Source organism: Pseudomonas oplopanacis (assembly GCF_057128725.1).
Genome location: NZ_JBSKHV010000002.1, coordinates 173,015 through 230,685, shown reverse-complemented (window position 1 = coordinate 230,685; position 57,671 = coordinate 173,015). Strand labels below are relative to the sequence as shown.

The window sequence follows — 57,671 nt, the reverse complement described above, 5'->3', positions numbered from 1 at the left end:
TGTGACTGCCGAGCCGCGCGGTTTCCGGGATTTCACTGACCACTTTCCCGGCATAAGGCGAGGCCAGCGCTTCGACGATGCTCAGTAGCGATTGCTGATGCCATTGGTTGGGCGTGTTGATCGCCGCGCAGTCCACCAGGTCCTGAGTCTTCGAACTGCCTTCGATGCTCAGGCTGATCAGTCGCCCGTCATAACTGATCGGCGCCTTGAACACATACCCACTGAGCACCAGATCGCAGCCGATTCGCACCTGGCAGGGCGCACCCGGACGTATCGGACGGTCGACCGTTTGCCCCGGCCATTGCCAAGTGATGTCGAGTTTGAAAGTGCGGAACTGACGCTCGAGGTCTGCAGTGATTTCAACGCGTTTCCAGCCGCCGTACTCCAGACCATCAACGGTCAGCAACACGCTGTTGTCGAGTTCGTTCATGATCTATTCCTCCAGGACTTTTACGTCGTCCAGCGGGAGAAACCCCGGATGAATAATGCCGTTGCGCTGTAGTACTTCAGCGATTCGCGTGGCGTCCCCACTTTGCTGATAGATCACGACCAGCCCCGGAAGGCTTTGCTTGAAAGACTTGCTGACCAATCGAACACCAGACGACGCGACCGCCTTCAAATGCGCCCGGAGCGCCTGGCGCAGATTGCTCATCACCAGATAGTGCGCCGGATCCGCCTTGGCCTCGGGCAGCTTGAACACCTCTTCAAGTGCCGCACGCAACGCCTCCAATTCGTCGACCACCGGAACGTCCTGGTGCGTGGTCGGTTGCACAGCCTGATGCCCGACCGGCAGATTGGTGACCCGCTTGACTGCCTGCGAAGCAATCGGCATCGACGCAACCCACTGGGCCACTTGCACAATCAAGGTGTCCTGCACCAGATTGGTCAGCGCCTGGGCCGCAGCGGTGGTGTCTTTGCCGGTGGTCAGCTTCGGCGCGTCAGCCTTCTTGATGGCTTCGACCTGTTGGGAGACGTTGGCAATCACGCCACGATAACCTTCACGGGCGAAGTCCTTCAGTTCGTTGATGTCGCCGATCAATCCCTTGAATTCCGCCGCCACATCCTTGGGCAGCTCCTTGACGGCTTTGACCAGATCGCTGATCTGCTGGTACTCATCGATCAACGGCTGAAGGTGCTGCTGAATCACCTCGTAAGCCTCCTTGATGCTGTTGCGCAGGTTGGTAATGCCGATCCGCGCAGCCTTGATCAAGGTCATCGCGTCTTCGAAACGTTTCACCGCGGAGCCCAGCAGGCTGTCCGCCGACACCAACAACAACTTCTGCGTGCTAACCGCCGCCTTCGGAAACGGCACCGGTTCGTCGGGATAAAACTTCAAGGCAAAAGTCACCAACCCGCCGTCCTGGCGGGTGTGAGTCATGTCGCACTCACCCACCTTGACCTGCAGGCGCCCCAACCATGGGTGAACCAGCTCGCCACTGCCCTGCTCCAGCGCTTTGAGCAGCTTGTCACGCTGCTCCAGGCAATCGGGGCCGACGATGAACGCCGTCAGATCGTGGACCTTGGCCTGCTGTCCAAGGCCTTCGAAATACGGCAGATCGCGTTGTGGGTATTCGTGCAATTGGCCTTTTTTACCGACCGGGGTTTTCGCCTGATCGATCCAGAATCCGACACCTCGAAAGGACGCCGGCATCAAACGGTCACGCCAACTCATTGGAGCCTCCAAGAGAAAGTGAGCGGTAGCCAATGCGCGAACTCAGCGCAAACGCCGGTTGATTGGTTTGCGGCTGATCGGTACGCAGGCCCGCCGGCGCATTTTCGAAGCGCACGGTCAGGCCGCCTTCGAGTTGTGTGCGGTTGTTGGCGGCGCTTTGCTGGATCAGGGCGCTGGCGTTTTGCGGGAGATTGCCGGGCGACACTGAGGTGTCTGACATGCTCTGGATGCTCCTGCGAAAGAACGAAGGCGCCAGGCCATTTTCACCGTCCGCACCTGGCTTGCCATTCTGCTCAGTGACACTGTCGACGTGGCCGGTGATCGTCGCGACAAACCCCGAAAGGTTGCCATCCAGCAACGCTCTGATGGGTTCGATCACAGCCTGAAGTTTCGCCGACAAACCGCTGAACCACCCCAGAAGTGGTTCCCAGTTTTCTGTGAACTGGTCCTTTGGCGACCAACCGAATAACGACTGGAACAGGTCTCTTACGCCTTGAAGCGGACCAGTCAATGATTCCCACAAGCCGGCAAAATAACCTTCCACTCCATCCCAGCAAGCGCGCACCCGCTCCTGCGCGGACCAACCGAACCAGCCTTTGAGAAAGTCCGCCATCCACGCGCTTGTGGCCAAAATCACATCCCACAGTGCGGCAAAAACACCCGCCACCGGTTGCAAGTTTTCTTCGATCAGCGCTTTGGGTGACCAGGAAAAAGCCGACCTGATTGTTTCCAGCCCCCCATTCAATTGGGCGGTGATACGGTTAACGACATCGGTATAGAGACCGACAACCGAGCTCATCGCTTTGTCGATTTGCGCTTTGGGCGACCAGTCGAAGTACGATTTAAGTTCTCCCAGCCACTGGGCGACCGTGGTGGTGACGCTGTTACCAGCATCGAAAAAAGCAGATTTCACGTCATCCAGTGACTCGCGGGTGAAGGCTGCGGCCCTTTCAATCGCACCGGACATTGCGCCGCCGGCTTCGTCCCAGTACTTCTTCACAACTTCACCCGGCTTCCATCCGAACAGTTTCCTGATCCAGACAAACGCAGCATCGGTCTTGCTCGCAATGTCTTGACCGAGATCGCTGAAGAATCCTGAAATCGGCTTCCAGTTGTCCATTATCAAACGGGTGCCGATAACGAGGACCGCGACGACCGCCGCGACCACAGCGGCAATCGCACCAATCGGTGAGGTCAGAATGCCCATTACCGTGGCCAGGCCCATAGCTGCCACGGTGACGACGGTGAATGCCACCGCTGCGGCGCCCAACCCTTCCACCAGATAAGGGTTGTTCGCCATAAACTGGCCGATAGAGGTCATCACCGGCGTGAGCGCTGTGACGATGCTGTTGAGGGCCGGGAGCAGTGCCTGGCCGACTTTCAATGAAATGTCATCCAGCGCCTTGTTGAATCGGGCGAGGTTGGCGGAGGTTTCCCCCAGAATGACTTTGGGAACTTTCAGCCCTTTGAGACGGCTGGCTTTTTTCGCCAACTCATCCTGAGCCGCGATAGCTTTTTTGATGCCGTCCTGAAACGGTTTCAACAAACCGCCGCCGGAGATAAACCCAGAGAGATCCAGTGGCTTGAGACCGCTGTCCTCCATGCTCTTTTTAAACGCAGCGACCTTGCCACGAATGCCCTTTAACTCGGCGTCCAGTTTCTTGGCACCCTGCATCACCACGATCATGTTCACCGTGGCCTGGATATTCGTCTGGCTCAGATTTATTTGTGTATTCGCCATCACTGCACCTGCTGCATCGCATTGATCCGTTGCGCGTGCTCCAGCGATTCGCGGAGCACATCCAGTGGCCTGGCCATCATCTGTTCGGGGTCAACCTTCCAGAACCAGGCCAGGTCATAGGCGACTGAAATCAGGTCGGTGATGGCTCCGACGCCGCACTCATGAAAAAACTCGCGACAGCCCAGCTCAATGCATTGAGGTCAGCCAGGTCCAACTGGTTGACCGACGACGGCGGGATGCCGGCGCACACCGCGATGTATTTGGCCGCGACGTCCATGTCGAGGCTGACCTCTTCGCTCTTGTCGATCTTGTACGGCAGCGCCTTGATCGACCGGACTTCCTGCACCGTTGGGCGGCGCAGGTTGAGTTCGGTCAGGGGCTCGCCGTGAGCTTCGATCGCAACCTGAAGCTTCACGGCGCCGCTCATTGCCAGGTCCCCTTGATGCCTTCGAATTTCAATGCGATGGTGGCGTCGTCGCCTTTGGATACCGGCTCTTCCACCAGGTAGGCGCCGGCCAGTACGTAGACTTTGCCGTTGCTGAATTCGCACGTCACGGTCATGTCGGAACCAGCTACCAGCTGCTTGAGCGGAAAGTCCGCGGTATGCAATGCCGTCACTTTGAACGACGGTGCGATGTCGGTTTCCTTGTAGAAACCCGGTACGACGCTTTCCCGTTTCACGGACATCAATGGTGCTTCACAGCCGCCGTTGATGGTCAGTTGAGCGCCGTCCACTTTGACGTAGCAGGTGCCCGCAATCAGTTGACCCATGGTGTTTCTCCCTTCAAATAAAAAGCCCACACGCGGTGGGCTGAATTCACACAGTCTGTACCGTCAAAAGCAGCGATCACGCCGCGTCGTCGTACTGCAGACGGAATTGGTTGAGCAATGCGAACACGCGCAGGCCGTTGATGTAATCCGGTGGGAACAGCACGTTCACGCGGCTCGGATCCTGGGTGTCGCGCTCGACGATCAGGTGCTCGGCGAACAACTCGGCGTTTTCCACGTGGCCTTCCAGTTCGAGCTTGGCGTACTGGGCAATCAGCTCACCGCGAATAGTGCTCGGGGTGACGATGGGCTGGCCGGCGCCGAAACGGGTGCCGTCGGAGGCCAGTTTGTGGCGACCGTATTTGCTGGTGATCACACTTTGCAGACGACGCACAATGAACGCCGACTGGTGCATGGTTTCGCTGTCCAGGTAGGAATTGTCGGCCTGGCCGTAGGCATTCTTCTGGTAGGTGGTAATCGAACGCTGAATGCGCACGTAGCCGCCTTCGTAATAAGCGGTGGCAATGCCATAGTTGAGCAGCGATTGACGCTCGGTCAGGGTAAAACGCTCGCTCGCAGGCGCGGGGTCAAGACCTGGCAGGCTACCGCTTTGGGTCGGACGGCTGGCGTCGGCAGAGATGAACACCGAAGTGCGCGCGGCCAATGCGGCGGCTTGAACCCAGAACGGCTGCGGAACGCCCGGCTCCAGCGCCTGAAGGGTCATGTGCTGATCGTTGCGGGCCTGACCGGCAGCAACAAGGGTACCGATGGTGCCGCGCTTGGCGCTGTAAACGTGACCGAACAGTTGCTTGGCCCACGACCAGCGACCGGTGCTGTCATCCATGACCGCTTGCCAAGTGTTGAGCGTCGACAGGTCAGACCATGGCATGCAGATAAACTCGAACGGTTCGTCGCCCAATGCGGCCACGGCGTCCACTTGATCCGGAACACCCGCGCCGCCGGTCATGGCGGTGATGGCCGAAGTCAGGCCGGCCGGCGTTTCTTCGCCATTGGTCTTGCCCAGGCGATTGAGTTGCAGGCTGATGTCGTTGCCACTGTCGCCTGTCCACTTTGTGCTCAGGGTAACCACACCTTCTACCGCGGCAGCGCTGACCGGCAGATCGGCAGCGGCATTGATTTTCAGCGCCAGCGTCGTTGCCGCTTGAGCAGCCGTTGCGCCATTGACGATGGCCGCTTGAACACGAACGCCGCCGACGTACAGATTGAGCACACCGCTTTGTGTCGCCGTGCCAGTCAATGTCAGCACACCTTTGGCGATGGCACCGTCGGCATTGTGCAGCGGCAGGCACCAAATCTCGCCGATCGGGTCAGTCTTGCGCCAGGTCTCATACATCGAGGCGAGCATGGAGCCTTGGCCACCAGTGCTTTTGGCCAGAGCCACACTGGATACCAGTACCAGCTTGCCAACATCCGTCGGGGCAATGTTGTCGTTGACCTGAGCGACGATCAAACGGCGCATGGCCGACGACGCACTATTGGCTGCCGAATTGTCCATCTCGGCGTAGAACAGCGGAACACGAATGTCCGCGGGGATGTTGCTGAATCCGATCGCCATTATTTGGCTCCCTGTGGTTTTGCCGCTTTCACGGCTTTGGTAGTGATATCGCCATCAGCCAGACGTCGACGCCACCAGGCGTTGTCCGGCACTTCACGGCCCTCGAAGGGCAACAGATCGCCCGCTTCCGGGTCGGGCACGACACGGCCTGGGGCCGGCAGCACAGTGATGCGTTTGCTCATGGGGTTACGTCTCCAGAGAAAGTCAGTTCCAGGCGCCCATCGGGCCCCGGGCGTTTCAGATTGGGATCCGCAGGGTCGATCGCATCGACCCGCACGGTGGCCCCGGTAAAGGACGACAAAGCGTCCAGTTCACGTTCGTGCCAGCTTTCCGCAGGCTGACCGGGCAGATTGCGGCCTAGCTGGAACTCGGCAAAAAAATGCAGGCGATAGAGCGCCCGGCTGCTGCTGATGGAAACCAGTTCGCCGCCGTCGTACTCGATGCCGCTGTAATCGCCGCCGGGCTTGAAACCCACCAGCGCCCGCCACAGTTCGGCCCGAAGGTCGTGTAATAGATCCAGCGCTTTTGTAGGGTCGGTGGTGTCAAGCACCAGAACCACGTCGAAGCGGTCGCGGATCGGTTGCCGGAGCAGGTTTTGCGCGACGCTTTTGCCCGCAAGGTCGGCGCTCGGTACGACGAAGGCACAGGGTGTTTGCAGCGGCGTGTCCGCCTGCAACGAGGAGAGGTCGATGCCACCTGCCACACGATCGGCAAGGGTTGGGCATTGCTCACGCAGTTGCGAAATCAGTGGAGTGATCTTCATGGGTTTTCACCAGACATTAAAAAACCCGCTGAAGGCGGGTCAGAGTGAACGGTCCTGGCCGTGGGAAACCCGCATCCTTGCGGGTCGGATGCCGGTCGGCACCGCTGTTCGCCAATCCATTGGGCTTGGGTTATCGACGCGTGGTTTTCAGTGATCCTGGCCGGTGTCGCGCGGCGGCACATCGCAAACGCCAATCCGCTTTGCCGCCCAACGCTCATAAAGCCCGATGGAAACGTCGGCCCCGGCCATCGCTGTCAGGCAGCCAAACGCCCCCGCCGCCCAGATCGACATGCCGGCGGCGTACAGCAGCATGATCGCCGAGACCCCGCAGACCATGCAGGCCCCGGAGCGCAAGGCCAGGCGTCGCAGCAGTGACCAGCCGCGAGCGCCGTCCTTGTCGGCGCGCCACATTTCGCCGGACACCCCGCCCACCAGGGCAAGGACGATGACGAGCCAGATCGGCATGTCCAGCAACGCTAGTTGCTCGTTTGTCATGTCACGCCTCCGGGAGTGATTGATGAGTGGTTCTTTAAAACGGTGTTTTCTTGAGGTGCCTGATGGAAGGTAGGCATTCCAAAAAGCCCGGCATCGTTCCGGGCTTTTCAGTAATGCGGTCCTGCATTGACCTTTCGGCGCTACTGGCGCGGTACGAGTCCATTCCAATTGTTTTTCCGACCGCGGTCCCTGCCCGCCGGATAACTGCTTCTGGTGCTTTACGCTGCACACCCGGGTCAGTTGCCAACCCTCTGAACCGTTGAGGCCGGTCCATCGCTGCCTTTGTGGTGAAACCAAGAACTTCGTTTCGAGCTGCTTTGTTGAGCGGCTTGAGACAAAGATTATGCATGGACGCATATACAGTCAATGCATAAATGCATTTATTTAAGCGCTACAAATGCATTAGCGCATGAAAGCCCCACAAGCAAAGGCTCAGGCGGTTTTTGACAGGCGAAAAAAAACCCGCTCGATGGCGGGTTTTATCTGACGGCGGCGGGTTAACGGGCGTACATGCCCCACCAGAAGACGTGGCCGAGGATGACGATCTGCTCTTCCTGGATTTCCTGGAAGGTGTAGTCCTCGTCCGGGTGCTCATCCCGATTGAAGCTGCGCAAGCGAATGCCGGTTGGCAGGCGATAGAGCTGCTTTACCCGCAACTGACCGTTATGGTTGATTGCATAAAGGTCGCCATCAACGATGTCGCCAATCCCGCACTTGCCGGCGTTCACGCCAACGGTGGCGCCATCGCGCAGCACCGGCAACATGCTGTTGCCGCGCACCGTCACGCATTTGGCCTGGTCGAATTGCACGCCGTTGTGACGCAGGCTGCGTTTGCCGAAGCGCAGGCTAGAGCGCTCGCTCTCTTCGATGACGAATCTTCCTGATCCAGCAGCCAATTCAACCTCGCGAAGAAAGGGCACCGACACCTCGTCGTCATCGACGGGCGTATCGTCGTCCCACAGACTTATGTCCTTGAGTTCGGAATGCACTTCATCGCGCGCGGCATGGGCGGCAGGCGCGACATCGGCGCGGCCACGCAACTGATCAGTACTCACGGCGAAGTACTCGGCGATCTTCGAGATGTGTTTATCCGAAGGATCGACGATCTTCCCGCTAAGGATCCGCGAGAGTGTGGATTGAGGCACGCCGGTGCGTCGGTGAAGCTCCGTGGGGGAGATCCCGTGCTGATCGAGCAGTGCTCTAAGGACGGTAGAAACGTTGCGTTTTTGCATAACGCGCATAGTGCTTGTTCTTTTCGTCGAAGACAAATGCTGTTTTGCATAGTTCGTGCATATCCGCCGGAAAGGTGCCGTGGGGCTTTCATGCCTGCGTCGGGCAGACTGCCCATGGTAATCTTGCGCCCATCGCGGAAAAGCCGGGCCAATGCCCCTCCTTTTGCCCTACACCTTTCAACGAGTTTTCCTGAATTTCCAATGAATAAAGCCATCTCCGATCTGCCTTCCCACACGCCAATGATGCAGCAGTACTGGCGCCTGAAGAACCAGCACCCTGACCAGTTGATGTTCTACCGCATGGGTGACTTCTACGAGATCTTCTACGAAGACGCGAAGAAGGCAGCCAAATTGCTGGACATCACCCTGACCGCCCGTGGGCAGTCGGCAGGGCAAGCGATTCCGATGTGTGGGATTCCTTACCACGCCGCGGAAGGTTACCTGGCGAAACTGGTCAAGCTCGGCGAATCGGTGGTGATTTGTGAGCAGGTCGGTGATCCGGCGACCAGCAAAGGGCCGGTGGATCGTCAGGTGGTGCGGATCATCACGCCGGGCACGGTCAGTGATGAAGCGCTGCTGGATGAGCGTCGGGACAACCTGATCGCTGCGGTACTGGGTGACGAACGCCTGTTCGGCCTGGCCGTGCTGGACATCACCAGCGGCAATTTCACGGTGCTGGAAATCAAGGGTTGGGAAAACCTGCTGGCGGAGCTGGAGCGGGTCAATCCGGTCGAGTTGATGATCCCGGACGATTGGCCAAAAGACCTGCCGGCGGAAAAACGTCGTGGCGTTCGTCGTCGCGCGCCGTGGGATTTCGAGCGCGACTCGGCGCTGAAAAGTCTGTGCCAGCAGTTTTCGACCCAGGACCTTAAAGGCTTTGGCTGCGAGAACCTGACCCTGGCCATCGGCGCTGCCGGTTGCCTGCTCAGCTATGCCAAGGAAACCCAGCGCACCGCCCTGCCGCATTTGCGCAGCCTGCGTCATGAGCGTCTGGATGACACCGTGGTGCTGGACGGCGCGAGCCGTCGCAACCTGGAACTGGACACCAACCTGGCCGGTGGTCGCGACAACACCCTGCAATCAGTAGTTGATCGCTGCCAGACCGCCATGGGCAGCCGCTTGCTGACCCGTTGGTTGAACCGTCCGTTGCGGGATTTGACCGTGTTGATGGCGCGCCAGACATCGATCACCTGCCTGCTCGACGGCTACCGCTTTGAAAAGCTGCAACCGCAGCTCAAGGAAATTGGCGACATCGAGCGAATTCTGGCGCGAATCGGCCTGCGCAACGCCCGCCCTCGCGATCTCGCTCGTCTGCGCGATGCGCTGGGCGCGCTGCCTGAGTTGCAAGTGGCGATGACCGAGCTGGAAGCGCCGCACCTTATTCAACTGGCCAAGACCACCAGCACTTACCCGGAACTGGCGGCACTGCTGGAAAAAGCCATCATCGACAACCCGCCTGCGGTGATCCGTGACGGCGGCGTGTTGAAGTCCGGTTACGACAGCGAACTCGACGACCTGCAATCGCTCAGCGAAAACGCCGGGCAGTTCCTGATTGATCTGGAAGCGCGGGAGAAAGCCCGCACCGGACTGTCGCACTTGAAGGTCGGTTACAACCGCATTCACGGCTACTTCATTGAGTTGCCAAGCAAACAGGCCGAGTCGGCACCTGCCGACTACATCCGTCGCCAGACGTTGAAAGGTGCCGAGCGTTTCATTACCCCGGAACTCAAGGCGTTCGAGGACAAGGCACTGTCGGCCAAGAGCCGTGCCCTGGCCCGCGAGAAGATGCTTTACGAAGCGCTGCTCGAAGACCTGATCGCCCAACTGCCACCGTTGCAGGACACCGCCGCTGCGCTGGCCGAACTGGACGTACTGAGCAACCTCGCCGAACGCGCGCTGAACCTCGACCTGAACTGCCCGCGTTTCGTCGACGAGCCCTGCATGCGCATCACCCAGGGTCGTCACCCGGTGGTCGAGCAAGTGCTGAGCACGCCATTCGTGGCCAACGACCTGAGCCTGGACGACAACACGCGCATGCTGGTGATCACCGGTCCGAACATGGGCGGTAAATCCACCTACATGCGTCAGACGGCGTTGATCGTGTTGCTTGCGCACATCGGCAGCTTCGTGCCGGCAGCCAGTTGCGAACTGTCCCTGGTGGACCGGATTTTCACCCGGATCGGTTCCAGCGATGACCTGGCGGGTGGCCGTTCGACCTTCATGGTTGAAATGAGCGAAACCGCGAACATCCTGCACAACGCCACCGAACGCAGCCTGGTGCTGATGGACGAAGTCGGTCGCGGCACCAGCACCTTCGACGGCCTGTCCCTGGCCTGGGCGGCGGCTGAGCGACTGGCGTATCTGCGCGCTTATACGCTGTTCGCCACCCACTACTTTGAGCTGACGGTGCTACCGGAGGCGCAACCGCTGGTGTCCAACGTTCACCTCAATGCCACCGAGCACAACGAACGCATCGTGTTCCTCCACCACGTGCTGCCTGGGCCTGCCAGCCAGAGTTACGGCTTGGCCGTGGCGCAACTGGCCGGTGTGCCGAGCGAAGTGATTGTGCGTGCTCGCGAGCACTTGGGTCGCCTGGAAGCCACCGCCCTGCCCCATGAAATTCCTGCGCCTGCCAAGGGCAAACCGGCCGCGCCACAGCAAAGCGACATGTTCGCCAGCCTGCCGCATCCGGTGCTGGATGAATTGACCAAGCTCAATCTGGATGACATGACGCCGCGCCGTGCGCTCGAAATGCTCTATACACTAAAGAACCGGATCTAACGCACTTGCCTGCAAGCTGTTAGAATCTCGCGCGGTTTGGGATGCTGCTGGCTAATAGCCTGGCCAGCAGACTATCGCTCCCGAACCTGGCGACCCCAACGTGAAGGGGCTCCGCTGCCGCCGCCTGAGGAGAAAATTAGAAATGACCTTCGTCGTCACCGACAACTGCATCAAGTGCAAGTACACCGACTGCGTAGAAGTGTGTCCGGTGGACTGCTTTTACGAAGGCCCGAACTTCCTGGTGATTCACCCGGATGAGTGCATCGACTGCGCACTGTGCGAACCAGAATGCCCTGCTGTGGCCATCTTCTCCGAAGATGAAGTTCCGGCAGAAATGCAGGAATTCATTCAGCTGAACGTTGATCTGGCCGAAATCTGGCCGAACATCACCGAGAAGAAAGACTCGATGCCTGACGCTGAAGCGTTTGATCGTGTCATCAACAAGTCTGTAGGCCCCAAGCTCAAAGACCTCGAACGCTGATTTCCGCGCGTTCCCGAAAAGGCCCCTAGCGGGCCTTTTTGCTTTTCTACAGGCAAAAAAAAAGGGGCGGTTTGACCCGCCCACATTTTTTCCCTATTCCCTGTAGTCCTTTTCATCGTCCTGATGAATCGCTTCCTGCGATGTCCGTTCCCCTCTTCCTTGAAGGGCGTGTCTGTCCGTCGACACAGTTCAGATACTAGAGGGTTCCCTGCCAGGTGCAATTGACCGGGATCGTCAAAAACGTTTGTCATATGCTATTAACAAAACAAAATATCTATATAAATCATACAGATAAAAATAATCGAGAAGGAAAATGGACGACGACTGCCTTGTAAAAATAACGAACACTTACGACAGAGTAAGCAAAGACTTACAGCGCAAGACTACAAACCCGCGGCAATCTCCGCCCACCTTGCAGGCAATAAAAAACCCCGAGTCAGTCGGGGTCTTTTACTACCGGTCAAACCGATCGCTTATTGAAACAGCGACTCGCTCGACAGGCCGTTTTTCTCGAGAATCTCCCGAAGACGCTTCAGGCCTTCCACCTGAATCTGTCTGACCCGTTCCCGGGTCAGGCCGATCTCCAGGCCTACGTCTTCAAGCGTGCTGCTCTCGTGACCGCGCAAGCCGAAGCGACGTACTACCACTTCGCGTTGCTTGTCGGTCAGCTCCGACAGCCACTGATCGATGCTTTGGGACAAGTCGTCGTCCTGCAGCAGCTCACAAGGGTCGGTTGGACGGTCATCAGTCAGGGTGTCCAGCAGGGTTTTATCCGAATCCGGACCCAGCGAGACGTCGACCGAAGAAACCCGCTCGTTCAAGCCGAGCATGCGCTTGACCTCGCCCACTGGTTTTTCCAGCAGGTTGGCGATTTCTTCGGGTGAGGGTTCGTGATCGAGTTTTTGCGTCAGCTCCCGTGCGGCCCGCAGGTACACGTTCAGCTCCTTGACCACATGGATCGGCAACCGGATGGTCCGGGTCTGATTCATGATCGCGCGCTCGATGGTCTGACGAATCCACCAGGTTGCGTAGGTCGAAAAGCGGAAGCCGCGTTCGGGGTCGAACTTCTCCACTGCCCGGATCAAGCCGAGGTTGCCCTCTTCGATCAGGTCCAGCAGCGACAGCCCACGATTGACGTAACGCCGGGCGATTTTAACCACCAGCCGCAGGTTGCTTTCAATCATGCGCTTGCGCCCGGCCGGATCGCCACTTTGCGACAAGCGCGCAAAATGAACTTCTTCTTCCGGGGAGAGCAATGGGGAAAAGCCGATTTCATTGAGGTACAGCTGCGTGGCATCAAGTGCCCGCGTGTAATCAATGTATTTGTGCTGTTTTAACGAAGCGGAGTGTTTGGATTTAGCACGAACGGAAGGTGGAGCTACCCCTTCATCATTCGACATCGAATCCGTGGCGATGCCGGTCTCCATCAGGAGAACCTCATCGTCGATGTCAAACTCCGGCACTTCTTTACTGAGAGCCATTGTTATAGTCCTTTGGTGAGTTCGACCTCAAGCTCAAGCGGCGCCTTTATCCTTGGCAACGCTGGAGCCTGTTCCCTCTACGTGACGGAACAGGCTGGCTAACAAATCAACGACGTGGCAGGAATTGCAGCGGATCTACAGGTTTACCTTGGCGGCGAATCTCAAAATGCAGTTTCACCCGGTCTGTACCCGTTGACCCCATTTCGGCAATTGTCTGTCCGACTTTGACCTGCTGCCCCTCCCGAACCAACAGCCTGCGGTTATGTCCGTAGGCACTGACGTAGGTTTCGCTGTGTTTGATGATGACTAATTCGCCGTAGCCCCTTAAGCCACTCCCGGCGTATACCACCGTCCCATCAGACGCAGCTAAAACAGGCTGTCCCAAATCTCCGGCGATATCAATTCCTTTATTCAAACTACCGTTTGAGGAGAATTTTCCAATCAGAATGCCATTAGATGGCCACCCCCAGCCGGTCGGGGCCGGGCCGGCAGGAGGCAATGGAGCGGGTGCAGGTTTGTTGGCGACGGACGGTGCAACCACCGTAGTGCTGGTGGTTGCGCCATTCGGCTGGCGCCGGATTACCGTGGTTTTCAACGACGACGAAGGCGTTGAATCGGTAGTACTACCGACCGCTGTCGGCGTTGATCCGGTGCGACCATCGAAGCGAATTATCTGACCCGGATGGATCGTATAGGGCGTAGGAATGTTGTTCCGTGCTGCGAGGGCTTTGTAGTCCCAACCGTAGCGAAAAGCGATCGAGAACAGGGTGTCTTTTGGTCGAACGACATACTGGCCCGTCGTCGTTGCCGGACGTTGAGGGGCCGCGTTGTTGCGATCGACGACGCCGACGTTACTCGATTTGGTGCTGGAGCAACCGACCAGCAAGGTGCTCAAGACAAGGCCAGTCACCAGGCGCTGAAAGCTCGTTGTACTCATACGCTGCGCAATGACTGTGAGACTCACCCGCCGCTCCCTTTGTGGTGGCTGAAATTGTGGATTGCCGTGTTACGGCTCGAGATGTCGCAAGTATAACGGGCCGAACCAGCTTTACCTTTAATGAAGCGAATTCGCTCCGCGCACACGTTTGCTGACTGACGATAAATACCGTTTAACCAATCGATGCCGCTGTAAGACACGGCCAATCGAAGAGAATTCAGCGCGCCAAAACAAATGCTCAGGCCAGTGGCCCGTTGAGCAATGGCACGAATCGCACCGCCCCCAGAACACGTCGGGAAAAGCCGTTTTCTTCGCGGATGATCAGCATCAATTGCTGCACTTCACCGGAGCCGACAGGGATGACCAGGCGACCACCCGGTGCCAACTGATCGAGCAAGGCCTGCGGCACATCGGTGGCCACTGCGGTGACGATAATGCCGTTGTAAGGCGCCAGTGCCGGCCAGCCTTCCCAACCATCGCCCCAACGAAACACCACGTTGCGCAGGTTCAGCTCCACCAGGCGCTCCTTTGCCCGATCCTGCAAAACCTTGATGCGCTCCACGGAAAATACCCGCTCGACCAGTTGCGACAGCACGGCCGTCTGGTAGCCCGAGCCGGTGCCGATTTCCATCACCTTGTCCAACGGACCTGCTTCCAGCAGCAGCTCGCTCATGCGCGCCACCATGTAAGGCTGGGAGATGGTCTGGTTGTGTCCGATCGGCAGCGCCGTGTCTTCGTAAGCGCGATGGGCCAGCGCTTCGTCGACGAACAGGTGACGCGGTGTACGGCGAATGACCTCCAACACCTTGGCGTTGGAAACGCCTTCTTCATACAGACGCTGAATAAGGCGCTCGCGGGTTCGCTGAGAAGTCATGCCGATGCCGCGGCGCAGCATATCGTCTTGTTCACGAGACATTAGCGCAGTCCCTCCAGCCAGCCATCGAGACTTCTGAAGGCATCGTTGAAGGTGCGATCCAGTTGCAGCGGAGTGATCGAAACATAGCCCTGCATCACCGCATGGAAGTCGGTACCCGGACCGCCATCTTCAGCATCCCCGGCAGCAGCGATCCAGTAACCGGATTTGCCGCGCGGATCGACCACTTTCATCGGCGCCGCCGCACGGGCGCGATGCCCGAGGCGGGTCAGCTGGATGCCGCGGATATGGTCCAGTGGCAAATTGGGAATATTCACATTCAGCACCGTGCGCGGTGGCAGGTCGAGATCGCCATGGGCTTCGACCAGCTTGCGTGCAAAGTAGACGGCTGTGGGAAGGTTCTCTACTTGTCGTGAGACCAACGAAAAGGCAAACGACGGACGCTCGAGGAAACGCCCTTCAAGGGCTGCTGCCACGGTGCCGGAGTACAACACGTCATCGCCCAGGTTGGCGCCCAGGTTGATCCCCGAGACGACCATGTCCGGTTGGCGCTCCAGCAAGCCATTGAGGCCCAGGTGCACGCAATCGGTGGGTGTGCCGTTCAGGCTGATAAAGCCGTTGGCCAGGGTTTGCGGGTGCAACGGACGGTCGAGCGTCAGCGAGCTGCTGGCGCCGCTTTTGTCCTGGTCCGGGGCGATAACCACGCATTCGGTGTAATCCGCCAGCGCAGCATAAAGCGCGGCGAGACCGGGTGCGGTTACCCCATCGTCGTTAGAAATCAGAATACGCATGGGCTGTCCGTCTGCCCCACCGGCACCAGATCAACAAGCTCGCGCACCAATACGGTGGCAAAGCATCCGGCCGGGAGGACGAATTCCAGTTGCAGAATGTCAGGCTCGGGATAATGCCACGTCAACCCGCCAATGGGCAGCCGCAGGATGCGACGTTCGTGGCTCATACCGGCGTTAATCAACCAATCTCGCAAGTCCGCTTCGCGAGCGGCGATGTCCTGCTCCAGTACATGGACAACGCCGGTCGCCGGCGAGTCACCTTCGCCCCACTGCGGGCCGGTCGGGTGCAGGTCGAGAATCGCCAGTCGCGGGTCGCTGCACTCCGCTTCACCGGCCGGAAAGAAGCTGCGGCTGTCAGTGAAGGCCAGCAGATCGCCGACCTGGGCTTGCTGCCAGGTACCGTCGGCAACACGCGCCGCCAACACCTGATTGAACAGAAAACTGCGCGCCGTCGAGAGCAGGCGCGAACGCACGTTGCGCTGTTCCGGCAACGCCTTGCGTGCCGCCCAGGCACGGGCATCGACCACGTTGCCGCCGTCGAAGCCGAAACGCTGGGCGCCGAAATAATTGGGAATACCTTGCTTGGCAATCAGCTGCAATCGCTCTTCAATCGCGGCTGTGTCGCCGGCGAATTGCGTCAGGCGCAAAGTGAAGCCATTGGCCGAGTGAGCGCCACGCTGCAGCTTGCGTTTGTGGCGACCGGTCTTGAGGATTTTCAGCGTATCGTTTTCCGCCGCCGACAGATCAGGATCGGCCTTGCCCGGCAGCTGCACGCTGAACCACTGGCGAGTCAGCGCCTGACGATCCTTGAGGCCCGCGTAACTGACGGTGCGCAATGGCACGCCCGCTGCCTTGGCGATCCGCCGTGCCGCTTCCTCGGTATTCAGCCCGCGCTTTTCCACCCAGATCCACAAATGTTCGCCATCACCGCTGAGGGGGATGTTGAGCACTTCATCGACCTGAAAATCTTCCGCCGTGGCTTTCAATACTGCGGTGCCGAGGGCTTCGCCATAGGCCCGTGGGCCGAGAAATTGCAGTTCGTTCATGCGCGCAACAACAAGGCAACGGAATGCACGGCAATGCCTTCTTCGCGACCGACAAAGCCGAGCTTTTCGGTGGTGGTAGCTTTCACGTTCACTTGATCCAACTCAACTTGAAGATCCGCGGCAATCAGCGCGCGCATCGATTCGATATGCGGGGCCATTTTCGGCGCCTGGGCAACGATGGTGTTATCGACGTTGCCGACTTTCCAGCCCTTGGCGTGGATCAGTGCGACGACGTGACGCAACAGCACACGGCTGTCGGCGCCCTTGTAGGTCGGGTCGGTGTCCGGGAAATGTTTGCCGATATCACCCAGCGCAGCGGCACCGAGCAAGGCATCGCTCAAGGCGTGCAGCAGGACGTCACCGTCGGAGTGAGCGAGCAGCCCGAAGCCGTGTGCAATGCGCACGCCGCCCAGAGTAATGAAATCGCCTTCAGCGAAACGGTGCACATCATAGCCGTGGCCAATACGCATAAAAAAACGCCCCGATTTTTGTCAGGGCGTGATTCTACCTGCTTTGTCGAACATTAGGCGCTTAGAGCGCGCCCATGATGTTGCAAGTGGTCGTCGATGAAACTGGCGATGAAGAAATAGCTGTGGTCGTAGCCCGGTTGCAGGCGCAACGTCAGCGGATGACCGGCCAGTTTGGCCGCTTGTTGCAAGGCTTCAGGCTTGAGCTGGGTGGCGAGAAAATCGTCGCGATCACCTTGGTCGACCAGCAGCGGCAGCTTCTCGTCAGCCTCGGCGATCAGCGCGCAAGCATCCCATTCGCGCCACTTCGAACGGTCTTCACCCAGGTAACGAGAGAAGGCCTTCTGACCCCACGGGCAGTCCATCGGATTGTTGATCGGCGAGAACGCCGACACCGATTGATAACGACCTGGATTGCGCAAGGCACAGACCAGTGCGCCGTGACCGCCCATGGAGTGACCGCTGATTCCACGTTTGTCCGATGCCGGAAAATGAGCTTCGACCAGTGCCGGCAATTCCTGCACGACATAGTCATGCATCCGATAGTGCCGCGACCAGGGTTCCTGCGTGGCATTCAGATAAAACCCGGCACCCAGACCGAAGTCCCAGGCACCGTCCGGATCACCCGGCACATCAGGGCCGCGCGGGCTGGTGTCCGGAGCGACGATGATCAACCCCAGCTCGGCAGCCATGCGCAGGGCGCCGGCCTTGTGCATGAAGTTTTCGTCGGTGCAGGTCAGGCCGGACAACCAGTACAGCACCGGCAGCTTGCCGCCCTGCTCCGCTTGCGGCGGCAGGTACACGGCAAACACCATGTCGCAGCCGAGCACGTCGGAACGGTGCCGGTAGCGTTTGTGCCAGCCGCCGAAGCTTTTCTGGCAGGAAATATTTTCCAGGCTCATGACCGACCTCAGAAGTGGATGACGGAACGGATGCTCTTGCCTTCATGCATCAGGTCGAACGCCTTGTTGATATCTTCCAGGCCCATGGTGTGGGTGATGAACGTGTCCAGCGGGATTTCGCCGGTCTCGGCCATTTCGACGTAGCTTGGCAACTCGGTACGGCCACGCACACCGCCGAACGCGGAACCGCGCCAGACGCGACCGGTAACCAGCTGGAATGGACGGGTGGAGATTTCCTGGCCGGCACCGGCGACACCGATGATCACCGACTCGCCCCAGCCTTTGTGGCAGCACTCAAGGGCGGCGCGCATCAATTGCACATTGCCGATGCATTCGAAGGAAAAGTCGACGCCGCCATCGGTCATATCGACGATCACTTCCTGGATCGGACGGTCGAAGTCTTTCGGGTTCACACAGTCGGTTGCACCCAGTTGCTTGGCGATCTCGAATTTGGCCGGGTTGATGTCGATCGCAATGATGCGCGCAGCCTTGGCTTTTACCGCGCCAATCACCGCTGACAGACCAATGCCGCCGAGGCCGAAAATGGCCACGGTATCACCCGGTTTCACCTTGGCCGTATTCAACACCGCGCCGATGCCGGTGGTGACACCGCAGCCCAGCAGGCAGACTTTTTCCAGTGGCGCTTCTTTAGCAATTTTCGCGACGGAGATTTCCGGCAACACGGTGTATTCAGAAAACGTCGAAGTGCCCATGTAGTGGAAAATCGGCTGGCCCTTGTAGGAAAAGCGCGAAGTGCCATCCGGCATCAGGCCTTTGCCCTGGGTCGCACGAATCGCCTGACACAGGTTGGTTTTGCCCGACAGGCAGAATTTGCACTGGCGGCATTCCGGGGTGTACAGCGGAATCACGTGATCGCCGACTGCAACCGAGGTCACGCCCTCGCCGATCGCTTCAACCACCGCGCCACCTTCGTGACCGAGGATCGACGGGAATATACCTTCCGGATCAGCGCCGGACAGTGTGTAGGCATCGGTATGGCAGACACCGGAGGCAACCACACGCAACAGGACTTCGCCGGCCTTGGGCATGGCGACATCGACTTCGACGATCTCGAGGGGTTTCTTGGCCTCGAAGGCAACGGCAGCGCGCGACTTGATCATGTGGATTCTCCAGTGAATAAAAACGAGACAAGGAGTGTAATACACCGCCTTACGGTGAATAATCCGGACAAAAGCAAAACATTATTGCTACACAGGGATAATCAACGATGGCCGAAAGCCGCTGGGAAGGGATAGACGAATTCGTCGCCGTGGCTGAATGCAGTCAATTTACGGCCGCAGCGGAACGTCTTGGGGTGTCTTCCTCCCATATCAGTCGACAAATCGTACGCCTTGAAGAACGCCTGCAAACTCGTTTGCTGTACCGCAGCACCCGCCGGGTCACGCTGACCGAAGCCGGGCAAACCTTCCTGCAACATTGCCAGCGCCTGCAAGACGGTCGCGAAGAAGCCTTGCGTGCAGTGGGCGACTTGACCAGCGAACCCAAAGGCATGCTGCGCATGACCTGCGCCGTGGCGTACGGCGAGCGATTCATCGTGCCGCTGGTGACGCGCTTTATGGGGCTTTACCCACAACTGCGTGTCGACATCGAACTGAGCAACCGCCCGCTCGATCTGGTGCACGAGGGCCTGGATTTGGCGATTCGCCTTGGACGCCTACAGGATTCGCGATTGGTTGCTACGCGTCTGGCACCCCGACGCATGTACCTGTGTGCATCACCCTCCTATCTGGAACGCTATGGCCGGCCGCACAGCTTGTCGGAATTGAGCCGCCACAACTGCCTCATTGGCAGCTCGGACATGTGGCAACTGGAACAGAACGGGCGGGAATTTTCGCAGCGGGTCCAGGGAAACTGGCGCTGCAACAGTGGGCAAGCGGTGCTGGATGCGGCACTACAGGGCGTGGGGTTGTGTCAGCTGCCGGACTATTACGTGCTGGAGCATTTGAAGAGTGGCGAATTGATTTCGTTGCTGGATGCGCATCAACCGCCTAATACGGCCGTTTGGGCGCTTTATCCACAGCAGCGGCATCTGTCGCCGAAGGTGCGAAAATTGGTGGATTATTTGAAGGAAGGGTTGGCGCAAAGGCCAGAGTACAGGAGCTGATGCATTTTTCAGTACCGGATGTGTTGACTGAGCCACCGCTTTCGCGAGCAGGCTCGCTCCCACAGTGGATCGATGGCGAACACTGAAAAAGTGGGCAGCGCAAAACAATGTGGGAGCGAGCCTGCTCGCGAAAGCAATCTGCCAGACACCACAGCAGTCAGCGGCGATTAGCCCAGCGCTGACGAAGCCATTCGAGGTCTTCGGGACGCGTAACCTTGAGATTATCGGATCGACCTTCAATCAGGCGCGGCGCCAAACCGGACCACTCCATCGCCGACGCTTCGTCAGTGATAACCGCATCAGCCACCAGACTGTCAGCCAGCGCCCGATGCAAGGCGCCAAGGCGAAACATCTGCGGCGTATAAGCCTGCCAAATCACGCTGCGATCCACGGTTTCAACCACACGCCCATGCTTGTCGACCCGCTTGAGGGTGTCGCGCGCCGGAACCGCCAGCAACCCGCCGACCGGATCATCTGCCAATTCACTCAGCAACTTGTCCAGATCATCACGACTCAGATTCGGGCGCGCAGCATCGTGGACCAACACCCAGTCTTCATCATCAGCGCCCAACGCATGCAAATGCAGCAACGCATTCAGCACCGACCCGGAACGCTCGGCGCCGCCGTCAACCCGCTGAATTCGCGAGTCGCCAGCACAGGCCAGGTTTGGCCAATAAGGATCGTCAACAGCAAGACTGACCACTAACCCTTTCAGGGTCGGGTGATCAAGGAAACAGCCAAGGCTGTGTTCGAGAATAGTGCGCCCGCCCAGTTGCAAGTATTGCTTGGGACGGTCTGCGGCCATACGGGCACCGACGCCCGCGGCAGGAATCACGGCCCAGAAGGCCGGTAACGGGGAATTCATCGAGCCAACTGGTAAAGGGTTTCACCGTCCTTGACCATGCCCAACTCATGGCGAGCCCGCTCTTCGACGGTCTCCATGCCTTTTTTCAACTCGCCGACTTCGGCGTCCATGACCCGATTGCGCTCCAGCAACCCTTCGTTCTCAGCCTGTTGATCCTTGATCTGCTGAGTCAGCTCTGCCACTTGCGCCAGACTGCCATTACCCACCCACAGGCGGTATTGCAGGCCAGCCAGCAACAAGAGCAAGACGAGGAACAACCAATTGGGACTGCGCATCGAATATCAGGTTTCCAGTGAAAAAAGACAGCCATGCAAAAACATTGAAGCTTCTGATAGCACGAAGCCTGGAAGAACCAGGCTTGTGCTTATAAGGCATCAGATTAGTGGCAAATTCATCGCTGTAGCGACTTTTCCGACACAATCCGGTGTCTTTTTACCATGTAGCAATTAACCGCGGAACTCGCTGCGGCCGTTGTACTTGGCTTTGCCATTCAACTGCTCTTCGATACGCAGCAGTTGGTTGTACTTGGATACGCGGTCGGAACGGCACAGGGAACCGGTCTTGATCTGGCCAGCCGAGGTGCCCACAGCCAGGTCGGCGATGGTCGAATCTTCGGTTTCGCCGGAGCGGTGCGAGATCACGGCGGTGTAACCAGCGGCCTTGGCCATCTGGATCGCTTCCAGGGTTTCGGTCAGGGTGCCGATCTGGTTGAACTTGATCAGGATCGAGTTGGCGATCTTTTTATCGATGCCTTCTTTCAGGATCTTGGTGTTGGTCACGAACAGGTCGTCGCCTACCAGTTGAACCTTCTCGCCGATTTTGTCGGTGAGGATTTTCCAGCCTGCCCAGTCGGACTCGTCCAGGCCGTCTTCGATCGAGATGATCGGATAACGTTCGGTCAGGCCTTTCAGGTAATCAGCGAAACCTTCGGCGGTGAACACCTGGCCTTCGCCAGACAGATTGTATTTACCGTCTTCGTAGAACTCGCTCGCCGCGCAGTCCAGCGCCAGGGTCACGTCGGTGCCCAGCTTGTAACCGGCGTTGGCCACGGCTTCGGAGATCACTTTCAAAGCGTCTTCGTTGGAAGCCAGGTTCGGTGCGAAACCACCTTCGTCACCGACAGCAGTGCTCAGGCCACGGGCCTTCAGCACAGCTTTGAGGTGATGGAAAATTTCGGTGCCCATGCGCAGGCCTTCCGAGAAAGACTTGGCGCCAACCGGCTGAACCATGAATTCCTGGATGTCGACGTTGTTATCGGCGTGCTCGCCACCGTTGATGATGTTCATCATCGGAACCGGCATCGAGTAAACACCCGGGGTGCCGTTCAGGTTGGCGATGTGAGCGTACAGCGGCAGGTCCTGGTCCTGTGCTGCTGCCTTGGCCGCAGCCAGGGAAACGGCGAGGATCGCGTTGGCGCCCAGGGAGCCTTTGTTTTCGGTACCGTCGAGCTTGATCATCGCGTGATCCAGCGCTTTCTGGTCGCTTGGATCCATGCCTTTCAACAGGTCACGGATCGGACCGTTGATGTTGGCCACGGCCTTCAGAACGCCCTTGCCCAGGTAACGGCTCTTGTCGCCATCACGCAGCTCGAGTGCTTCACGCGAGCCAGTGGAAGCACCGGACGGCGCGCAGGCGCTGCCGATGATGCCGTTATCGAGAAGCACGTCCGCTTCCACGGTGGGATTGCCACGGGAGTCGAGAACTTCACGACCTTTGATGTCGACGATTTTTGCCATTGTTGTAAACACTCCAAAGTTGACGAAAACGACGCAGCTAGAGGAAATCTTTTACCGTCGGCAAGTGAGGTGCAGCGGGCAGACTTGCGGACGATAAGGCTCAGGCCCGAGGGCCTGAGCAACAAATCGTGCGGTACTTTACCGGAGAATTGAGGTTTACGCGGTTTCTACCGTCGGAAAACTCTTCACCAGTTCGTCCAACGCTTTGAGCTGGGCCAGAAATGGCTCCAGTTTGTCCAGACGCAAGGCGCAAGGGCCGTCGCATTTGGCGTTGTCCGGGTCCGGGTGGGCTTCGAGGAACAGGCCGGCCAGCGACTGGCTCATGCCTGCCTTGGCCAGGTCCGTCACCTGGGCACGACGACCACCGGCGGAATCCGAGCGACCACCGGGCATTTGCAGCGCGTGGGTCACATCGAAGAACACCGGGTATTCGAACTGCTTCATGATGCCGAAGCCGAGCATGTCGACGACCAGGTTGTTGTAGCCGAAGCTCGAACCGCGTTCGCAGAGGATCAACTGATCGTTGCCCGCTTCCACGCACTTGCTCAGGATGTGTTTCATCTCGTGCGGTGCGAGGAACTGGGCTTTCTTGATGTTGATCACCGCGCCAGTCTTGGCCATCGCGACCACGAGGTCGGTCTGGCGCGACAGGAAGGCCGGCAACTGAATGATGTCGCAGACTTCAGCGACGACCGCGGCCTGGTCAGGCTCGTGGACGTCGGTGATGATCGGCACGCCGAAGGCTTGCTTGATGTCCTGGAAAATCCGCATGCCCTCTTCCAGGCCGGGGCCACGGTAAGAGGTCACGGAGGAACGGTTGGCCTTGTCGAAGCTGGCCTTGAACACATAAGGGATACCGAGTTTCTCGGTAACCTTCACATACTCTTCGCAGACCTGCATCGCCATGTCGCGGCTTTCCAGCACGTTCATGCCACCGAAAAGCACCATTGGCTTGTCGTTGGCAATCTCGATATCGCCTACGCGGATGATTTTCTGCGCCATCAGATTTATGCCTTCTTCTGGTGTTGAATCAATGCTGCTTTAACGAAACCGCTGAACAACGGGTGACCGTCGCGTGGCGTCGAGGTGAACTCTGGGTGGAACTGGCAAGCGACGAACCATGGATGATCCGGGGCTTCGACCACTTCAACCAGCGCGCCATCACCGGAACGACCGGAAATTTTCAGGCCGGCTTCCATGATCTGCGGCAGCAGGTTGTTGTTCACTTCGTAGCGGTGACGGTGACGCTCGACGATGACGTCTTTGGCGTAGCAGTCGTGTACCAGCGAACCCGGCTCCAGCAGGCAATCCTGAGCGCCGAGGCGCATGGTGCCGCCCAGGTCGGACGATTCGGTACGGGTTTCGACCGCGCCGGTAGCGTCTTCCCACTCGGTGATCAGACCCACGACCGGATGGCCGCTGGCACGATCGAACTCGGTGGAGTTGGCGTCTTTCCAGCCCAGCACGTTACGAGCGAACTCGATCACGGCCACTTGCATGCCCAGGCAGATGCCCAGGTACGGAACCTTGTTTTCGCGAGCGTATTGAACGGCGGTGATCTTGCCTTCCACGCCACGCAGACCGAAGCCGCCCGGTACGAGGATCGCGTCAACACCTTCCAGCAGCGCGGTGCCCTGGTTTTCGATGTCTTCGGAATCGATGTAGCGCAGGTTGACCTTGGTGCGGTTGCTGATGCCGGCGTGACTCATCGCTTCGATCAGCGACTTGTAGGCGTCCAGCAGTTCCATGTACTTGCCGACCATCGCGATGGTCACTTCGTGCTCCGGGTTCAGCTTGGCGTCAACCACCGCTTCCCACTCGGAGAGGTCAGCGCTGCCGCATTGCAGGCCGAAACGCTCGACGACGAAATCATCCAGGCCCTGGGAGTGCAGGATGCCCGGGATCTTGTAGATGGTGTCGGCGTCTTCCAGCGCGATCACCGCACGTTCTTCAACGTTGGTGAACTGCGCGATCTTGCGGCGCGAAGAAATGTCGATCGGGTGATCGGAACGGCAAACCAGCACGTCCGGCTGCAGGCCAATGGAACGAAGTTCCTTGACCGAGTGCTGGGTCGGCTTGGTTTTGGTTTCGCCGGCAGTGGCGATGTACGGCACCAGTGTCAGGTGCATCAGCATCGCGCGCTTGGCGCCGACTTCGAAACGCAGTTGGCGGATCGCTTCCAGGAACGGTTGCGACTCGATGTCACCCACGGTGCCACCGATCTCGACCATCGCCACGTCGGCATCGCCGGCGCCCTTGATGATCCGGCGCTTGATTTCGTCGGTGATGTGCGGGATCACCTGGATGGTTGCGCCCAGGTAATCACCACGGCGCTCTTTGCGCAGCACGTGTTCGTAGACACGGCCGGTGGTGAAGTTGTTGTTCTGGGTCATGGTCGTGCGGATGAACCGCTCGTAGTGGCCCAGGTCCAGGTCGGTCTCGGCGCCGTCGTGGGTGACGAACACTTCACCGTGCTGGAACGGGCTCATGGTGCCCGGGTCAACGTTGATGTACGGGTCCAGCTTCAGCATGGTGACCTTAAGTCCCCGCGCCTCCAGGATGGCCGCCAATGAAGCCGATGCGATGCCTTTCCCCAATGAAGAAACAACACCGCCCGTGACGAATATGTAGCGCGTCATGAAAAACCCTAGAAGTCTGCGTTAAAGCGGTCCGAGCCGCCGGGGAAAGCGAAGGAAGGCCGAAGCCCCCGATCACCTGCATTAATCACAGTGCACCTTTCAAAAAAACCGCCGCGTTGGGACAGACCGGCAGATGAAACACCGGTACGTTGCTCGCTACACATTTTTTGGAATCGCCCAGCAAAGACTGCTTGGTAATCGGCAACTCCTGCAATTCAGGCGAATCCACAGAAGTTGTATCAAGAAGGGAGCGTAGTCTACCGGAAAGCCCCTTTCAGCTCAAACCTTGATCTTCGCCAGGTGGCTGCCAATGCAAATGCCAGCCGTCCTGCCCACTGCCATTCAAGCCCTGTACGCTGGCCACTGCCAGCAATTGCTCGCCGCGACAGAGCAGCGGCAATCTGCCACGAGCGAAGGCCGGAACCCCGCGTTCATTGAGCAAACGCTTGAGGTCGCGGTGGCCGCGATCAGCTAAATGCATGACCTCACCTCCCTCACGATAGCGGATTTGCAGCGGGCCATCGGGGATTTGCCCGGTGAGCGTGAGCAGACCATTTTCCGGCAACTCCAGCGGCTTCGCAGGATCAGCCCAATGCACAGCACGCGACGGATTGCGTAGCCAACAGCCCGACAGCCACCAGATACGCCCGGCCGACCGATGCAGCTCGCCATCCGCCAACCGCCAGACCGGACGCGCATCACCGGTGGCGTCGCGCAAATCTTCCCAACCCGACCAATGGTCGCTGTCCGGCAAACGGGTCCGCGCTGCGAGCCAATGGCTTAGCGCATTGCGTTGGCGAGCGGCAGAGCGTTGTAAAAGAGCAGCGAGCTCCAGAGAGGGCACGCCCAGCCAGTCGAATTCATTGACCGTCGTCGCTTCGGCCAGATCGATGTGCGCCAGCTCATCCAGCAAGGCCTGCGCTTCGCTCAAGTGCGCAGCGCTGCGAGCCATGGTCGCCATCGCTTGCGGCCAGCGCTCGGTCAATATCGGGAACACCTGATGTCGCAGGTAGTTGCGCGAAAACTGCCGATCCTGGTTCGAAGGGTCTTCGATCCAATTCAGTTTATGTTCTGCGGCATAGGCTTCAAGTTCGGCGCGACTCACGTCCAGCAGGGGCCGCAGCAGATGGCCCCGACCCAACGGCCGCGCACTCGGCATCCCCGACAAACCTCTCACCCCGGCCCCGCGCAACAGCCGAAACAATAGGGTTTCCGCCTGATCGTCTCGGTGCTGGGCGGTCAGCAGCAGTTCATTGGCCTGAGTGGCTTCAACGAATGCGCCATAGCGCGCATCCCGGGCGGCACGTTCGAGGCTGGCGCCGGGTTGAACCTGAACATGAACGACGTGTAGCGGCACACTCAAGGCATCACAGACGGACTGGCAGTGTGCCGGCCACGCATCCGCCGCAGGCTGAAGGCCGTGATGGACATGAATGGCGCTGAGCACCGGCAGGGATTGTGTTTTTGCCAGGTCGGCAAGAAGGTGCAGCAGGACGGTGGAGTCGAGACCACCGGAGAAGGCGATGCGCCAGGTTTTGGCATTGCGCCAAGGGGCCAGATTCAGCAGAAGTCTGGCAGGCAGATCAAACTTTGAAGGATTCATAGATATCAGTCGCTTCACATAGACCCAATGTGGGAGCGAGCCTGCTCGCGAAGGCTGCTTAACATTCAACCCACTTGTTGACTGTTATACCGCTTCCGCGAGCAGGCTCGCTCCCACAATGGTTTTGCGTCGTTTGTCGAAGCAGCGTCAGATCAGAGACCGTAGCTCATCAGTCGCGCGTAACGACGAGCCAGCAGCGCGTCGTTGTCGAACTTCTTCAGCATCGCCAGTTGCGAGCTAAGCTCGGCACGGATCGAGGCGGCCGCCGCGGCAGGGTCACGGTGTGCACCGCCCAATGGCTCGCCGATCACCTTGTCCACGATACCCAGGCCTTTCAGGCGCTCGGCGGTAATGCCCATGGCTTCAGCGGCGTCCGGGGCTTTCTCGGCGGTTTTCCACAGAATCGAGGCGCAACCTTCCGGCGAGATCACCGCGTAAGTCGAATACTGAAGCATGTTCAGCTGGTCGCAAACGCCGATAGCCAAAGCACCACCAGAACCACCTTCACCAATTACGGTGGCGATGATCGGGGTTTTTAGACGCGACATGACACGCAGGTTCCAGGCAATCGCTTCGCTCTGGTTACGCTCTTCAGCGTCGATACCAGGGTAAGCGCCCGGGGTGTCGATGAAGGTCAGGATCGGCATTTTGAAGCGTTCGGCCATTTCCATCAGGCGGCACGCCTTGCGGTAGCCTTCCGGACGCGGCATGCCGAAGTTGCGGCGAACTTTCTCGCGCACTTCACGGCCTTTCTGGTGACCGATGATCATCACCGGCTGGTCGTCCAGACGGGCAATGCCACCGACGATGGCAGCGTCATCGGAGAAGTGACGGTCACCGTGCAGCTCATCGAACTCGGTGAAGATGTGTTCGATGTAGTCCAGGGTATAAGGACGTTTCGGGTGACGCGCCAGACGTGCGATCTGCCAGCTGGTCAGCTTGGCGAAGATGTCTTCGGTCAGCGTGCTGCTTTTGTCCTGCAGGCGGGAGATCTCATCGCCGATATTCAGCGAATTGTCGTTACCGACCAAGCGCAACTCTTCGATCTTGGCTTGCAGGTCGGCGATCGGCTGTTCGAAATCTAGAAAATTCGGGTTCATAGGCGTCCGTCTTGGGTCGACGTCCAAGAGAGCTTGGGCCGGCCGGTTGTCTATTCGCGCCCTACCTTAAGGGAGAGGCGCGTTCAGGTCGAGATTAAAAATTCAGGTCGAGATCAGGGAGTACAGAAGGCACCTGACCGTCAACGGTATTGGAGGAAGACGTTGTCTCGCCCGAACTGGTCACGCAAGGCTTGAATCAACGCATCCGCCGGATCGATTCGCCAAGTCTCGCCAAACTGCAGCAAGGCCTTTGCGTCGGGGCTCGTGTACTCCATGGTGATCGGGCATGCGCCGCGATGGCGCTTGAACAATTCACCCAGCCAGCGTAGCTGATCGCCTTTCAAATCCTTGGTCTGCAACTTCAGGCGCAGGCTTTCGGCAAGGTTGGTGCGCGCATCTTCCATGCTCATCACGCGCTTGACCCGCAGCTTCAGGCCGCCGGAGAAGTCGTCATTGCTGACCTCGCCTTCGACCACGACCATCGCATCCGTCTGCAACAGCGACTGCGCGGTATGGAACGCCTCGGCAAACAGCGACGCCTCGATCCGTCCGGAGCGGTCATCGAGGGTGATGAAGCCCATCTTGTCGCCCTTTTTGTTCTTCATCACGCGCAGGGCGATGATCATGCCGGCGACGGTCTGGGTATCGCGAGCTGGTTTCAAATCGATGATGCGCTGACGGGCAAAGCGACGGATTTCACCTTCGTATTCGTCAATCGGGTGACCGGTCAGGTACAGGCCCAGGGTGTCTTTCTCCCCTTTCAGCCGCTCCTTGAGCGTCAGTTCCTTGGCCTTGCGATGACTGGCGTAGACGTCCGCGTCTTCCTCGACAAACAACCCGCCGAACAGGTCGGCATGGCCACTGTCCTGGGTACGTGCGGTTTGTTCGGCCGCCTTGATCGCCCCTTCCATCGCCGCCAACAGCACCGCGCGATTCTGGTCGATGCTCGCTTGATAGGCCTTCGGCTCGTCATGGAAATAAGGCCCCAGACGATCCAGCGCACCGCTGCGGATCAAACCGTCGAGGGTACGTTTGTTGATCCGCTTGAGATCGACACGGGCGCAGAAATCGAACAGATCCTTGAACGGACCGTCCTGGCGCGCCTCAGTGATCGCCTCCACCGGGCCTTCGCCAACACCCTTGATCGCACCGAGGCCGTAAATGATCCGGCCTTCGTCATTCACCGTGAACTTGAACTCGGAGGCATTCACATCCGGCGCGTCGAGGCGCAGCTTCATGCTGCGAATTTCCTCGATCAAGGTCACGACCTTGTCGGTGTTGTGCATGTCCGCCGACAGCACCGCCGCCATGAACGGCGCCGGGTAATGCGTTTTCAGCCACGCGGTCTGGTACGACACCAGGCCGTACGCCGCGGAGTGGGATTTGTTGAAGCCGTAACCGGCGAATTTCTCTACCAGGTCGAAAATGTTACCGGCAAGGTCCGCATCGATGTTGTTGGTCGCGCAACCTTCAATGAAACCGCCGCGCTGCTTGGCCATTTCTTCGGGCTTTTTCTTACCCATGGCCCGACGCAGCATGTCCGCACCACCGAGGGTGTAACCGGCCATGACCTGGGCAATCTGCATCACCTGTTCCTGATACAGGATGATGCCGTAAGTCGGTGCCAGTACCGGCTTGAGGCCTTCGTACTGGTAATCCGAGTGCGGGTACGCAAGTTCGGCGCGACCGTGCTTACGGTTGATGAAGTCATCCACCATGCCCGATTGCAACGGGCCCGGACGGAACAGGGCCACCAGTGCGATCAAGTCTTCCAAGCAGTCGGGCTTGAGCTTCTTGATCAGCTCCTTCATGCCGCGGGATTCGAGCTGGAACACCGCCGTGGTTTCGGCTTTTTGCAGCAGCGTGTAGGTCGGCTTGTCGTCCAGCGGAATGAACGCAATGTCCAGAGGCGGCTGATCGACCTTGGCGCGGTCGCGGTTGATGGTTTTCAGCGCCCAGTCGATAACCGTCAGGGTTCGCAGGCCGAGGAAGTCGAACTTCACCAGACCGGCGGCCTCGACGTCATCCTTGTCGAACTGGGTCACCAGGCCGTCACCGGCCTCGTCGCAATAGATCGGCGAGAAGTCGGTCAGTTTGGTCGGCGCGATAACCACACCACCGGCGTGTTTACCGACGTTACGCACAACGCCTTCGAGCTTGCGGGCCATCTCCCAGATTTCGGCGGCTTCTTCATCGACCTTGATGAAGTCACGCAGGATCTCTTCCTGCTCATAGGCCTTTTCCAGGGTCATGCCGACTTCGAACGGAATCATCTTCGACAGACGATCCGCCAGGCCGTAGGACTTGCCCTGCACCCGCGCCACGTCCCGGACCACAGCCTTGGCCGCCATGGAACCGAAGGTGATGATCTGGCTAACCGCATTGCGACCGTATTTCTCGGCCACGTATTCAATCACCCGATCGCGACCGTCCATGCAGAAGTCGACGTCGAAGTCGGGCATCGATACCCGTTCCGGGTTGAGGAAACGTTCGAACAGCAGGTCATATTCCAGCGGATCGAGGTCGGTGATCTTCTGTACATAGGCCACTAGCGACCCGGCACCCGACCCCCGGCCCGGACCTACCGGCACGCCGTTGCTCTTGGCCCACTGGATAAAGTCCATCACGATCAGGAAGTAACCGGGGAACCCCATCTGGATGATGATATCCAGCTCGAAATTCAGCCGATCGACGTAGACCTGACGCTTGGCCTCGTAGTCTTCCGTGGTGTCTTTGGGCAGCAGAACGGTCAGGCGATCTTCCAGGCCATCGAACGACACTTTGCGGAAATATTCATCGATGGTCATGCCATCGGGAATCGGGAAGTTGGGCAGGAAGTGCTTGCCCAGCTTCACTTCGATGTTGCAGCGCTTGGCGATTTCGACGGTGTTTTCCAGCGCCTCGGGCAAGTCACTGAACAGCTCGGCCATTTCCTCGGCGCTTTTGAGGTATTGCTGATCGCTGTAATTCTTCGAACGCCGCGGATCGTCGAGGGCGCGGCCCTCACCGATGCACACGCGGGTTTCGTGAGCGGCGAAGTCTTCCTGCTTGATGAAACGCACATCGTTGGTTGCGACCAGTGGCGCGCCGATTTTCTCGGCCAGGGCCACGGCACCGTGCAACTGCTCTTCATCGTTGGGCCGATTGGTGCGCTGGATTTCCAGGTAGAAACGATCCGGGAACACCGCCATCCATTCGCGCGCGAGGTTTTCCGCTTCAGCCGGGTTGCCACTGAGCATGGCCAGGCCGATTTCGCCCTCTTTCGCCGCCGACAGCATGATCAAGCCTTCGCTGGCTTCGGCGACCCATTCGCGCTCGATGATCACCGAGCCATTGCGCTGGCCGTCGATGAAACCACGGGAAATCAGTTCGGTCAGGTTGCGATAGCCGACAGCGTTCATGGCCAGCAGGCTGATCCGGCTCAGGGCGTTGTCCGGGTCCTTGTTCGACAGCCACAAGTCGGCGCCGCAGATCGGCTTGATCCCGGCACCCATGGCGGCTTTGTAGAATTTGACCAGGGAACACATGTTGTTCTGGTCGGTGACCGCTACGGCAGGCATGTTCATGCCGACCAGGGTCTTGACCAGCGGTTTGATCCGCACCAGACCGTCGACCAGGGAATATTCAGTGTGCAGGCGTAGGTGAACGAATGAAGCCGGCATAGTGATCCTGCGTTATGTCATGAAAACAACAAGGCCCGGATTGTACCGGGCCTTGCGTAAAACATCAGCCTTGCGACTAACTCTCGATCAGACTTTCCCGCGCCTCGTACGCCAGACGCACCGGGGCGAACGAGCGGCGGTGAATCGGAGTCGGGCCAAGCCGGGCCAGCGCTTCCAGATGAACGGGCGTCGGGTAGCCTTTGTGCCCGCCGATGCCGTAACCGGGGTAAATCAGTTCGAATGCCGCCATCTCGCGGTCGCGGCTGACCTTGGCCAGAATCGATGCCGCGGCAATGGCCGGAACCTTGCCGTCGCCCTGCACCACCGCTTCAGCGCGCATGGACAGCTTCGGGCAACGATTGCCGTCGATCATCGCCAGTTTCGGCTGGATGTGCAGGCCTTCGATCGCGCGCTGCATCGCCAGCATGGTGGCGTGCAGAATGTTCAGTTCGTCGATTTCCTCAACTTCGGCCCGGGCGATGCACCAGCTCAGGGCTTTTTCGCAGATTTCGTCGTAGAGCTTTTCGCGGCGGGCTTCGGTGAGTTTCTTTGAGTCATTCAGGCCGAGGATCGGCCGGTTTGGATCAAGGATCACCGCTGCCGTGACCACGGCACCACACAGTGGGCCGCGACCGACTTCGTCGACGCCGGCCACGAGGTCTTCGACTTCGGCGACCAGGGTGAAGTCCAGGCCCATCTGAATGCTGGTTTTGCTCATTGTGTTTTGCCGATCAGGTTCAGTACCGCGTCCGCCGCCTGATTGGAGGCATCCAGACGCAAGGTACGGTGAATTTCGTCGAAGCCGCGAGTCTGTTCCTCGCCACCTTCGATCAAGGGTGAAAGCGTTTGAGCAAGGGCTTCGACCGTTGCGTCATCCTGCAGCAACTCGGGCACCAACAGGCGCTGGGCCAACAGGTTCGGCAAGGACACGTAAGGGCTTTTCACCATGCGCTTGAGAATCCAGAACGTCAGGGGCGCCAGTCGATAAGCCACCACCATCGGCCGCTTGTACAGCAACGCTTCAAGGGTCGCGGTACCGGAAGCGATCAGCACCGCGTCGCAGGCGGCGAGGGCCAGATGCGATTTGCCATCGAGCAAGGTCAGCGGCAGATCGCGGCCGGCCAGCAGCTCTTCAAGCTGTGCACGGCGCTCCGGGCTGGCGCACGGCATGACAAAACGCACGCCAGGACGCAAGGCGCGCAGGCGCTGGGCGGTGTCGAGGAACAACGCACCGAGCCGCCCCACTTCGCCGCCGCGACTGCCGGGCATCAGCGCAACCAGCGGACCGTCCGGCAAATCAAGTTCGGCACGCGCGGCGGCGCGATCAGCCTCAAGCGGGATCGCATCGGCCAGGGAGTGCCCGACGAACCGTACCGGTACGCCCTTTTCTTCATAAAATTTTGCTTCGAACGGGAACAGCGTCAGCATCAGGTCGCAGCCTTCGCGAATCTTCAGCACGCGCTTCTGCCGCCATGCCCACACCGACGGGCTGACGTAATGCACGGTCTTGATCCCGGCTTGCCGCAGCTTGAGTTCGATATTGAGGTTGAAGTCCGGGGCATCGATACCGATGAACACGTCCGGTTTCTCGGCAATCAGGTCGGCAATCAGCTTCTTGCGGCGCGCCATCAGCTCGCGCAATCGGCCCAGCACTTCCACCAGGCCCATGACCGAAAGACGTTCCATCGGGAAATACGAGATCAGGCCTTCGGCTTGCATCAGCGGACCACCGACACCGATGAACTCCACCGCCGGGTGCTGAGCCTTGAGTGCGCGCATGAGGCCCGCGCCCAGAATGTCGCCGGAAGCCTCACCCGCTACCAGCGCAATACGCAGATTAGCCATGATTAACGGGTGATGCCGCGAGTCGAAGACTGGATGGAATCACGGAACACCGCGACTTCCGGGAACTGATCCGAAGGTTCGGCCAGCTCGGTGAGCGCTTGCTCGACCGTCAGGCCCTGGCGGTAAACCACCTTGTAGGCACGACGCAGCGCGTGAATGGCGTCTTCGCTGAAACCACGACGACGCATGCCTTCGAAGTTCATGCTGCGCGCTTCGGCAGGGTTGCCAAACACGGTGACGTACGCTGGAACGTCCTTGCCAATGGCCGTGCCCATGCCGGAGAAGCTGTGGGCGCCAATGTGGCAATACTGGTGAACAAGCGTGAAACCGGAGAGGATCGCCCAGTCTTCAACGTGCACATGGCCGGCCAACGCAGTGTTGTTGACCAGGATACAGTGGTTGCCGATGACGCTGTCGTGGCCGATATGGGCATAGGCCATGATCAGGTTGTGATCGCCCAAGGTCGTTTCCGAACGATCCTGAACGGTCCCGCGGTGAATCGTCACACCTTCACGGATGACGTTGTGGTCACCGATGACCAGACGGGTTTCTTCGCCTTTGTATTTCAGATCGGGCGTGTCCTCACCTACCGACGAAAACTGGTAGATGCGGTTGTGCTTACCGATTCGGGTCGGGCCTTTGAGAATCACGTGCGGCCCGATCACTGTTCCCTCGCCGATTTCCACACCTGCGCCGACGATCGACCACGGGCCGACCTCGACGTCGTCGGCCAGGATGGCCGTCGGATCGATGATTGCGCGAGGGTCAATCAAACTCATAGTTTGCGTTCCGCGCAGATGATTTCTGCGGAGCAGACTGGCTTGCCGTCGACCGAAGCCTGGCATTCGAACTTCCAGATCTGACGCTTGCAGCTCAGGAACTTGGCTTCAAGGATCAACTGATCGCCCGGCAGTACCGGCTGACGGAAGCGCAACTTGTCGGAGCCGACGAAGTAGTAAAGGGTGCCGTCCGCCGGTTTCACGTCGAGCATTTTGAAACCAAGGATCCCGGCAGCCTGAGCCATCGCTTCGATGATCAGTACGCCCGGCATGATTGGATGCGCAGGGAAGTGACCATTGAAGAACGGTTCGTTGATGCTGACATTCTTGTAGGCGCGAATGCGCTTGCCTTCCACATCCAGATCCACGACCCGGTCCACCAGCAGGAACGGGTAACGGTGAGGCAGGTATTCGCGAATCTCGTTGATGTCCATCATTTCGGGGGGAAGCCTATGTAAAGATTGGGAGCGCGCGACTGACGCGCGCCCCTCTAGCAAATCAAGCAGGCAGTCTAACGGCTGTGCACGCTTGATATGGAAATGGTATCAGCCATCTGATGAAGCATTACCGTCAGGGGTCACTTCCCCTACACGCTTTTCCAGCTGTCGCAGACGCCGCGCGATGTCATCGAGCTGTCGGATGCGAGCCGCGCTTTTGCGCCATTCGGCTGCTGGCTGCATGGCCGTACCGGAAGAATAGGAGCCCTTTTCAGTAATTGAATGGGTCACCATGGTCATCCCGGTGATGAAAACGTTGTCGCAAATTTCGATGTGCCCTACCAGCCCGACACCGCCAGCGAGCATGCAATGCTTGCCGATTTTGGTGCTGCCGGAGATCCCGACACAGGCGGCCATGGCGGTGTGATCACCAACCTGCACGTTGTGGGCGATCTGGATCTGGTTGTCGAGCTTCACGCCATTACCGAGAACGGTATCGGCCAATGCGCCGCGGTCGATAGCGGTATTCACGCCAATTTCCACATCATCACCGACCAACACACCACCGATCTGGGCGATTTTCTGCCAGACACCTTTCTCGTTGGCAAAGCCGAAGCCTTCGCCGCCGAGTACGGCACCTGACTGAATCACCACGCGCTTGCCGATGCGCACGTCGTGGTACAGCGTGACCCGCGGGGCCAGCCAGCCGCCTTCGCCAATTTCGCAACGGGCACCGATGAAGCAATGCGCCCCAATGGTCACGCCGGCAGCAATGCGTGCCGCGCTTTCGATCACCGCAAAGGCACCAATACTCGCCGCCGGGTCAACCACCGCGTCCTCGGCCACTACGGCTGTCGGATGAATACCGGCAGCCGCTTTCGGTTTTGGATCGAACAGGTGGGAAATACGCGCGTAGGCCAGATACGGATCAGGTACCACCAGCGCATTACCGGCAAAACCTTCGGCATCAGCGGCCTTCAGCAACAGGGCTGCGGCCCGGCTGTCTGCCAGGTATTTACGGTATTGAGGGTTTGCGAGAAAGCTCAACTGAGCTGGGCCAGCCTCTTGCAAAGTGGCTAGCCCAGTAATTTCTTTCTCCGGGTCGCCACGTAGCGTGGCGCCGAGGAACTCGGCCAATCGGCCGAGTTTTATAGTCGCTGTCATAGTTACTTCAGCTGATTCATGCGCTCGATAACCTGGCGAGTGATGTCGTACTGAGGTTTGACATCAATCACTGCGCCACGCTCGAAGACCAGGTCAAAAGCACCTTTCTTGATGACTTCTTCCACAGCGCTGTCCAGTTTCGGCTTCAGCTGCTTCAGCATTTCACGGTCGGCAACGGCTTTGGCTTCGTTCAGCTCCTTGGACTGGAACTGGAAGTCGCGGGCCTTTTGCTTGAACTCGAGTTCAAGACGCTCACGCTCGCCCTGTTGCATCTTGTCGCCACCGGCCATCAGACGGTCCTGAATGCCTTTGGCACTGCTTTCCAGCGTCTTGAGCTTGCTCAGTTGCGGACCAAATTTCTTCTCGGCATCCACGGCGTATTTCTTGGCCGCGTCGGATTCCAGCAGGGCCATCTGATAGTTCAGAACGGCGATTTTCATGTCGGCAAAAGCCGGGCCTGCGACCAGTACGGTGGCGAGGAGAACCAATTGAGTCAACTTACGCACGATGCACCCCTACAAAATCCATTGTCATTATTTTGAGGCAGACGCTTAGAACGTCTGACCAAGAGAGAATTGGAACACTTGAGTTTCAGCGTTATCCGGTTCTTTGACTGGCATCGCCAGCGCGAAACTCAGCGGACCCAGCGCAGTGACCCATGTCACACCTACACCGACGGAACTGGCCATGTTGCTGAGGCTGATGTCGTTGCACTGCGTATTGGACTTCGACGCAGGGTTGGTGTTGGTCGTCTGCTCGCACTTGGAGTCGAACACGTTACCCACATCCCAGAATACCGAGGTACGCAGGGAGCGTTGATCCTTGACGAACGGCAGCGGGAACAGAATCTCCGCACCACCTTGAATCAGGACGTTACCACCGAACGGCAGCGGGTCTTGATCCGGGTCAGCCAGAGTGCCCGGGTTACCGGTAGAACCTTGACCACGGCTCGGCGTACTACGCGGGCCCAATGTACTGTCCTTGAAGCCACGAACCGAGTTGAAACCACCAGCATAGTAGTTTTCATAGAATGGCAAGCCATCGGTCGAACCATAACCGTCGCCATAACCCAATTCAGTGTGCAGGCGCATGGTGTAGTTCTCAGACAATGGCTGGAACAACTGGCCACGGTAATCGAGCTTGAAGAACGACAGGTCGCTACCTGGTGTAGTGACTTCCGCCGTCAGGCTTTGAGAATGACCACGGGTCGCCAACACGCCTTTGTTCAGGGTGGACTCGGACCAGCCGGCCGAGGCCTTGAAGTTCAGATACTCATCGCCTTCACGGTTAACGAAGTCGAAGATTTCGTCGACGGTGTATTGACCGGTCTTGATCTTGTCTTGCTGTGCAGTCAGGCCGAAGGTCAGACGCGAGGTCTCGCTGATCGGGTAACCGACGCTCACGCCAGCGCCCAGGCTGTCTACGGCATAGCTTGCTACGTCGACGTCGAGGTCTTTGTAGTCGGTGGTGCGATAGAAAGCGTTGTAACCCAGGCTCACGCCGTCGGCAGTCCAGTACGGGTCGACATAACCGAAGTTATAGCGGCTCTGGTATTCGCTTTTGGTCAAGCCGATGCTGACCTTGTTACCAGTACCCAGGAAGTTGTTCTGGGTGATCGAGCCACCGAGGATCAGGCCGGCACTTTGTGCAAAACCGACACTCGCAGTGATCGAGCCGGAAGCCTGCTCTTCAACGCTGTAGTTCACGTCAACCTGGTCATCGACACCCGGTACAGCCGGGGTTTCGACGTTCACTTCCTTAAAGAAGCCCAGACGTTCAAGACGGGTCTTGGACTGATCGATCAGGTAGGTCGAAGCCCAGCCACCTTCCATCTGACGCATTTCGCGGCGCAGCACTTCGTCTTCGGACTTGGTGTTGCCACGGAAGTTGATGCGGTTGACGTAAGCACGTTTGCCCGGATCGACAGCGAATGTTATGTCGACGGTGTGGTCTTCATCGTGAGGCTGAGGCACGCCGCTGACGTTGGCGAAGGTGTAACCCTCGTTACCCAGGCGGCGAGTGATCAATTCCGAGGTGGTGGTCATCAGCTTGCGCGAGAACACCTGGCCTTTCTGTACCAGCAGCAGGGACTTGACCTGGTCTTCAGGGACTTTCAGGTCGCCGCTCAGCTTGACGTCACGAACGGTGTACTTCTCGCCTTCGTTGACGTTGACAGTGATGTAGACGTGTTTTTTGTCCGGAGTAATCGATACCTGGGTCGAAGCGATATCCATATTGATATAGCCGCGGTCCAGGTAGTAGGAACGCAGACGCTCCAGGTCACCGGAGAGTTTTTCACGGGCGTACTTGTCGTCGTTCTTGAAGAAGGACAGCCAGTTGGTGGTCTTCAGTTCGAACAGGTCGATCAGGTCTTCGTCAGGGAAGACAGTGTTACCCACCACGTTGATGTGCTGGATAGCAGCGACGGTGCCTTCGTTGATGTTGACCTTCAAGCCGACGCGGTTACGTGGCTGCGGTACCACTTCGGTGTCGACGGTGGCCGAGTAGCGACCCTGAGCGACGTATTGGCGCTGCAGTTCGTTACGCACACCTTCGAGCGTGGCACGCTGGAAGATCTCGCCTTCGGCCAGACCGGATTGTTTGAGGCCCTTCATCAGGTCTTCAGTCGAGATCGCTTTGTTACCCTCGATCTCGATACTGGCGACCGATGGGCGCTCGACTACCGTGATGACCAGGACGTTGCCATCGCGGCCCAGCTGGATATCTTGAAAGAACCCGGTTTTGAACAAAGCACGAGTGGATTCCACCAGGCGACGATCGTCCGCCTGTTCGCCGACGTTTAACGGCAAAGCACCAAAGACGCTACCCGCGGAGACCCGCTGGAGGCCATTGACGCGAATATCAGAGATAGTGAAGGACTCGGCGTGAACTTCGGCGATCATCAATACGGTGAGAACCGCAGTTAGCAGCAGACGTTTCATGAAGTCCTTTCTTATTCCAACTGGCAATAAACAAACTGCCGCAAAATGCGGCAGATTCGCAATTCAGCGAAGTGTTACAGACGGCCCAAATCATTGACCAGAGCAAGCAACATCACCCCGACCACCAAACTGATACCGATCTGTATCCCCCAACCCTGCACCCGATCCGACAAGGGACGACCACGCGCCCACTCGATCAGATAAAACAACAAATGCCCCCCATCCAGTACAGGAATAGGCAACAAATTCAGAACTCCCAGGCTAATACTCAGATAAGCAAGGAAATTCAGGAAATCAGCAACGCCCGACTGGGCAGAAGCGCCCGCCACTTTAGCAATGGTTATCGGTCCACTCAAGTTTTTTACCGAGAGCTCACCGAACAACATTTTCTTGAGCGAATCGAGGGTCAGTACACTCATGGTCCAGGTGCGTCGAGCACCCTCTCCAATCGCGGCCACAGGACCGTAACTGACTTCGCGAATCATCTCTGGCGGCCAATCGACCGCTTTCACCCCAGCCCCCATATAACCGGTAGGTGCCTTGCTCTCGCCGCGAGCGGCCAACGTCACAGGGACGTCGATTTGAGCACCATCGCGCTCGACGCGCAGCATGATTTTGGTATCCGGATGCATACGGACGGTGTCGACCACTTGCTGCCAGTCGTCCAGCGCCTTGCCATCCAGAGCCAGCAAGCGATCACCGGTTTTCAGGCCAGCAGCCTGCGCCGGCCCTTTAGGATCAAGTTCAGCCAGCACCGGCGGCAGTGCCGGACGCCAAGGACGAATACCCAGCGAACGGATCGGATCCGGCTCGTCAGCACCCTTGAGCCACTTATCCAGCATCAGTTCGCGAGGAGAGTCTGCGGTGGAACCCTGTTCACGCACCAACAATTGAAGTGAACCGCTCTCGCCAAGACGGCGAACCAGTTGCAAATTCACCGAAGCCCAGCCGGTCGTTGGCTCGCCATCGATGGCAACAATTTCCTGACCTGCAGTCAAACCGGCCTTGGCGGCAATACTGCCGGACTCGACTGCGCCGATTACGGGGCGCACCTGCTCGCTGCCGAGCATTGCCAAGACCCAGAAAAACACCATGGCCAGTAGAAAGTTGGCAATCGGGCCGGCAGCCACGATTGCGATACGCTGACGGACAGATTTGCGATTGAAAGAATGGTCGATCTGATCGGCCGGCACTTCGCCTTCACGCTCATCGAGCATTTTCACGTAGCCGCCCAACGGAATGGCAGCCACAACGAACTCCGTGCCTTTCTTGTCGTGCCAGCGCAGCAATGGCATGCCGAAGCCTACGGAGAAACGCAGCACTTTGACCCCACAGCGACGCGCGACCCAGAAATGGCCGAATTCGTGAAAGGTAACCAGCACACCCAAAGCCACCAGGGTGCCGACAATCATATAGAGCGCGCTCATCTACTTTCTCCGCAATCCTATCCGGTGCTGCATGGACCAACGTATTGCAGCACTTACCGCCCGTGACGACTCAACCATTGCCCGGCCAGTACTCGCGCTTTCGCGTCAGCCGTGAACACGGCCTCGAGATCATCCACCGCCACTACAGGCTCGAGGTTCAACACTTCCTCGATGATACTCGCGATTTCCGGGTAGCGAACCCGCCCGTCGAGAAACGCCGCCACAGCCACTTCATTCGCCGCGTTGAGCATCGCCGGCGCGCTATTACCCGCCTCGGCAGCCTGACGCGCCAGGCGCAGGCAAGGGAAACGTTCTTCATCGGGCGCATGGAAGTCCAGGCGCGCAATGGCAAACAGGTCCAGCGGCGCGACACCCGAGTCGATACGCTCCGGCCAGGCCAGGGCATTGGCGATCGGTGTGCGCATGTCCGGGTTACCCAACTGCGCCAGCACCGAACCATCTACGTAGTCGACCAGGGAATGAATCACACTCTGAGGGTGAATCACCACTTCGACCTGGGACGGCTTGGCATCGAACAGCCAGCAGGCCTCGATCAATTCGAGCCCCTTGTTCATCATGCTGGCGGAATCGACCGAAATCTTGCGCCCCATGGACCAGTTCGGATGAGCACACGCCTGGTCGGGGGTAACATGCGCCAGTTCAGCCAAAGGTGTCTGTCGGAACGGACCGCCAGAGGCCGTGAGAAGAATCCGACGCACGCCAACCACACCCAGCCCACGAGCGAAATCCTGCGGCATGCACTGAAAAATCGCGTTGTGCTCGCTGTCGATCGGCAGCAGCACCGAGCCGCTTTTGCGCACGGCTTGCATGAACAGAGCGCCGGACATGACCAGCGCTTCCTTGTTCGCCAGCAGAATCTTTTTGCCCGCCTCGACCGCCGCCAGGGTCGGACGCAAGCCCGCCGCGCCAACAATGGCCGCCATGACGGCATCGACTTCAGGATCGGAAGCGACCTGACACAGCCCCTCCTCCCCCACCAACACACGGGTCGACAAGCCAGCCGCGCGCAAATCATCCTGCAGGGTTCGGGCCGTGTCGGCTTGCGGTACGACTGCAAAGCGCGGCGTGTGACGTACGCACAAGGCCAACAGCTCACTCAGGCGAGTGAACCCGCTCAAGGCGAATACTTGATAACGCGAAGGATGACGAGCAATCACGTCGAGGGTGCTCAGACCAATCGAACCGGTCGCCCCCAACACAGTAATCTGTTGAGGGCGGCTCACGGTGCAGCCATCCAAAGCAGCACGGCAAACACCGGGATCGCAGCCGTCAGGCTGTCGATTCGATCCAGCACACCACCATGCCCTGGCAGCAGGTTACTGCTGTCCTTGATGCCGGATTGGCGCTTGAACATGCTCTCGGTGAGGTCGCCCACCACCGAAATGAAGACGATCACTGCCGCGCCGATCAACCCCATCAGCACCTGGGCGAAACTCCAGTCGCGCACCAGGCCGACGATCGCCGTGATGACCAGGCTCAGCACCAGGCCACCATAAACGCCTTCCCAGCTCTTGCCGGGGCTGACCTGCGGCGCCAGCTTGCGCTTGCCGAAGGCACGACCGGAGAAGTACGCACCGATATCGGCACCCCAGACCAGCACCATCACCGCCATGATCAACCAGTTCCCCAAGGGTTCCTGTTTGATCTGGACCAGACCTTGCCAGGCCGGCAACAGAATCAGAAAACCGATTACCAACTTGCAGGCGGCACTGGCCCAGTGCTCGCTGGAACGCGGATAGGTCAGCACCAAATATGTCGCCACAGCCCACCAGAGCACCGAAGCGCCCAGCACCCAGGGCGCAAGCCCCGGCAGGATGTGCATGACAAACAGCATCAACGCGACCACTGCGGCATAGGCAACGCGAATCGGCTGGGCGGTAAAACCGGCCAGCCGCGCCCATTCCCAGGCACCGAGCGTCACGACCAGCCCGATGAACAGCGCAAAGCCGGAACCCTCAAGCAGGAAAAACCCGCACAAAGCGATCGGCAGCAGGATCAGTGCAGTGATGATTCGTTGTTTAAGCATTAAACCCGGGCTCCAGCCTCGACCTGCTCGCTCGTTTTACCGAAGCGGCGCTGGCGAGAAGCGAAATCGGCCAGCGCATTTCGCATGGCGTCGTGTTTGAAGTCCGGCCAGAACAGGTCGGAGAAGTACAACTCGGCGTAAGCCAGTTGCCACAGCAGGAAGTTGCTGATGCGGTGTTCGCCACCGGTACGGATGCACAAATCCGGCAACGGCAGATCGCCGGTGGCCAGACAGGTTTGCAGCAGTTCCGGGGTGATGTCTTCCGGGCGCAGATGCCCGGCCTGAACTTCCCGCGCCAGACGTTGAGCGGCCTGCGCGATGTCCCACTGACCGCCGTAATTGGCGGCGATTTGCAGGACAAAGCGGTTGGCACCGACGGTCATCGCTTCAGCCTCACGCATCGCAGCTTGAAGCTCAGGGTGAAAGCGCGAGCGATCACCGATGATGCGCAGACTGATGTTGTTTTCGTTGAGGCGCTTGGCCTCGCGACGCAATGCCTTGAAGAACAGATCCATCAAGGCGCTGACTTCATCTGCAGGGCGCTGCCAGTTTTCACTGGAGAAAGCGAACAGGGTCAGCACCTCGACCTTGGCCTCGGCGCACACCTCGATTACCGCACGAACCGCATCCACGCCCGCTTTATGCCCGGCGACACCCGGCATAAAGCGCTTCTTCGCCCAGCGATTATTACCATCCATGATGATCGCGACATGGCGCGGCACCGCGGACGGCGCAGTCTGCTTGGTCTTATCCATGAAAACGCGACCCTTATACGGCCATCAGGTCGGCTTCTTTCTGCTTGGTGGCCGCATCGATGTCAGCCTCAGCCTTGTCGGTCAGCTTCTGGATATCGGCAGCGGCACGACGCTCTTCGTCTTCGCTGATTTCCTTGTCCTTGACCAGTTTCTTGAGGTCACCCAAGGCATCGCGACGAATGTTGCGCACGGCAACACGAGCATCTTCAGCGGCACTGCGCGCCTGCTTGGTGAAGCCCTTGCGGGTTTCTTCAGTCAGGGCAGGCATGGAGATCAGCAGCAACTCACCCAGGTTGGTCGGGTTGAGGTTCAGGCCAGCACTCTGGATGGCCTTGTCGACGGCCGCGAGCATGTTGCGTTCGAACGCGACGACCTGCAGGGTCCGGGAGTCTTTTACCGTGATGTTGGCCACTTGGGTGATGGACGTGTCTGTGCCGTAGTACGGCACCATTACGCTACCCAGGATGCTTGGGTGGGCCTTGCCGGTACGAATCTGACCAAATGCATGGTTCAGAGAGTCCAGGGATTTCTGCATGCGCTCTTGAGCGTCTTTCTTGATTTCATTGATCATTGTTGGCCTTCCTCGATCAGGGTCCCTTCAGCGCCGCCATGTACGATGTTCAGCAGGGCGCCGGGCTTGTTCATGTTAAAGACGCGCAACGGCATCTTGTGGTCGCGGCACAGGCAAATGGCCGTCAGATCCATCACGCCCAGCTTGCGATCCAGCACTTCATCGTAAGTCAGATGATCGAACTTCTCGGCATGCGGGTCTTTGAATGGGTCAGCGGTGTAGACGCCATCGACCTTGGTCGCCTTGAGCACGACATCGGCATCGATTTCGATTGCACGCAAGCAGGCCGCCGAATCCGTGGTGAAGAATGGATTACCGGTACCCGCCGCGAAAATCACGACTTCCTTGGCGTTCAGGTGGCGCATGGCTTTGCGACGATCATAGTGATCGGTTACGCCCACCATGGAAATGGCCGACATCACGATGGCCGAGATATTGGCACGTTCCAGCGCATCGCGCATGGCCAGGGCGTTCATCACAGTGGCCAGCATGCCCATGTGGTCGCCCGTCACCCGATCCATGCCGGCCGCGCTCAGCGCTGCACCGCGGAACAGGTTGCCACCACCGATCACCAGACCGACCTGAACGCCGATACCAACCAGTTGGCCGACTTCCAGCGCCATGCGATCCAGAACTTTCGGATCGATCCCGAACTCTTCCGAGCCCATCAGGGCCTCGCCGCTAAGCTTGAGTAGAATGCGTTTATAGCGAGCCTGATAACCACTGCCCTGCTGAGCCATTGCGAATCTCTCCTGCGGCGTATTTTAAAAAATTCTTTGCGAGCTGTTTACAGCTGCGTTCACTCTAGCTTGGCGCTGCTTCAGCGCCATCGGAACATGGCTTTGTAAGCCAGTTCCAACGGGAAACCAATTAAAAATTGGCGGCCCATCTGAAAAGAGGCTGCGCGCGTAAGCGGGCAGCCTCTTCAGGGCGACAGTTTAAAAAACCGTCTTACGACTTGGCAGCAGCCAGCTGGGCAGCAACTTCTTCAGCGAAGTTGTCTACTGGCTTCTCGATGCCTTCGCCTACTTTGAAGTAGGTGAAAGAAACGATTTCAGCACCCGCTTTCTTGGCCAGCTCGCCAACCTTGATTTCAGGGTTCTTGACGAACGCCTGCTCAACCAGGCTTGCTTCAGCCAGGAACTTGCTGATACGGCCTTTGACCATATTTTCAACAATGTTTTCTGGCTTGCCTTTGATTTTTTCTTCGTTCAGCTGCAGGAACACAGCTTTTTCACGCTCGATCGCTTCGGCAGAAACTTCCGAAGGCAGCAGGAACTCTGGGTTGCTGGCCGCTACGTGCATAGCGATGTCTTTGGCCAGTTCAACGTTGCCGCCTTTCAGGACAACTGCAACACCGATCTTGTTGCCGTGCAGGTAACCACCAACAACATCACCTTCAACGCGCACCAGGCGACGGATGTTGACGTTTTCGCCAACCTTGCCGACCAGTACCAGGCGAGCAGCTTCTTGAGCTTCGATCAGCGGAGCGACGTCAGTCAGTTTGTCGGCGAACGCTTTTTCAACGCTAGCAGCAACAAATGCCTTGAAGTCGTCCTGCAGAGCCAGGAAGTCAGTCTGCGAGTTCACTTCCAGCAGAACAGCAGATTTGCCGTCTTCTTTCAGAGCGATAGCGCCTTCAGCAGCCACGTTGCCTGCTTTCTTGGCAGCCTTGATTGCGCCGGAAGCACGCATGTCATCAATGGCTTTTTCGATGTCGCCGTCAGCCTTTTCCAGGGCTTTCTTGCAATCCATCATGCCTTCGCCGGTACGCTCACGCAGTTCTTTAACCAACGCTGCAGTAATTGCTGCCATTTTCAAAATCCTCTTGGATAGGTTTTCAACCATTCCACCCGATCGAACGGGCGATCAATTCTTCCCGAACCACCGTTGTAAGCCGCTGCACGTTACAGCTCTGCAAGTGCGGGGCCGACAAACGGTTTTCGAGGTGGCAAAAAGGGGGCCAAGCCCCCTTTTTGCTTACTGAGTCAACGCCAAGGCGTCAATTACTCAGCCGCTGCTACCGGAGCTTCTTCAACGAACTGCTCGGTGCCGCCAGCAACGTGGTTGCGACCGCGGATTACAGCGTCAGCCATCGAACCCATGTACAGCTGGATAGCGCGGATTGCGTCATCGTTGCCTGGGATGATGTAGTCAACGCCTTCCGGGCTGCTGTTGGTATCGACTACGCCGATAACCGGGATGCCCAGCTTGTTGGCTTCGGTGATCGCGATGCGCTCGTGATCAACGTCGATAACGAACAGTGCGTCTGGCAGACCGCCCATGTCCTTGATACCACCCAGGGAACGATCGAGCTTCTCAAGATCGCGAGTGCGCATCAGCGCTTCTTTCTTGGTCAGCTTGGCGAAAGTACCGTCTTCGGCTTGCACTTCAAGGTCACGCAGACGCTTGATGGAAGCACGGATGGTTTTGAAGTTGGTCAGCATGCCGCCCAACCAGCGGTGATCGACGTACGGCGAACCGCAACGTGCTGCTTCTTCAGCAACGATCTTGCCAGCGGAACGCTTGGTGCCGACGAACAGAATCTTGTTTTTGCCCTGGGCCAGACGCTCTACGAAAGTCAGAGCTTCGTTGAACATTGGCAGGGTTTTTTCAAGGTTGATGATGTGGATCTTGTTACGCGCGCCGAAAATGTATTTACCCATTTTCGGGTTCCAGTAACGGGTTTGGTGACCGAAGTGCACACCGGCCTTCAGCATATCGCGCATGTTGACTTGGGACATGATAGTTCCTTAATAAGTCGGGTTTGGCCTCCACGTATCCCAATGACCAACCAGCAGCATCAGCTGAAGGCACCCAGGTCATCGTGTCGACACGTGTGTGGATTTAAGCCTTTCGGGGTATCCCCGGAAAGCGGCGCATTTTATACCACAAGGCTGAAAAAAACGGAACCCGGATTCTCAAATCCTGATGCGCACCCTTAATCGACCCGTGGAATCGTTCAAGAATGCGCCTATCTATAGAGAGATGCGACGCACAGAGGCTCAGATTTGCGCTGATCGTCTGATAGAATCAGGTTTTTCAGGGCCGCGAAGATCGATCGCACACCGCCCATTTCGATTTAACAAGCGCCATCGAGCGCAGAGAGAGCCTGTATGACCGTCACCCTCAAAACCCCAGAGGACATCGCAAAAATGCGCATCGCCGGCAAACTGGCCGCCGATGTGCTGGAAATGATTGCCGAACATGTCAAACCGGGCATCACCACCGAAGAGCTGGACCGCATCTGCCACGACTACATCGTCAACGAGCAGAAAGCCATTCCCGCGCCGCTCAACTATAAAGGCTACCCGAAGTCCATCTGCACCTCGATCAACCACGTGGTCTGCCACGGGATTCCGAACGAGAAGCCGTTGAAGGATGGCGACACCCTGAACATCGACGTCACCGTCATCAAGGACGGTTACCACGGCGACACCAGCCGCATGTTCCACGTCGGCACCGTGCCGGTCTGGGCCGAGCGCCTGTCGCAAGTGACCCAGGAATGCATGTACAAGGCGATTGAAATCGTCAAACCCGGCTGCCGCCTCGGCGACATCGGCGAAATCATCCAGAAGCACGCGGAAAAGAACGGTTTCTCGGTGGTTCGCGAGTTCTGCGGTCACGGCATCGGCAAAGTGTTCCACGAAGAGCCGCAGATCCTGCATTACGGCCGCGCCGGCACCGGCATGGAACTGAAAGCGGGCATGACCTTCACCATCGAGCCGATGATCAACCAGGGCAAGGCCGACACCAAGGTGTTGGGCGATGGCTGGACCGCGATCACCAAGGACCGCAAGCTGTCGGCCCAGTGGGAGCACACCCTGCTGGTCACCGACACCGGTTACGAGATCTTCACCCTGCGCGCCGACGACACCATCGCCCGCGTCTCGGCCTGATCCGGACCGCAGCGCTCTCAGCCTTATAGACAGACAGGAAAGCCAATCGATGCCGCAGGTGGATCCCGAACTCTTCGACCGCGGCCAGTTCCAGGCTGAACTGGCCCTGAAGGCAAGCCCGATCGCGGCCTTCAAGAAGGCGATCCGCCAGGCCCGCGAGGTGCTCGACGGGCGCTTTCGCAGCGGCCGCGACATTCGCCGTCTGATCGAGGATCGCGCCTGGTTCGTCGATAACATCCTGCAAAAGGCCTGGGAGCAGTTCAATTGGAGCGAAGACGCCGACATCGCGCTGGTCGCGGTCGGCGGCTATGGTCGCGGTGAGCTGCACCCGTATTCCGACATTGATCTGCTGATCCTTCTGGACAGCGCCGACCACGAAGTTTTCCGCGATTCCATTGAGCGTTTTCTGACGTTGTTGTGGGACATCGGCCTGGAAGTCGGTCAGAGCGTTCGCTCGGTGGATGAATGCGCCGTTGAAGCCCGCGCGGACCTGACGGTTGTCACCAACCTGATGGAAAGCCGCACCATTTGCGGCCCCGAGCGCCTGCGCCAGCGCATGCTCGATGTCACCAGCACCGCGCACATGTGGCCGAGCAAGGAGTTCTTCCTGGCCAAGCGTGCCGAGCAGAAAGCCCGTCACCACAAATACAACGACACCGAATACAACCTGGAACCCAACGTCAAAGGCTCGCCCGGCGGCCTGCGCGATATCCAGACGATTTTGTGGGTGGCCCGTCGCGAATACGGCACCCTGAATCTGCGTGCACTGGCCGGCGAAGGCTTTCTGGTCGAGAGCGAAAACGCCCTGCTGGCCTCGTCCCAGGAATTCCTCTGGAAAGTCCGCTACGCGCTGCACATGCTTGCCGGTCGCTCCGAGGATCGCTTGCTGTTCGATCACCAGCGCTCGATTGCCGGGCTGCTGGGTTTCGTCGGCGATGACGCCAAGCAAGCCATCGAAAACTTCATGCAGCAGTATTACCGGGTGGTCATGAGCATTGCCCAGCTCAGCGACCTGATCATCCAGCACTTCGAAGAAGTCATTCTCGCCCCGGATGACGAAGCGCCACCGCAGCCGATCAACTCGCGGTTCCAGTTGCACGACGGCTACATCGAGGCGCGCAACGACAACGTGTTCCGTCGCACGCCGTTCGCCATGCTCGAAATCTTCGTGCTGATGGCCCAGCAACCGGAAATCAAAGGCGTTCGCGCCGATACCATCCGTCTGCTGCGCGAACATCGGCACCTGATCGACGACGAGTTCCGTAACGACATTCGCAATACCAGCCTGTTTATCGAGCTGTTCAAGTGCAAGATCGGCATCCACCGCAACCTGCGCCGGATGAACCGTTACGGCATCCTCGGGCGCTATTTGCCGGAGTTCGGCTTCATCGTCGGCCAGATGCAACACGACCTGTTCCACATATATACGGTCGATGCGCATACCCTGAACCTGATCAAACACTTGCGTAAGTTGCAGTACTCGCAAGTGTCGGAAAAATTCCCGCTGGCCGCCAAGCTCATGGGCAAGCTGCCCAAGCCTGAGCTGATCTATATGGCCGGGCTGTACCACGACATCGGCAAGGGCCGGCATGGCGACCACTCGGAAATCGGCGCGGTGGATGCCGAAGCCTTTTGCCAGCGCCATCAGCTGCCGGTGTGGGACAGTCGCCTGATCGTCTGGCTGGTGCAAAACCACCTGATGATGTCAACCACGGCCCAGCGCAAGGACTTGTCCGACCCGCAGGTGATCCACGATTTCGCGCAGACTGTCGGCGACGAAACCCGCCTCGATTACCTGTACGTGCTGACGGTCGCCGACATCAACGCCACCAACCCGACGCTGTGGAATTCCTGGCGTGCCAGCCTGTTGCGCCAGCTCTACACCGAGACCAAGCGCGCCTTGCGCCGCGGCCTGGAAAATCCGGTCGATCGCGAAGAGCAGATCCGCCAGACCCAGAGCGCCGCACTGGACATCCTCGTGCGCGGCGGCACCGACCCGGACGACGTCGAGCAGCTGTGGTCGCAGTTGGGCGATGACTACTTCCTGCGTCACACCGCCGGCGACGTGGCCTGGCACAGCGACGCGATTCTCCAGCAGCCGGCCGACGGCGGGCCGCTGGTGCTGATCAAGGAAACCACTCAGCGTGAGTTCGAGGGCGGCACGCAGATCTTCATCTATGCGCCGGACCAACACGACTTCTTCGCCGTGACCGTGGCTGCGATGGATCAGCTCAACCTGAACATTCACGACGCCCGGGTCATCACCTCCAGCAGTCAATTCACCCTCGACACCTACATTGTGCTCGACACGGACGGCGACTCGATCGGCGATAACCCGGCGCGGGTCAAGCAGATCCGCGACGGCCTGACCGAAGCCCTGCGCAACCCGGACGATTACCCGACCATCATCCAGCGCCGGGTGCCGCGCCAGCTCAAGCATTTCGCCTTTGCGCCACAAGTGACGATCCACAACGACGCCCAGCGCCCGGTCACGGTCCTGGAACTCACGGCTCCCGACCGTCCTGGCCTGTTGGCGCGGATCGGCACGATCTTCCTGGAGTTCGACCTGTCGCTGCAAAACGCCAAGATTGCCACGCTGGGCGAGCGGGTGGAGGACGTGTTCTTCATTACCGACGCGAACAACCAGCAATTGTCGGACCCGCTGCTGTGCAGCCGCTTGCAGGATGCAATCGTTGAACAGCTGAGCGTCAGCCACGAACCCGATATCAAGCTTTCCCGCATCAGCATCTGAATAAACCAACTTTCCCTGTGGGAAAGCGCTTATGTAGGAGCCGGGCTTGCCTGCGATAGCATCACCTCGGTGCACCTGACAACTGAGGCGCCTGCATCGCGGGCAAGCCCGGCTCCTACAAAAGCCGGCCCCACACCGAACGAGATCTACCGATGAACAACGCTCTGAACCAGTTGCAGCCCTACCCCTTCGAGAAGCTCCGCGCCCTGCTCGGCAGCGTTACGCCAAACCCGGACAAACGCCCTGTCGCGCTGTCCATCGGCGAGCCGAAACACCGCTCGCCAAGTTTCGTGGCCGAAGCATTGGCCAGCAATCTGGATCAGATGGCCGTGTACCCGACCACCCTCGGCATCCCGGCGCTACGCGAAGCCATCGCCGCCTGGTGCGAACGCCGCTTCAGCGTTCCAAACGGCTGGCTCGACCCGGCGCGCAACGTGCTGCCGGTCAACGGTACTCGTGAAGCGTTGTTTGCCTTCACCCAGACCGTGGTCAACCGTGGCGATGACGCCCTGGTGGTCAGCCCGAACCCGTTCTATCAAATCTACGAAGGCGCAGCGTTTCTCGCCGGCGCCAAGCCGCACTACCTGCCATGCCTGGACGAAAACGGCTTCAATCCGGATTTCGATGCCGTTTCGCCAGACATCTGGAAACGCTGCCAGATCCTGTTCCTGTGCTCGCCAGGCAATCCGACCGGCGCACTGATCCCGGTCGACACCCTGAAAAAGCTGATCGCCCTGGCTGACGAATACGACTTCGTGATCGCCGCCGACGAGTGCTACAGCGAACTGTACTTCGACGAACAAACCCCGCCGGCCGGCCTGCTCAGCGCCTGCGTGGAGCTGGGTCGTAAAGACTTCAAGCGCTGCGTGGTGTTTCACAGCCTGTCCAAGCGCTCCAACCTGCCTGGCCTGCGCTCCGGTTTCGTGGCTGGTGATGCCGACATCCTCAAGGGCTTCCTGCTGTATCGCACCTACCACGGCTGCGCGATGCCGGTTCAAACCCAACTGGCCAGCGTGGCCGCGTGGAATGACGAAGTGCACGTGCGCGCCAACCGTGCGCTGTACCGCGAGAAGTACGATGCCGTGCTGGAAATCCTCAGCCCGGTGATGGATGTGCAGCGTCCGGATGGCGGCTTTTACTTGTGGCCCAATGTTGCAGGCGACGATGAAGCGTTCTGCCGTGATCTGTTTATTGAAGAGCACGTGACGGTGGTGCCGGGTTCTTACTTGTCCCGTGAAGTTGATGGTTTTAATCCGGGGGCCGGTCGGGTGCGTATGGCACTGGTTGCGCCATTGGCGGAATGCGTCGAGGCTGCCGAGCGGATTCGCGACTTCATCAAACGTCAAAAGTAAACATCCCCGCCCGCACTGCGCAATGTAGTGCGGGCGCTATTTTATAGTCAGTTACACTTCATCAAAAATAAACCTTAGCGAACTGCGGAGCGCCCTTTACTCTCATGCAGTGCATTTTTGTGCATCACCTTAAAACGATTACTCTTACTTCATGGAAGAAGTTACTAATGAACAGTATTGATCACTGCACACTCATCCAATGGCCCGACGACCAGCAATCCTACGAAGCGGCTATCAACGAAAATCCCGAGAACGCAAGAACCACAGGCACCCATCGTCGCAAGCGCTCTCTGGTTAACTATTCAAAGCTGTGGGCAAACGGACGCACACTGAAAATCGCTTTTATCGATAACACCGACAATGAACACAAACAGAAGATCATTGACGCGGCCGTCCAGTGGTTGCCTTACATCAACCTGAGCTTCGATTTTGTTGACGGAACTGAAGGTGATATCAGAATCGAGACAAAAACCAACGTCAACAGTGCCATGCTAGGCACTGACGCTCTGTTGATCCATCCCGATTGGCCCACCATGAGCCTGGGCGTCAAGCCGGATCATGAAGACTTCGAGGTCATTGTGATTCATGAGTTCGGACATGTATTAGGCGCGATGCACGAACATCAGCACCCCGAGGCCAATATCCCGTGGGATAAGCCAAAAGTGTATGAGTTCTATCAGAATCGCGAGATGAACCCGCTAAGCAAAGAAGACGTCGACAGGAATCTCTTCGCACCGTTCAATACCATCGAAGCTATTTACACACCCTATGACAGAAAATCCATCATGCACCACCCGGTGGCCAACAACTTGACGCTGGGTGATTGGGAGATTCCGATCAATCGAAAGATCAGCAAAAAAGACAAACAACTGATGAAGTTGCTTTATCCGAAGCGTTAATACCAATAGATCTATTTCACTTGCCCAAGTTTAGCTTCGCTTAAATCCAACTCCCCTAACACCTCTCGCAGCACGTCATCACCAATCTGGTGATGACGACTGAGGCTATACAACTCCAGACGTTGCGCCCGCAGCGCCTTGAGTCGCAACCGGCGCTCCAGCAGATCCATTTGAAACGCCAGCGCCTGGGCTTCCGCCGAATCGTTGAACACTTCCAGCTGATGCCGATACTCGGACATGATCCGCGCCTTGAGCTCGGCCGCCAATGCTGCCTCGCTCGCATCCGCAGGCTTGGCCTCTTCGATTTCCAGCGCATGAATCGCCGCTTCAGCGGTCTTGCGCCACGCGTCTCGCACTTCATTACGGCGCTTGTCGTCAGGACCTGTTTCAATGCCGCGCAGTAACAGCGGCAAGCCGATACACGCTGAAATCAGCGACAGCAGGATGACCCCGGCCGCAATGAAGATCATCAGGTCACGCTCAGGGAATGCCTCGCCGCCCATCAGCAGCGGCACCGACAGCACGCCCGCCAGCGTCACCGCACCGCGTACTCCGCCGACCGTCAGCAGCCAACAGGAACGCATCGTCGGCACATGAGTCACCTCGCCTTTGCCGCGCAAGCGCCGCATCAATACCGACAAGCGCCAGATGCTCTGCACCCAGACAAACCGCAACACCAGCAGGACCAGGAAAATCGCCAGCACATCCAGACAGCGATAGAGCAGTGTCGGCCAAAGCGAGGTTTCATGGCTGGCCACTGCCTTGATGATGTCCGGCAGCTGCAAGCCCAACAGCAGGAAAATCAGGCCATTGAAGGCAAATTCCAGCAACGACCAGACGCTGCGGTTGAGCAGTCGGGTGCTGGTCTGGCGCGGCAGCAAATCGAGCCAGCTTTGCATCATTCCCGCTGCCACGGCAGACAGGATTCCTGAGGCACCGAGCCGTTCCGCCAACACATAAGCAGCGAACGGCAGCAGCAACATGAACACCACATGAGTCGCCGGGTCATCCCAACCGCGAGCGATCATCCACGAGCGCAAGCGCCCGACCAGCCAACTCAGCGCCACGCCGACGGCCAGGCCTCCAACCGCCACCAATACAAACGTCAGACTGGCATTTGCCAGCGAGAACACGCCGGTCACCGCAGCGACCAAGGCGAATTTGAAGGTCACCAGACCTGATGCGTCGTTCATCAGTGCTTCGCCCTGAAGCATATGCATCAAGGGCGTGGGCAAGCGATTCCGGGAAATGGCTGACACCGCCACGGCGTCCGTCGGCGACAACACGGCGGCAAGGGCAAAGGCCACCGGCAATGGAATGCCCGGGATCAACCAATGAATGAAGTAGCCCGCGCCGACTACAGTGAACAGCACCAATCCCACCGCCAACGTCAGGATCGGCCCGCGCAGTCGCCAGAATTCGCGCTTGGGCATACGCCAGCCGTCGGAGAACAGCAGCGGTGGCAGGAACAGAAAGAGGAACAGTTCCGGGTCGAGTGCCACGTGCAACCCCAGGGTCGGCCACGCCAGCAACGCACCGGCAGCTATTTGCACCAAGGGCAGCGGCAGCGGGATCACCCGTCCGATCAGGCGCGAAACGCCGACCAGCATCAACAGGATCAGGACGGTGTAGGCGGTTTGCATAACGCGCGGTTCCCAGGCAATCGACAGCATCGAAGTGCCATATTAGCCGCATAAACTGCACGACGGCCGTTACACCAATGTCGCAGGCAGATCTCAACCTCCCACAGGTTTTGCGCTTCCATGGCATAATCCGTCACCTTTTTTTTCCAGCACCTGCAAAGGGGGCAATTCCTTGACCGTTTCAAGCAAAACGTTGCACCTTTTCGGCATCAAAGCCTGCGACACCATGAAAAAGGCGCGCACCTGGCTCGATGAACACGCTGTCAGCTATGACTTTCATGATTACAAAACGGCCGGAATCGACCGTGAACACCTGACCCAATGGTGCGACGAGCACGGCTGGCAAGTGGTGTTGAACCGTGCAGGCACGACCTTTCGCAAACTCGACGACGAACGCAAAGCCGATCTCGACCAGCCGAAAGCCATCGAACTGATGCTCGCACAACCCTCGATGATCAAGCGCCCGGTGCTCGATCTCGGTGACCGAACCCTGATTGGCTTCAAGCCAGATATCTACGCGGCAGCGCTCAAGTAAGCCAGCCCGTTCAATTTTGTAGAGGTATTCACATGTCCAATTCCCTGTTCAGCCTGGCCTTCGGTGTCGGCACTCAAAACCGTCAAGGCGCATGGCTGGAAGTGTTCTACGCCGCCCCGGTCCTGCATCCGTCGGCTGAAGTCATCGCCGCTATCGCGCCGGTCCTGGGTTACACCGAAGGCAATCAGGCCATCGCTTTCAGCACCGCTCAGGCGTCGCAACTGGCTGAAGCGCTGAAAGGCGTCGACGCTGCCCAGGCTGCGCTGCTGACCCGTCTGGCCGAGAGCCACAAGCCACTGGTCGCGACCGTCCTGGCCGAAGACGTGCAGCTGACGTCCACGCCTGAGGCATACCTCAAGCTGCACCTGCTGTCCCACCGCCTGGTCAAGCCGCATGGCCTGAACCTGGCCGGCGTGTTCCCGCTGCTGCCGAACGTGGCATGGACCAGCCAAGGCGCAATCGACCTGGCCGAACTGGCTGAACATCAACTGGAAGCCCGTCTGCGTGGCGAGTTGCTGGAAGTGTTCTCGGTGGACAAGTTCCCGAAAATGACCGACTACGTGGTTCCGGCCGGCGTGCGTATTGCTGACGCGGCGCGTATCCGTCTGGGCGCTTACGTGGGCGAAGGCACCACCGTCATGCACGAAGGTTTCGTCAACTTCAACGCCGGCACCGAAGGTCCGGGCATGATCGAAGGTCGTGTATCGGCAGGCGTATTCGTCGGCAAGGGCTCGGACCTGGGCGGCGGTTGCTCGACCATGGGCACCCTGTCGGGCGGCGGCAACATCGTGATCAAGGTCGGCGAAGGCTGCCTGATCGGCGCGAATGCCGGTATCGGTATCCCGTTGGGCGACCGCAACACCGTTGAGTCGGGCCTGTACGTAACCGCTGGCACCAAAGTGGCGCTGCTGGACGAAAACAACAAGCTGGTCAAAGTCGTCAAGGCGCGTGAGCTGGCCGGTCAACCTGACCTGTTGTTCCGTCGCAATTCGGAGACCGGTGCCGTGGAATGCAAAACCCACAAATCGGCCATCGAACTGAACGAAGCGCTGCACGCTCACAACTAAGCGTTGCGAGCAACGTAACCGATCACCTGTGGGAGCGAGCCTGCTCGCGAAGTTTTTCGGCGGCCTCAAGGACGCCTTCGCGAGCAGGCTCGCTCCCACAAGGTCATGCGCATGGGCCGAATGACATGATGATTCACTCTCCCTGGCGCGCCGATTTTCCGGCCATCGCCGCTCTGCAACGGCAAGACCAGACCTATCTGGACAACGCCGCCACCACGCAAAAACCTCAAGCCCTGCTGGATGCCCTGACGCATTACTACGCCAACGGCGCAGCCAACGTGCATCGGGCACAACACTTGCCCGGCGCCCACGCCACCCAGGCGTTCGAGGCCAGCCGCAGCAAAGTCGCGCAATGGCTGAATGCCGGCGATAGCGGGCAGATCATCTTTACCCACGGCGCGACCTCTGCGCTGAACCTCCTGGCCTATGGTCTGGAGCATCTTTTCAATCCGGGCGACGAGATTGTCATCAGCGCCCTGGAGCATCACGCCAACCTGCTGCCATGGCAGCAACTGGCCCAGCGGCGCGAGCTGAAACTGGTGATCCTGCCGCTGGATGCCGACGGTTTGATCGATCTGGACGCCGCCACGCAGTTGATTGGGCCGCAAACCCGTTTGTTGGCGGTCAGTCAGCTGTCCAACGTGCTCGGCGTCTGGCAGCCACTGCCGGCCTTGATGGCGATGGCCAAGACGCACGATGCGTTGACCGTGGTCGACGGCGCTCAAGGCGTGGTGCATGGCCGGCATGACGTGCAGACGTTGGGATGCGACTTCTATGTGTTTTCCAGCCACAAGCTCTATGGTCCCGATGGCCTCGGTGTGTTGTTCGGGCGCAACGAGGCACTTAAGCAACTGCGGCACTGGCAGTTCGGCGGTGAAATGGTGCTGGATGCGGATTACCACCACGCACGCTTCCGCCCTGCCCCGCTGGGTTTCGAGGCCGGAACGCCGCCCATTGCCGCTGTGATTGGTCTGGGCGCGACCCTGGATTACCTCACCGGGCTCGATCAGGACGCCGTTAACGCCCATGAAGCCGCGCTGCATGATTATTTGCTGAAGGGTCTTGAAGCCCGTAACGGCATCCGGTTGCTGGGTAAACCGCAACTGGCCCTGGCGAGTTTTGTCGTCGAGGGTGTGCATAACTCGGATCTGGCGCATTTGCTGACCGAACAGGGGATTGCCGTTCGAGCCGGGCATCACTGCGCGATGCCGCTGCTCAAAAGCTTCGAACTGGCTGGGGCGATCCGGGTGTCGTTGGCGCTGTACAACGATTCCGAAGACCTGGAGCGGTTCTTTGAAGCGCTGGATCAGGCGCTGGAGCTGTTGCGATGAGTTTGCCTGCCGATGCGGTGACGGCGCTGGAGATATTCCAGAACGCTGCCGGCTGGGAACAACGCGCGCGATTGCTGATGCAATGGGGCGACCGCCTGCCTGCATTGAGTGATGTGGATAAGGTGGAAGCCAACCGGGTGCATGGCTGTGAAAGCCAGGTGTGGTTGGTGGGCGCGTTACAGGACGGCCATTGGCAGTTTGCGGCGAGCAGTGATGCGCGGTTGATTCGCGGGTTGGTGGCATTGCTGCTGGCGCGGGTCAACGGGTTGTCGGCGGCTGAGTTGCGGCAGGTGGATTTGCCGGAGTGGTTTAATCAGCTCGGGCTGTCGCGGCAGCTGTCGCCGTCACGCAGTAATGGCCTGAATGCCGTGCTCCAGCGGATGAATGAGTTGGCCGGTTAACCGTCTTCGCGAGCAGGCTCGCTCCCACCCTGGAATGCGCTTCCATGTGAGAGCGAGCCTGCTCGCGAAGGGGTCATAAGCAGCAGCG

General features: G+C 58.7%; 53 protein-coding genes (1 of these 53 cut by a window edge). 11 read left to right on the top strand and 42 right to left on the bottom strand.

The window, feature by feature from the left end:
* The 10 genes from ACWKV5_RS05340 to ACWKV5_RS05295 form a co-directional block, all read right to left on the bottom strand.
* Nucleotides 1-430: the 5' end (the start) of a phage baseplate assembly protein gene (locus ACWKV5_RS05340; RefSeq protein WP_483840473.1), read on the bottom strand. Its footprint begins 611 nt before the window's first position; the window shows 430 of its 1,041 coding nt (coding positions 1-430); its start codon is at nt 428-430; the stop codon falls past the left edge of the window.
* Between the two features lie 3 nt (nt 431-433).
* Nucleotides 434-1,672 carry a DNA circularization protein gene (locus ACWKV5_RS05335; protein WP_483840472.1) on the bottom strand — a complete coding sequence of 413 codons (1,239 nt, stop codon included), beginning with the start codon at nt 1,670-1,672 and terminating at the stop codon, nt 434-436.
* A complete protein-coding gene (locus ACWKV5_RS05330) occupies nt 1,659-3,413 on the bottom strand; it encodes a hypothetical protein (RefSeq protein WP_483840471.1) in 1,755 nt (584 codons plus the stop codon). Before ACWKV5_RS05330 ends, ACWKV5_RS05335 begins: the two co-directional genes overlap by 14 nt.
* A 130-nt stretch (nt 3,414-3,543) precedes the next feature.
* Complete coding sequence (locus tag ACWKV5_RS05325; RefSeq protein WP_483840470.1) at nt 3,544-3,840, bottom strand: phage tail assembly protein; 297 nt, start codon at nt 3,838-3,840, stop codon at nt 3,544-3,546.
* Nucleotides 3,837-4,184 (bottom strand): phage tail tube protein, encoded by a 348-nt coding sequence (locus ACWKV5_RS05320; RefSeq protein WP_483840469.1) that lies wholly within the window; start codon nt 4,182-4,184, stop codon nt 3,837-3,839. The genes ACWKV5_RS05325 and ACWKV5_RS05320 overlap by 4 nt, the downstream gene beginning before the upstream one ends.
* Nucleotides 4,185-4,260: 76 nt before the next feature.
* On the bottom strand, nt 4,261-5,757 hold the full coding sequence (locus tag ACWKV5_RS05315; RefSeq protein ID WP_483840468.1) for a phage tail sheath subtilisin-like domain-containing protein: 1,497 nt from the start codon (nt 5,755-5,757) through the stop codon (nt 4,261-4,263).
* A complete protein-coding gene (locus ACWKV5_RS05310; RefSeq protein WP_483840467.1) occupies nt 5,757-5,939 on the bottom strand; it encodes a DUF2635 domain-containing protein in 183 nt (60 codons plus the stop codon). Before ACWKV5_RS05310 ends, ACWKV5_RS05315 begins: the two co-directional genes overlap by 1 nt.
* Nucleotides 5,936-6,520 carry a phage tail terminator protein gene (locus tag ACWKV5_RS05305; RefSeq protein ID WP_483840466.1) on the bottom strand — a complete coding sequence of 195 codons (585 nt, stop codon included), beginning with the start codon at nt 6,518-6,520 and terminating at the stop codon, nt 5,936-5,938. The genes ACWKV5_RS05310 and ACWKV5_RS05305 overlap by 4 nt, the downstream gene beginning before the upstream one ends.
* A gap of 147 nt (nt 6,521-6,667) precedes the next feature.
* Entirely contained in the window at nt 6,668-7,015 is a 348-nt protein-coding gene (locus ACWKV5_RS05300; RefSeq protein ID WP_483840465.1) for a phage holin family protein, read from the bottom strand.
* Nucleotides 7,016-7,512: 497 nt separating this feature from the next.
* Complete coding sequence (locus ACWKV5_RS05295; protein WP_123434606.1) at nt 7,513-8,247, bottom strand: LexA family transcriptional regulator; 735 nt, start codon at nt 8,245-8,247, stop codon at nt 7,513-7,515.
* 213 nt (nt 8,248-8,460) lie between these two features.
* On the opposite strand from ACWKV5_RS05295, the gene mutS reads away from it, so the two are divergent.
* Nucleotides 8,461-11,028 carry a DNA mismatch repair protein MutS gene (gene mutS, locus ACWKV5_RS05290; RefSeq protein ID WP_483840841.1) on the top strand — a complete coding sequence of 856 codons (2,568 nt, stop codon included), beginning with the start codon at nt 8,461-8,463 and terminating at the stop codon, nt 11,026-11,028.
* Nucleotides 11,029-11,170: 142 nt separating this feature from the next.
* Entirely contained in the window at nt 11,171-11,509 is a 339-nt protein-coding gene (gene fdxA / locus ACWKV5_RS05285) for a ferredoxin FdxA (RefSeq protein ID WP_483840464.1), read from the top strand.
* 473 nt (nt 11,510-11,982) lie between these two features.
* Here fdxA and rpoS read toward each other — a convergent pair whose 3' ends face one another.
* From rpoS to ACWKV5_RS05245, 8 genes are all read right to left on the bottom strand, one after another.
* Entirely contained in the window at nt 11,983-12,990 is a 1,008-nt protein-coding gene (gene rpoS, locus ACWKV5_RS05280) for an RNA polymerase sigma factor RpoS (protein WP_310263327.1), read from the bottom strand.
* Between the two features lie 106 nt (nt 12,991-13,096).
* The gene (locus ACWKV5_RS05275; RefSeq protein ID WP_483840463.1) at nt 13,097-13,954 is read right to left on the bottom strand and encodes a peptidoglycan DD-metalloendopeptidase family protein; all 858 of its coding nucleotides are present in this window, start codon (nt 13,952-13,954) and stop codon (nt 13,097-13,099) included.
* 211 nt (nt 13,955-14,165) lie between these two features.
* Entirely contained in the window at nt 14,166-14,801 is a 636-nt protein-coding gene (locus tag ACWKV5_RS05270; protein ID WP_172825954.1) for a protein-L-isoaspartate(D-aspartate) O-methyltransferase, read from the bottom strand.
* Between the two features lie 41 nt (nt 14,802-14,842).
* Nucleotides 14,843-15,592: a 5'/3'-nucleotidase SurE gene (surE, locus tag ACWKV5_RS05265; RefSeq protein WP_483840462.1), complete on the bottom strand. Its 750-nt coding sequence runs from the start codon at nt 15,590-15,592 to the stop codon at nt 14,843-14,845.
* Entirely contained in the window at nt 15,580-16,638 is a 1,059-nt protein-coding gene (gene truD, locus ACWKV5_RS05260; protein ID WP_483840461.1) for a tRNA pseudouridine(13) synthase TruD, read from the bottom strand. The genes surE and truD overlap by 13 nt, the downstream gene beginning before the upstream one ends.
* A complete protein-coding gene (gene ispF, locus ACWKV5_RS05255) occupies nt 16,635-17,108 on the bottom strand; it encodes a 2-C-methyl-D-erythritol 2,4-cyclodiphosphate synthase (protein WP_008154023.1) in 474 nt (157 codons plus the stop codon). Before ispF ends, truD begins: the two co-directional genes overlap by 4 nt.
* A 53-nt stretch (nt 17,109-17,161) precedes the next feature.
* On the bottom strand, nt 17,162-18,007 hold the full coding sequence (gene fghA, locus ACWKV5_RS05250; RefSeq protein WP_483840460.1) for an S-formylglutathione hydrolase: 846 nt from the start codon (nt 18,005-18,007) through the stop codon (nt 17,162-17,164).
* 8 nt (nt 18,008-18,015) lie between these two features.
* Nucleotides 18,016-19,128, bottom strand: a complete 1,113-nt coding sequence (locus tag ACWKV5_RS05245; protein WP_027924991.1) for an S-(hydroxymethyl)glutathione dehydrogenase/class III alcohol dehydrogenase — start codon at nt 19,126-19,128, stop codon at nt 18,016-18,018.
* Between the two features lie 107 nt (nt 19,129-19,235).
* Between ACWKV5_RS05245 and ACWKV5_RS05240 the strand changes: the two genes are divergently transcribed.
* Complete coding sequence (locus ACWKV5_RS05240; RefSeq protein WP_483840459.1) at nt 19,236-20,132, top strand: LysR substrate-binding domain-containing protein; 897 nt, start codon at nt 19,236-19,238, stop codon at nt 20,130-20,132.
* Between the two features lie 157 nt (nt 20,133-20,289).
* Here the strand turns inward: ACWKV5_RS05240 and ispD are convergent, their stop codons facing one another.
* From ispD to rpsB, 23 genes are all read right to left on the bottom strand, one after another.
* Complete coding sequence (ispD, locus tag ACWKV5_RS05235) at nt 20,290-20,997, bottom strand: 2-C-methyl-D-erythritol 4-phosphate cytidylyltransferase (protein WP_483840458.1); 708 nt, start codon at nt 20,995-20,997, stop codon at nt 20,290-20,292.
* Entirely contained in the window at nt 20,994-21,272 is a 279-nt protein-coding gene (ftsB, locus tag ACWKV5_RS05230; RefSeq protein WP_027924988.1) for a cell division protein FtsB, read from the bottom strand. The genes ispD and ftsB overlap by 4 nt, the downstream gene beginning before the upstream one ends.
* Nucleotides 21,273-21,443: 171 nt before the next feature.
* On the bottom strand, nt 21,444-22,733 hold the full coding sequence (gene eno / locus ACWKV5_RS05225) for a phosphopyruvate hydratase (protein WP_452625136.1): 1,290 nt from the start codon (nt 22,731-22,733) through the stop codon (nt 21,444-21,446).
* A 156-nt stretch (nt 22,734-22,889) separates the two neighbouring features.
* Nucleotides 22,890-23,735 (bottom strand): 3-deoxy-8-phosphooctulonate synthase, encoded by an 846-nt coding sequence (gene kdsA / locus ACWKV5_RS05220; RefSeq protein WP_007949350.1) that lies wholly within the window; start codon nt 23,733-23,735, stop codon nt 22,890-22,892.
* A gap of 5 nt (nt 23,736-23,740) precedes the next feature.
* Complete coding sequence (gene pyrG, locus ACWKV5_RS05215; RefSeq protein WP_046029209.1) at nt 23,741-25,372, bottom strand: CTP synthase; 1,632 nt, start codon at nt 25,370-25,372, stop codon at nt 23,741-23,743.
* A 274-nt stretch (nt 25,373-25,646) separates the two neighbouring features.
* Nucleotides 25,647-26,975 carry a tRNA lysidine(34) synthetase TilS gene (gene tilS / locus ACWKV5_RS05210; RefSeq protein WP_483840457.1) on the bottom strand — a complete coding sequence of 443 codons (1,329 nt, stop codon included), beginning with the start codon at nt 26,973-26,975 and terminating at the stop codon, nt 25,647-25,649.
* A gap of 152 nt (nt 26,976-27,127) precedes the next feature.
* Nucleotides 27,128-28,075 (bottom strand): acetyl-CoA carboxylase carboxyltransferase subunit alpha, encoded by a 948-nt coding sequence (locus ACWKV5_RS05205; protein WP_483840456.1) that lies wholly within the window; start codon nt 28,073-28,075, stop codon nt 27,128-27,130.
* A 140-nt stretch (nt 28,076-28,215) separates the two neighbouring features.
* Nucleotides 28,216-31,737 carry a DNA polymerase III subunit alpha gene (dnaE, locus tag ACWKV5_RS05200; RefSeq protein ID WP_483840455.1) on the bottom strand — a complete coding sequence of 1,174 codons (3,522 nt, stop codon included), beginning with the start codon at nt 31,735-31,737 and terminating at the stop codon, nt 28,216-28,218.
* Nucleotides 31,738-31,813: 76 nt separating this feature from the next.
* Complete coding sequence (gene rnhB, locus ACWKV5_RS05195; protein WP_017336711.1) at nt 31,814-32,440, bottom strand: ribonuclease HII; 627 nt, start codon at nt 32,438-32,440, stop codon at nt 31,814-31,816.
* Between the two features lie 11 nt (nt 32,441-32,451).
* Complete coding sequence (lpxB, locus tag ACWKV5_RS05190) at nt 32,452-33,582, bottom strand: lipid-A-disaccharide synthase (protein ID WP_483840454.1); 1,131 nt, start codon at nt 33,580-33,582, stop codon at nt 32,452-32,454.
* 2 nt (nt 33,583-33,584) lie between these two features.
* Nucleotides 33,585-34,361, bottom strand: a complete 777-nt coding sequence (gene lpxA, locus ACWKV5_RS05185) for an acyl-ACP--UDP-N-acetylglucosamine O-acyltransferase (protein ID WP_027924980.1) — start codon at nt 34,359-34,361, stop codon at nt 33,585-33,587.
* A complete protein-coding gene (fabZ, locus tag ACWKV5_RS05180; RefSeq protein WP_007907157.1) occupies nt 34,358-34,798 on the bottom strand; it encodes a 3-hydroxyacyl-ACP dehydratase FabZ in 441 nt (146 codons plus the stop codon). The genes lpxA and fabZ overlap by 4 nt, the downstream gene beginning before the upstream one ends.
* A gap of 108 nt (nt 34,799-34,906) precedes the next feature.
* The gene (gene lpxD / locus ACWKV5_RS05175) at nt 34,907-35,962 is read right to left on the bottom strand and encodes a UDP-3-O-(3-hydroxymyristoyl)glucosamine N-acyltransferase (RefSeq protein ID WP_483840453.1); all 1,056 of its coding nucleotides are present in this window, start codon (nt 35,960-35,962) and stop codon (nt 34,907-34,909) included.
* A 2-nt stretch (nt 35,963-35,964) separates the two neighbouring features.
* Nucleotides 35,965-36,468, bottom strand: coding sequence for an OmpH/Skp family outer membrane protein (locus ACWKV5_RS05170; RefSeq protein WP_010462812.1), 504 nt, complete (start codon nt 36,466-36,468; stop codon nt 35,965-35,967).
* 45 nt (nt 36,469-36,513) lie between these two features.
* Entirely contained in the window at nt 36,514-38,904 is a 2,391-nt protein-coding gene (gene bamA / locus ACWKV5_RS05165) for an outer membrane protein assembly factor BamA (protein WP_123433704.1), read from the bottom strand.
* A gap of 74 nt (nt 38,905-38,978) precedes the next feature.
* Nucleotides 38,979-40,331, bottom strand: coding sequence for a sigma E protease regulator RseP (rseP, locus tag ACWKV5_RS05160; RefSeq protein WP_483840452.1), 1,353 nt, complete (start codon nt 40,329-40,331; stop codon nt 38,979-38,981).
* A gap of 53 nt (nt 40,332-40,384) precedes the next feature.
* Entirely contained in the window at nt 40,385-41,575 is a 1,191-nt protein-coding gene (ispC, locus tag ACWKV5_RS05155) for a 1-deoxy-D-xylulose-5-phosphate reductoisomerase (RefSeq protein ID WP_483840451.1), read from the bottom strand.
* Nucleotides 41,572-42,378, bottom strand: coding sequence for a phosphatidate cytidylyltransferase (locus ACWKV5_RS05150; protein ID WP_483840450.1), 807 nt, complete (start codon nt 42,376-42,378; stop codon nt 41,572-41,574). The genes ispC and ACWKV5_RS05150 overlap by 4 nt, the downstream gene beginning before the upstream one ends.
* Nucleotides 42,378-43,133, bottom strand: a complete 756-nt coding sequence (gene uppS / locus ACWKV5_RS05145; RefSeq protein WP_483840449.1) for a polyprenyl diphosphate synthase — start codon at nt 43,131-43,133, stop codon at nt 42,378-42,380. The genes ACWKV5_RS05150 and uppS overlap by 1 nt, the downstream gene beginning before the upstream one ends.
* A gap of 13 nt (nt 43,134-43,146) precedes the next feature.
* Nucleotides 43,147-43,704 (bottom strand): ribosome recycling factor, encoded by a 558-nt coding sequence (gene frr / locus ACWKV5_RS05140; protein WP_007949335.1) that lies wholly within the window; start codon nt 43,702-43,704, stop codon nt 43,147-43,149.
* Nucleotides 43,701-44,444, bottom strand: a complete 744-nt coding sequence (gene pyrH / locus ACWKV5_RS05135) for a UMP kinase (protein WP_003172271.1) — start codon at nt 44,442-44,444, stop codon at nt 43,701-43,703. Before pyrH ends, frr begins: the two co-directional genes overlap by 4 nt.
* Nucleotides 44,445-44,655: 211 nt before the next feature.
* Nucleotides 44,656-45,519, bottom strand: coding sequence for a translation elongation factor Ts (gene tsf / locus ACWKV5_RS05130; RefSeq protein ID WP_483840448.1), 864 nt, complete (start codon nt 45,517-45,519; stop codon nt 44,656-44,658).
* Between the two features lie 191 nt (nt 45,520-45,710).
* The gene (rpsB, locus tag ACWKV5_RS05125) at nt 45,711-46,448 is read right to left on the bottom strand and encodes a 30S ribosomal protein S2 (RefSeq protein WP_003219330.1); all 738 of its coding nucleotides are present in this window, start codon (nt 46,446-46,448) and stop codon (nt 45,711-45,713) included.
* Between the two features lie 372 nt (nt 46,449-46,820).
* On the opposite strand from rpsB, the gene map reads away from it, so the two are divergent.
* From map to ACWKV5_RS05105, 4 genes are all read left to right on the top strand, one after another.
* Complete coding sequence (gene map / locus ACWKV5_RS05120) at nt 46,821-47,603, top strand: type I methionyl aminopeptidase (protein WP_140666356.1); 783 nt, start codon at nt 46,821-46,823, stop codon at nt 47,601-47,603.
* 49 nt (nt 47,604-47,652) lie between these two features.
* On the top strand, nt 47,653-50,355 hold the full coding sequence (locus tag ACWKV5_RS05115; RefSeq protein ID WP_483840447.1) for a [protein-PII] uridylyltransferase: 2,703 nt from the start codon (nt 47,653-47,655) through the stop codon (nt 50,353-50,355).
* Between the two features lie 152 nt (nt 50,356-50,507).
* The gene (gene dapC, locus ACWKV5_RS05110) at nt 50,508-51,707 is read left to right on the top strand and encodes a succinyldiaminopimelate transaminase (RefSeq protein ID WP_483840446.1); all 1,200 of its coding nucleotides are present in this window, start codon (nt 50,508-50,510) and stop codon (nt 51,705-51,707) included.
* A 167-nt stretch (nt 51,708-51,874) separates the two neighbouring features.
* The gene (locus ACWKV5_RS05105) at nt 51,875-52,606 is read left to right on the top strand and encodes a M12 family metallopeptidase (RefSeq protein WP_483840445.1); all 732 of its coding nucleotides are present in this window, start codon (nt 51,875-51,877) and stop codon (nt 52,604-52,606) included.
* Nucleotides 52,607-52,617: 11 nt separating this feature from the next.
* Here ACWKV5_RS05105 and ACWKV5_RS05100 read toward each other — a convergent pair whose 3' ends face one another.
* Nucleotides 52,618-54,249 (bottom strand): Na+/H+ antiporter, encoded by a 1,632-nt coding sequence (locus ACWKV5_RS05100; RefSeq protein ID WP_483840444.1) that lies wholly within the window; start codon nt 54,247-54,249, stop codon nt 52,618-52,620.
* A gap of 172 nt (nt 54,250-54,421) precedes the next feature.
* On the opposite strand from ACWKV5_RS05100, the gene ACWKV5_RS05095 reads away from it, so the two are divergent.
* The 4 genes from ACWKV5_RS05095 to ACWKV5_RS05080 all read left to right on the top strand — a co-directional run bounded on the left by ACWKV5_RS05095 (nt 54,422) and on the right by ACWKV5_RS05080 (nt 57,583).
* Nucleotides 54,422-54,784, top strand: a complete 363-nt coding sequence (locus ACWKV5_RS05095; protein WP_007949322.1) for an ArsC family reductase — start codon at nt 54,422-54,424, stop codon at nt 54,782-54,784.
* Between the two features lie 32 nt (nt 54,785-54,816).
* Entirely contained in the window at nt 54,817-55,851 is a 1,035-nt protein-coding gene (gene dapD / locus ACWKV5_RS05090; protein ID WP_483840443.1) for a 2,3,4,5-tetrahydropyridine-2,6-dicarboxylate N-succinyltransferase, read from the top strand.
* 125 nt (nt 55,852-55,976) lie between these two features.
* Nucleotides 55,977-57,182 carry an aminotransferase class V-fold PLP-dependent enzyme gene (locus ACWKV5_RS05085; RefSeq protein WP_483840442.1) on the top strand — a complete coding sequence of 402 codons (1,206 nt, stop codon included), beginning with the start codon at nt 55,977-55,979 and terminating at the stop codon, nt 57,180-57,182.
* On the top strand, nt 57,179-57,583 hold the full coding sequence (locus tag ACWKV5_RS05080; protein ID WP_483840441.1) for a SufE family protein: 405 nt from the start codon (nt 57,179-57,181) through the stop codon (nt 57,581-57,583). Before ACWKV5_RS05085 ends, ACWKV5_RS05080 begins: the two co-directional genes overlap by 4 nt.
* Nucleotides 57,584-57,671: the final 88 nt, after the last annotated feature.

Excerpts from the sequence above, each read along its gene's own strand:
- ACWKV5_RS05335 (WP_483840472.1), bottom strand. The coding sequence starts at position 1,672 with ATGAGTTGGCGTGACCGTTTGATGCCGGCGTCCTTTCGAGGTGTCGGA.
- ACWKV5_RS05330 (WP_483840471.1), bottom strand. The coding sequence starts at position 3,413 with ATGGCGAATACACAAATAAATCTGAGCCAGACGAATATCCAGGCCACG.
- ACWKV5_RS05325 (WP_483840470.1), bottom strand. The coding sequence starts at position 3,840 with ATGAGCGGCGCCGTGAAGCTTCAGGTTGCGATCGAAGCTCACGGCGAG.
- ACWKV5_RS05320 (WP_483840469.1), bottom strand. The coding sequence starts at position 4,184 with ATGGGTCAACTGATTGCGGGCACCTGCTACGTCAAAGTGGACGGCGCT.
- ACWKV5_RS05315 (WP_483840468.1), bottom strand. The coding sequence starts at position 5,757 with ATGGCGATCGGATTCAGCAACATCCCCGCGGACATTCGTGTTCCGCTG.
- ACWKV5_RS05310 (WP_483840467.1), bottom strand. The coding sequence starts at position 5,939 with ATGAGCAAACGCATCACTGTGCTGCCGGCCCCAGGCCGTGTCGTGCCC.
- ACWKV5_RS05305 (WP_483840466.1), bottom strand. The coding sequence starts at position 6,520 with ATGAAGATCACTCCACTGATTTCGCAACTGCGTGAGCAATGCCCAACC.
- ACWKV5_RS05300 (WP_483840465.1), bottom strand. The coding sequence starts at position 7,015 with ATGACAAACGAGCAACTAGCGTTGCTGGACATGCCGATCTGGCTCGTC.
- ACWKV5_RS05295 (WP_123434606.1), bottom strand. The coding sequence starts at position 8,247 with ATGCAAAAACGCAACGTTTCTACCGTCCTTAGAGCACTGCTCGATCAG.
- fdxA (WP_483840464.1), top strand. The coding sequence starts at position 11,171 with ATGACCTTCGTCGTCACCGACAACTGCATCAAGTGCAAGTACACCGAC.
- rpoS (WP_310263327.1), bottom strand. The coding sequence starts at position 12,990 with ATGGCTCTCAGTAAAGAAGTGCCGGAGTTTGACATCGACGATGAGGTT.
- ACWKV5_RS05270 (WP_172825954.1), bottom strand. The coding sequence starts at position 14,801 with ATGACTTCTCAGCGAACCCGCGAGCGCCTTATTCAGCGTCTGTATGAA.
- surE (WP_483840462.1), bottom strand. The coding sequence starts at position 15,592 with ATGCGTATTCTGATTTCTAACGACGATGGGGTAACCGCACCCGGTCTC.
- truD (WP_483840461.1), bottom strand. The coding sequence starts at position 16,638 with ATGAACGAACTGCAATTTCTCGGCCCACGGGCCTATGGCGAAGCCCTC.
- ispF (WP_008154023.1), bottom strand. The coding sequence starts at position 17,108 with ATGCGTATTGGCCACGGCTATGATGTGCACCGTTTCGCTGAAGGCGAT.
- fghA (WP_483840460.1), bottom strand. The coding sequence starts at position 18,007 with ATGAGCCTGGAAAATATTTCCTGCCAGAAAAGCTTCGGCGGCTGGCAC.
- ACWKV5_RS05245 (WP_027924991.1), bottom strand. The coding sequence starts at position 19,128 with ATGATCAAGTCGCGCGCTGCCGTTGCCTTCGAGGCCAAGAAACCCCTC.
- ACWKV5_RS05240 (WP_483840459.1), top strand. The coding sequence starts at position 19,236 with ATGGCCGAAAGCCGCTGGGAAGGGATAGACGAATTCGTCGCCGTGGCT.
- ispD (WP_483840458.1), bottom strand. The coding sequence starts at position 20,997 with ATGAATTCCCCGTTACCGGCCTTCTGGGCCGTGATTCCTGCCGCGGGC.
- ftsB (WP_027924988.1), bottom strand. The coding sequence starts at position 21,272 with ATGCGCAGTCCCAATTGGTTGTTCCTCGTCTTGCTCTTGTTGCTGGCT.
- eno (WP_452625136.1), bottom strand. The coding sequence starts at position 22,733 with ATGGCAAAAATCGTCGACATCAAAGGTCGTGAAGTTCTCGACTCCCGT.
- kdsA (WP_007949350.1), bottom strand. The coding sequence starts at position 23,735 with ATGGCGCAGAAAATCATCCGCGTAGGCGATATCGAGATTGCCAACGAC.
- pyrG (WP_046029209.1), bottom strand. The coding sequence starts at position 25,372 with ATGACGCGCTACATATTCGTCACGGGCGGTGTTGTTTCTTCATTGGGG.
- tilS (WP_483840457.1), bottom strand. The coding sequence starts at position 26,975 with ATGAATCCTTCAAAGTTTGATCTGCCTGCCAGACTTCTGCTGAATCTG.
- ACWKV5_RS05205 (WP_483840456.1), bottom strand. The coding sequence starts at position 28,075 with ATGAACCCGAATTTTCTAGATTTCGAACAGCCGATCGCCGACCTGCAA.
- dnaE (WP_483840455.1), bottom strand. The coding sequence starts at position 31,737 with ATGCCGGCTTCATTCGTTCACCTACGCCTGCACACTGAATATTCCCTG.
- lpxB (WP_483840454.1), bottom strand. The coding sequence starts at position 33,582 with ATGGCTAATCTGCGTATTGCGCTGGTAGCGGGTGAGGCTTCCGGCGAC.
- lpxA (WP_027924980.1), bottom strand. The coding sequence starts at position 34,361 with ATGAGTTTGATTGACCCTCGCGCAATCATCGATCCGACGGCCATCCTG.
- fabZ (WP_007907157.1), bottom strand. The coding sequence starts at position 34,798 with ATGATGGACATCAACGAGATTCGCGAATACCTGCCTCACCGTTACCCG.
- lpxD (WP_483840453.1), bottom strand. The coding sequence starts at position 35,962 with ATGACAGCGACTATAAAACTCGGCCGATTGGCCGAGTTCCTCGGCGCC.
- bamA (WP_123433704.1), bottom strand. The coding sequence starts at position 38,904 with ATGAAACGTCTGCTGCTAACTGCGGTTCTCACCGTATTGATGATCGCC.
- rseP (WP_483840452.1), bottom strand. The coding sequence starts at position 40,331 with ATGAGCGCGCTCTATATGATTGTCGGCACCCTGGTGGCTTTGGGTGTG.
- ACWKV5_RS05150 (WP_483840450.1), bottom strand. The coding sequence starts at position 42,378 with ATGCTTAAACAACGAATCATCACTGCACTGATCCTGCTGCCGATCGCT.
- uppS (WP_483840449.1), bottom strand. The coding sequence starts at position 43,133 with ATGGATAAGACCAAGCAGACTGCGCCGTCCGCGGTGCCGCGCCATGTC.
- frr (WP_007949335.1), bottom strand. The coding sequence starts at position 43,704 with ATGATCAATGAAATCAAGAAAGACGCTCAAGAGCGCATGCAGAAATCC.
- pyrH (WP_003172271.1), bottom strand. The coding sequence starts at position 44,444 with ATGGCTCAGCAGGGCAGTGGTTATCAGGCTCGCTATAAACGCATTCTA.
- tsf (WP_483840448.1), bottom strand. The coding sequence starts at position 45,519 with ATGGCAGCAATTACTGCAGCGTTGGTTAAAGAACTGCGTGAGCGTACC.
- rpsB (WP_003219330.1), bottom strand. The coding sequence starts at position 46,448 with ATGTCCCAAGTCAACATGCGCGATATGCTGAAGGCCGGTGTGCACTTC.
- map (WP_140666356.1), top strand. The coding sequence starts at position 46,821 with ATGACCGTCACCCTCAAAACCCCAGAGGACATCGCAAAAATGCGCATC.
- ACWKV5_RS05115 (WP_483840447.1), top strand. The coding sequence starts at position 47,653 with ATGCCGCAGGTGGATCCCGAACTCTTCGACCGCGGCCAGTTCCAGGCT.
- dapC (WP_483840446.1), top strand. The coding sequence starts at position 50,508 with ATGAACAACGCTCTGAACCAGTTGCAGCCCTACCCCTTCGAGAAGCTC.
- ACWKV5_RS05105 (WP_483840445.1), top strand. The coding sequence starts at position 51,875 with ATGAACAGTATTGATCACTGCACACTCATCCAATGGCCCGACGACCAG.
- ACWKV5_RS05100 (WP_483840444.1), bottom strand. The coding sequence starts at position 54,249 with ATGCAAACCGCCTACACCGTCCTGATCCTGTTGATGCTGGTCGGCGTT.
- dapD (WP_483840443.1), top strand. The coding sequence starts at position 54,817 with ATGTCCAATTCCCTGTTCAGCCTGGCCTTCGGTGTCGGCACTCAAAAC.
- ACWKV5_RS05085 (WP_483840442.1), top strand. The coding sequence starts at position 55,977 with ATGATGATTCACTCTCCCTGGCGCGCCGATTTTCCGGCCATCGCCGCT.
- ACWKV5_RS05080 (WP_483840441.1), top strand. The coding sequence starts at position 57,179 with ATGAGTTTGCCTGCCGATGCGGTGACGGCGCTGGAGATATTCCAGAAC.